Annotated in this window: 52 protein-coding genes and 3 other annotated features (1 of these 55 running past the window's edge); of the genes, 37 read left to right on the plus strand and 15 right to left on the minus strand. The window is 37.0% G+C overall.

The genetic code is table 11. The features are described 5' to 3' along the window. The 4 genes from BUB96_RS03885 to BUB96_RS03900 all read left to right on the plus strand — a co-directional run. A partial coding sequence (locus BUB96_RS03885) for a transposase (RefSeq protein WP_143274273.1) occupies positions 1–400 on the plus strand: 400 nt, incomplete at its 5' end. Positions 401–697: 297 nt separating this feature from the next. Then, positions 698–1,834: an ROK family transcriptional regulator gene (locus tag BUB96_RS03890; protein ID WP_073296910.1), complete on the plus strand. Its 1,137-nt coding sequence runs from the start codon at positions 698–700 to the stop codon at positions 1,832–1,834. A gap of 114 nt (positions 1,835–1,948) precedes the next feature. Then, positions 1,949–3,364: a PTS sugar transporter subunit IIC gene (locus BUB96_RS03895; protein ID WP_073296728.1), complete on the plus strand. Its 1,416-nt coding sequence runs from the start codon at positions 1,949–1,951 to the stop codon at positions 3,362–3,364. 62 nt (positions 3,365–3,426) lie between these two features. After that, positions 3,427–3,846 carry a DUF3284 domain-containing protein gene (locus tag BUB96_RS03900; RefSeq protein ID WP_073296730.1) on the plus strand — a complete coding sequence of 140 codons (420 nt, stop codon included), beginning with the start codon at positions 3,427–3,429 and terminating at the stop codon, positions 3,844–3,846. A 62-nt stretch (positions 3,847–3,908) separates the two neighbouring features. On the opposite strand, the gene BUB96_RS03905 is transcribed toward BUB96_RS03900, so the two are convergent. Beyond that, positions 3,909–5,297, minus strand: coding sequence for a M24 family metallopeptidase (locus BUB96_RS03905; protein ID WP_073296732.1), 1,389 nt, complete (start codon positions 5,295–5,297; stop codon positions 3,909–3,911). A gap of 219 nt (positions 5,298–5,516) precedes the next feature. On the opposite strand from BUB96_RS03905, the gene pta reads away from it, so the two are divergent. Continuing rightward, complete coding sequence (gene pta, locus BUB96_RS03910) at positions 5,517–6,491, plus strand: phosphate acetyltransferase (protein WP_073296734.1); 975 nt, start codon at positions 5,517–5,519, stop codon at positions 6,489–6,491. A gap of 339 nt (positions 6,492–6,830) precedes the next feature. Here the strand turns inward: pta and BUB96_RS03915 are convergent, their stop codons facing one another. The 4 genes from BUB96_RS03915 to BUB96_RS03930 form a co-directional block, all read right to left on the minus strand. Next, positions 6,831–7,490, minus strand: coding sequence for an amino acid ABC transporter ATP-binding protein (locus tag BUB96_RS03915; RefSeq protein WP_073296736.1), 660 nt, complete (start codon positions 7,488–7,490; stop codon positions 6,831–6,833). A gap of 12 nt (positions 7,491–7,502) precedes the next feature. Then, positions 7,503–8,963, minus strand: a complete 1,461-nt coding sequence (locus BUB96_RS10665; protein ID WP_073296738.1) for an ABC transporter permease subunit — start codon at positions 8,961–8,963, stop codon at positions 7,503–7,505. Between the two features lie 64 nt (positions 8,964–9,027). Next, positions 9,028–9,255 (minus strand) — a binding site (T-box leader). A 127-nt stretch (positions 9,256–9,382) separates the two neighbouring features. After that, positions 9,383–9,624: a binding site (T-box leader), on the minus strand. A 171-nt stretch (positions 9,625–9,795) separates the two neighbouring features. Further along, on the minus strand, positions 9,796–10,263 hold the full coding sequence (locus BUB96_RS03925) for a threonine/serine exporter family protein (RefSeq protein WP_073296740.1): 468 nt from the start codon (positions 10,261–10,263) through the stop codon (positions 9,796–9,798). 18 nt (positions 10,264–10,281) lie between these two features. After that, positions 10,282–11,037, minus strand: a complete 756-nt coding sequence (locus BUB96_RS03930; RefSeq protein WP_073296743.1) for a threonine/serine exporter family protein — start codon at positions 11,035–11,037, stop codon at positions 10,282–10,284. A gap of 196 nt (positions 11,038–11,233) precedes the next feature. Here BUB96_RS03930 and BUB96_RS03935 point away from each other — a divergent pair, with 196 nt between their 5' ends. The 5 genes from BUB96_RS03935 (at position 11,234) to BUB96_RS03955 (ending at position 16,763) form a co-directional block, all read left to right on the plus strand. Next, positions 11,234–12,586, plus strand: coding sequence for a D-serine ammonia-lyase (locus BUB96_RS03935; RefSeq protein WP_073296745.1), 1,353 nt, complete (start codon positions 11,234–11,236; stop codon positions 12,584–12,586). A gap of 19 nt (positions 12,587–12,605) precedes the next feature. After that, the gene (locus tag BUB96_RS03940; RefSeq protein ID WP_073296747.1) at positions 12,606–13,157 is read left to right on the plus strand and encodes an AAA family ATPase; all 552 of its coding nucleotides are present in this window, start codon (positions 12,606–12,608) and stop codon (positions 13,155–13,157) included. 177 nt (positions 13,158–13,334) lie between these two features. After that, positions 13,335–13,922 (plus strand): RNA polymerase sigma factor, encoded by a 588-nt coding sequence (locus tag BUB96_RS03945; RefSeq protein ID WP_073296749.1) that lies wholly within the window; start codon positions 13,335–13,337, stop codon positions 13,920–13,922. A 353-nt stretch (positions 13,923–14,275) separates the two neighbouring features. After that, on the plus strand, positions 14,276–15,643 hold the full coding sequence (locus tag BUB96_RS03950; protein ID WP_073296751.1) for a PTS sugar transporter subunit IIC: 1,368 nt from the start codon (positions 14,276–14,278) through the stop codon (positions 15,641–15,643). A gap of 160 nt (positions 15,644–15,803) precedes the next feature. Continuing rightward, on the plus strand, positions 15,804–16,763 hold the full coding sequence (locus BUB96_RS03955) for a DUF1002 domain-containing protein (protein WP_073296753.1): 960 nt from the start codon (positions 15,804–15,806) through the stop codon (positions 16,761–16,763). 65 nt (positions 16,764–16,828) lie between these two features. Here BUB96_RS03955 and BUB96_RS03960 read toward each other — a convergent pair whose 3' ends face one another. Then, the gene (locus BUB96_RS03960; protein ID WP_073296756.1) at positions 16,829–17,419 is read right to left on the minus strand and encodes a TetR/AcrR family transcriptional regulator; all 591 of its coding nucleotides are present in this window, start codon (positions 17,417–17,419) and stop codon (positions 16,829–16,831) included. 117 nt (positions 17,420–17,536) lie between these two features. Here BUB96_RS03960 and BUB96_RS03965 point away from each other — a divergent pair, with 117 nt between their 5' ends. The 4 genes from BUB96_RS03965 (at position 17,537) to BUB96_RS03980 (ending at position 23,891) form a co-directional block, all read left to right on the plus strand. Beyond that, positions 17,537–18,238, plus strand: a complete 702-nt coding sequence (locus BUB96_RS03965) for an ABC transporter ATP-binding protein (protein ID WP_073296758.1) — start codon at positions 17,537–17,539, stop codon at positions 18,236–18,238. Between the two features lie 10 nt (positions 18,239–18,248). Next, the gene (locus tag BUB96_RS03970; RefSeq protein WP_073296760.1) at positions 18,249–22,199 is read left to right on the plus strand and encodes an FtsX-like permease family protein; all 3,951 of its coding nucleotides are present in this window, start codon (positions 18,249–18,251) and stop codon (positions 22,197–22,199) included. A 138-nt stretch (positions 22,200–22,337) separates the two neighbouring features. After that, complete coding sequence (locus tag BUB96_RS03975) at positions 22,338–23,162, plus strand: SMP-30/gluconolactonase/LRE family protein (RefSeq protein ID WP_073296762.1); 825 nt, start codon at positions 22,338–22,340, stop codon at positions 23,160–23,162. 156 nt (positions 23,163–23,318) lie between these two features. Further along, the gene (locus tag BUB96_RS03980) at positions 23,319–23,891 is read left to right on the plus strand and encodes a DapH/DapD/GlmU-related protein (protein WP_073296764.1); all 573 of its coding nucleotides are present in this window, start codon (positions 23,319–23,321) and stop codon (positions 23,889–23,891) included. A gap of 136 nt (positions 23,892–24,027) precedes the next feature. Here BUB96_RS03980 and BUB96_RS03985 read toward each other — a convergent pair whose 3' ends face one another. The 3 genes from BUB96_RS03985 to tyrS all read right to left on the minus strand — a co-directional run bounded on the left by BUB96_RS03985 (position 24,028) and on the right by tyrS (position 27,030). Then, positions 24,028–24,909, minus strand: coding sequence for a LysR family transcriptional regulator (locus tag BUB96_RS03985; protein WP_073296766.1), 882 nt, complete (start codon positions 24,907–24,909; stop codon positions 24,028–24,030). A gap of 36 nt (positions 24,910–24,945) precedes the next feature. After that, the gene (locus BUB96_RS03990) at positions 24,946–25,695 is read right to left on the minus strand and encodes an AAC(3) family N-acetyltransferase (protein ID WP_084136819.1); all 750 of its coding nucleotides are present in this window, start codon (positions 25,693–25,695) and stop codon (positions 24,946–24,948) included. A gap of 66 nt (positions 25,696–25,761) precedes the next feature. Then, on the minus strand, positions 25,762–27,030 hold the full coding sequence (tyrS, locus tag BUB96_RS03995; RefSeq protein WP_073296770.1) for a tyrosine--tRNA ligase: 1,269 nt from the start codon (positions 27,028–27,030) through the stop codon (positions 25,762–25,764). Positions 27,031–27,133: 103 nt separating this feature from the next. After that, positions 27,134–27,338 (minus strand) — a binding site (T-box leader). A gap of 158 nt (positions 27,339–27,496) precedes the next feature. Here tyrS and BUB96_RS04000 point away from each other — a divergent pair. The 7 genes from BUB96_RS04000 (at position 27,497) to BUB96_RS04030 (ending at position 33,821) form a co-directional block, all read left to right on the plus strand. Then, complete coding sequence (locus BUB96_RS04000; RefSeq protein ID WP_073296772.1) at positions 27,497–28,324, plus strand: Cof-type HAD-IIB family hydrolase; 828 nt, start codon at positions 27,497–27,499, stop codon at positions 28,322–28,324. A 187-nt stretch (positions 28,325–28,511) separates the two neighbouring features. Continuing rightward, positions 28,512–30,542, plus strand: a complete 2,031-nt coding sequence (metG, locus tag BUB96_RS04005) for a methionine--tRNA ligase (RefSeq protein WP_073296775.1) — start codon at positions 28,512–28,514, stop codon at positions 30,540–30,542. Between the two features lie 214 nt (positions 30,543–30,756). Then, positions 30,757–31,530, plus strand: coding sequence for a TatD family hydrolase (locus tag BUB96_RS04010; RefSeq protein ID WP_073296778.1), 774 nt, complete (start codon positions 30,757–30,759; stop codon positions 31,528–31,530). Positions 31,531–31,533: 3 nt separating this feature from the next. Then, positions 31,534–32,100, plus strand: a complete 567-nt coding sequence (rnmV, locus tag BUB96_RS04015; protein WP_073296781.1) for a ribonuclease M5 — start codon at positions 31,534–31,536, stop codon at positions 32,098–32,100. Further along, a complete protein-coding gene (gene rsmA, locus BUB96_RS04020; RefSeq protein WP_073296784.1) occupies positions 32,093–32,989 on the plus strand; it encodes a 16S rRNA (adenine(1518)-N(6)/adenine(1519)-N(6))-dimethyltransferase RsmA in 897 nt (298 codons plus the stop codon). Before rnmV ends, rsmA begins: the two co-directional genes overlap by 8 nt. Positions 32,990–33,123: 134 nt before the next feature. Beyond that, positions 33,124–33,402, plus strand: a complete 279-nt coding sequence (locus tag BUB96_RS04025; protein ID WP_073296786.1) for a Veg family protein — start codon at positions 33,124–33,126, stop codon at positions 33,400–33,402. 218 nt (positions 33,403–33,620) lie between these two features. After that, complete coding sequence (locus BUB96_RS04030) at positions 33,621–33,821, plus strand: cold-shock protein (RefSeq protein ID WP_073296789.1); 201 nt, start codon at positions 33,621–33,623, stop codon at positions 33,819–33,821. Positions 33,822–34,194: 373 nt separating this feature from the next. Here BUB96_RS04030 and BUB96_RS04035 read toward each other — a convergent pair whose 3' ends face one another. After that, positions 34,195–35,103 (minus strand): nuclease-related domain-containing protein, encoded by a 909-nt coding sequence (locus tag BUB96_RS04035; protein WP_084136822.1) that lies wholly within the window; start codon positions 35,101–35,103, stop codon positions 34,195–34,197. A 324-nt stretch (positions 35,104–35,427) separates the two neighbouring features. Between BUB96_RS04035 and BUB96_RS04040 the strand changes: the two genes are divergently transcribed. The 11 genes from BUB96_RS04040 to BUB96_RS04090 all read left to right on the plus strand — a co-directional run bounded on the left by BUB96_RS04040 (position 35,428) and on the right by BUB96_RS04090 (position 46,854). Continuing rightward, entirely contained in the window at positions 35,428–36,390 is a 963-nt protein-coding gene (locus tag BUB96_RS04040) for a metal ABC transporter solute-binding protein, Zn/Mn family (RefSeq protein WP_073296795.1), read from the plus strand. A 99-nt stretch (positions 36,391–36,489) separates the two neighbouring features. Continuing rightward, positions 36,490–37,146 carry a metal ABC transporter ATP-binding protein gene (locus tag BUB96_RS04045; RefSeq protein ID WP_234945793.1) on the plus strand — a complete coding sequence of 219 codons (657 nt, stop codon included), beginning with the start codon at positions 36,490–36,492 and terminating at the stop codon, positions 37,144–37,146. Continuing rightward, entirely contained in the window at positions 37,119–37,922 is an 804-nt protein-coding gene (locus BUB96_RS04050; RefSeq protein ID WP_073296800.1) for a metal ABC transporter permease, read from the plus strand. Before BUB96_RS04045 ends, BUB96_RS04050 begins: the two co-directional genes overlap by 28 nt. A gap of 176 nt (positions 37,923–38,098) precedes the next feature. Further along, the gene (purR, locus tag BUB96_RS04055) at positions 38,099–38,914 is read left to right on the plus strand and encodes a pur operon repressor (RefSeq protein ID WP_073296803.1); all 816 of its coding nucleotides are present in this window, start codon (positions 38,099–38,101) and stop codon (positions 38,912–38,914) included. Between the two features lie 108 nt (positions 38,915–39,022). After that, positions 39,023–40,402 (plus strand): bifunctional UDP-N-acetylglucosamine diphosphorylase/glucosamine-1-phosphate N-acetyltransferase GlmU, encoded by a 1,380-nt coding sequence (glmU, locus tag BUB96_RS04060; protein WP_073296805.1) that lies wholly within the window; start codon positions 39,023–39,025, stop codon positions 40,400–40,402. Positions 40,403–40,426: 24 nt separating this feature from the next. Beyond that, complete coding sequence (locus BUB96_RS04065) at positions 40,427–41,428, plus strand: ribose-phosphate diphosphokinase (RefSeq protein ID WP_407639286.1); 1,002 nt, start codon at positions 40,427–40,429, stop codon at positions 41,426–41,428. A 97-nt stretch (positions 41,429–41,525) separates the two neighbouring features. Beyond that, positions 41,526–43,496, plus strand: coding sequence for a S9 family peptidase (locus BUB96_RS04070; protein ID WP_073296811.1), 1,971 nt, complete (start codon positions 41,526–41,528; stop codon positions 43,494–43,496). A gap of 392 nt (positions 43,497–43,888) precedes the next feature. Then, positions 43,889–44,620 (plus strand): amino acid ABC transporter ATP-binding protein, encoded by a 732-nt coding sequence (locus BUB96_RS04075; RefSeq protein ID WP_073296914.1) that lies wholly within the window; start codon positions 43,889–43,891, stop codon positions 44,618–44,620. 12 nt (positions 44,621–44,632) lie between these two features. Next, the gene (locus BUB96_RS04080; RefSeq protein ID WP_073296814.1) at positions 44,633–45,526 is read left to right on the plus strand and encodes a transporter substrate-binding domain-containing protein; all 894 of its coding nucleotides are present in this window, start codon (positions 44,633–44,635) and stop codon (positions 45,524–45,526) included. Next, complete coding sequence (locus tag BUB96_RS04085; protein ID WP_073296817.1) at positions 45,523–46,173, plus strand: amino acid ABC transporter permease; 651 nt, start codon at positions 45,523–45,525, stop codon at positions 46,171–46,173. Before BUB96_RS04080 ends, BUB96_RS04085 begins: the two co-directional genes overlap by 4 nt. A gap of 12 nt (positions 46,174–46,185) precedes the next feature. Beyond that, positions 46,186–46,854, plus strand: coding sequence for an amino acid ABC transporter permease (locus BUB96_RS04090; RefSeq protein ID WP_073296820.1), 669 nt, complete (start codon positions 46,186–46,188; stop codon positions 46,852–46,854). A 75-nt stretch (positions 46,855–46,929) separates the two neighbouring features. Here the strand turns inward: BUB96_RS04090 and BUB96_RS04095 are convergent, their stop codons facing one another. From BUB96_RS04095 to BUB96_RS04115, 5 genes are all read right to left on the minus strand, one after another. Then, complete coding sequence (locus BUB96_RS04095) at positions 46,930–48,060, minus strand: sodium ion-translocating decarboxylase subunit beta (RefSeq protein WP_073296823.1); 1,131 nt, start codon at positions 48,058–48,060, stop codon at positions 46,930–46,932. Positions 48,061–48,075: 15 nt separating this feature from the next. Beyond that, the gene (locus tag BUB96_RS04100) at positions 48,076–48,447 is read right to left on the minus strand and encodes a biotin/lipoyl-containing protein (RefSeq protein ID WP_073296826.1); all 372 of its coding nucleotides are present in this window, start codon (positions 48,445–48,447) and stop codon (positions 48,076–48,078) included. Positions 48,448–48,463: 16 nt separating this feature from the next. Further along, positions 48,464–48,763 carry an OadG family protein gene (locus BUB96_RS04105; RefSeq protein WP_073296829.1) on the minus strand — a complete coding sequence of 100 codons (300 nt, stop codon included), beginning with the start codon at positions 48,761–48,763 and terminating at the stop codon, positions 48,464–48,466. Between the two features lie 35 nt (positions 48,764–48,798). Continuing rightward, positions 48,799–50,196, minus strand: coding sequence for an oxaloacetate decarboxylase subunit alpha (locus BUB96_RS04110; protein WP_073296832.1), 1,398 nt, complete (start codon positions 50,194–50,196; stop codon positions 48,799–48,801). Between the two features lie 206 nt (positions 50,197–50,402). Next, positions 50,403–51,800 (minus strand): 6-phospho-beta-glucosidase, encoded by a 1,398-nt coding sequence (locus BUB96_RS04115; RefSeq protein ID WP_073296835.1) that lies wholly within the window; start codon positions 51,798–51,800, stop codon positions 50,403–50,405. Between the two features lie 221 nt (positions 51,801–52,021). Here BUB96_RS04115 and BUB96_RS04120 point away from each other — a divergent pair, with 221 nt between their 5' ends. The 5 genes from BUB96_RS04120 to mfd all read left to right on the plus strand — a co-directional run. Further along, positions 52,022–52,906 carry a fructose bisphosphate aldolase gene (locus BUB96_RS04120; protein WP_073296839.1) on the plus strand — a complete coding sequence of 295 codons (885 nt, stop codon included), beginning with the start codon at positions 52,022–52,024 and terminating at the stop codon, positions 52,904–52,906. Positions 52,907–53,574: 668 nt separating this feature from the next. After that, a complete protein-coding gene (locus BUB96_RS04125) occupies positions 53,575–54,177 on the plus strand; it encodes an NUDIX hydrolase (RefSeq protein ID WP_073296842.1) in 603 nt (200 codons plus the stop codon). 159 nt (positions 54,178–54,336) lie between these two features. Then, positions 54,337–54,867, plus strand: a complete 531-nt coding sequence (locus tag BUB96_RS04130) for a hypothetical protein (protein WP_073296846.1) — start codon at positions 54,337–54,339, stop codon at positions 54,865–54,867. Between the two features lie 370 nt (positions 54,868–55,237). Next, on the plus strand, positions 55,238–55,801 hold the full coding sequence (gene pth, locus BUB96_RS04135; protein ID WP_073296850.1) for an aminoacyl-tRNA hydrolase: 564 nt from the start codon (positions 55,238–55,240) through the stop codon (positions 55,799–55,801). Positions 55,802–55,857: 56 nt separating this feature from the next. Continuing rightward, positions 55,858–57,671: the 5' portion of a transcription-repair coupling factor gene (gene mfd / locus BUB96_RS04140; protein ID WP_073296853.1), read on the plus strand. Its footprint extends 1,759 nt past the window's final position; only the first 1,814 of its 3,573 coding nucleotides appear in the window; it begins with the start codon at positions 55,858–55,860; the stop codon falls past the right edge of the window.

Below are 57,671 nucleotides of genomic sequence, written 5' to 3' on the forward strand. Positions count from 1 at the left end.
TAATCATACATTTATTATTACGAGTTTCTCAGAAAATATCGTACCGAAAAGAGTATTTGAAACTTATAATAAGCGAGGAACTATGGAAAATTACATCAAAGAAGCCAAAAACGGCTTCTATTTTGACAAGACAGATAGTCCACGGTTCATCGAAAATCACGCGCGTATGATGATTAGTGTGATCGCTTATAATATTATCAATTTCATGCGCACAATCTGTTTTGAAAAGAACTGGAAGAACCTTCAAATAAATACCATTCGTCTTCGTTTATTCAAAGTAGCCGGAAAGTTAGTCAATACAGCAAGACGGTTATATTTAAAACTTTCTAGTTCACATGTCTACCAAGCAGAATTTTACGCCGTCTTTAGGCGAATCCAACGGATTCGATGTTATACTTAACAGATCATTTTTCAAAAAAATATCCAGTGCCTAGGGATTCGTGCGCCCAAAAATAAGTGTTTAGCTCCTAAAAATTGAATCTCAATAAAAATTTTCTGTAAAATCCAAAAAAATATATAAATTTTAGAACCAAATCAATATTACAACAAAAAATGTATTTTTAATCGAAAAATTTAGAAGTATGAATTATTCAGGTTAAATTAATTAACTAAGTTTCGAGAGAATTTTCATATAGAGGTTTATGATTGATATTTGTTTTTGGAGAGGTGATGACAGGTGCGCGGATCATTTCAGTTAATGAAATCAGTAAATAAAAAAGCTGTTTTAAATAAAATTCGATTACACGGTCCTATTTCAAGAGCGAATATCGCAAAAGAAACAGGCTTAACGCCACCTACTGTAACCAATATAGTGAAGGAATTGATCGAAGAATTTTTTGTGAAAGAAAGCCATTTAGGAGAATCGAGTGGTGGGCGAAAGCCGACTTTGCTTCATCTAAATGAGGACGGCTATTATGTGATTGGAGTAGATGCTGGATCAAACACGATCGAAGCGGCCGTTTGTAATATTTATGGACACGCTCTTCTTCGTTCTGAAAACAAAATTCCAAAAACTATTGATAGTGAACCTTTTTTAAACATAATGATACAAACTATTAGAACCTTATTAGAAGATGAAACCGTTCAGCCTGATAAAATCATAGGAATCGGAGTAGCTATGCATGGAGTCATGAATATAGAAGAAGGTATTTCTTACTACTCCTCTAATTCTGGCTTAAAGAACGTTCCAGTGAAATCCGAACTTGAAAAAGAATTTGGTTATGAAGTGAAGTTGGAGAATAATTCAAGAGCCTTAGCATTAGGCGAGTTTTGGTTTGGTGGTTTTGAACATGTGAACCGTTTTTGTGCGATTAATGTGGGACGTGGTGTAGGTTCAGGTTTAGTTGTGAATGGAAAACTTATTCACGGCCCGCAATACGTAGCAGGAGAAATTGGACATACTGTGATTTCTGTAGGTGGTGATTTGTGTACTTGCGGGAATAGAGGTTGTCTTGAAACCTTTGTGTCTGGCGGAAGTATAGTAAAAAGAGCTAAAGAACAAATCAACCATGCACCCAATTCTCTTACAGCCGAAGATGTTTACCATTACGCTGTAGAAGGAAATGAAGACTATATACGGGTATTAGAAGAGACAGGTTACTATCTTTCAATCGGTTTGCTTAATCTCATTAATACAGAAAATCCTGATACCATCGTTTTAGGCGGTGGCGTGATGAGAAGCGCAGAATTTTTAATGCCAATCCTTTTAAAAAATATTCGGGAAAAAGCGTTGACTCATAAGTTGAGAGATGAAGTAAATATTTTAGTTGGAAAATTAGATGATGATGCTACTCTGCTTGGCGCAGCTGCATTATTGTTTAACGAATATTTTTAAAAATCTTGTAACTACTAAATATTATTGAAAGAGGTGAGGTAAGAAGGATATAAATAGTAGTTATAGAAGTATGTACTAATATTAAATTTAATTTTATTTTAGGAGGATATGACCATGGAAAAATTAACTTCGTGGCTAGAGAAATATATATTGCCTATCGCAAGTAAGATGGGTGCACAAAAACATTTAGTTGCCTTACGAGATGCATTTATTGGGACACTTCCTGCAACAATGGCAGGTTCTGTTGCTGTTATGTTAAATGCGATTTTACGAGACCTTCCACCTGATTTTATTGAAGGATATGATGGAACAACAATTCCTGTCATCAGCCAGATTATTACAATTAACGGATATGTGTGGAATGGGACACTAGCAATCGCAGGATTAATCTTCGTGTTTTCTTGGGGATATAATTTAGCTCGGGCGTATAAGGTAAACGAGCTCGCAGGGGGAATTGTTTCAACAGCCGCTTCAATTGCTGGAATTCAATTCTCATTTTCAGGTGCAGTCGAAGGTTTAAGTTTAGATCAAGCGTCAATGGATGTTTTAAATGAAGCCGGTTGGGAAGCGACTACAGATAGTCTGACCGCAAATGGATGGGGTTGGCTTCCTCTCAGTAATTTAGATGGAAATTTCTTTTTCACAGCAATGATTATTGGTTTTGTATCGACCATGATTTATATTAAATTAATGGAAGCAGATATTACAATCAAGTTACCTGATTCCGTCCCACCAGCAGTATCTAAGGCCTTTGCCGCGATTATTCCCGCAACAGTTGCTTTATATGCGATCGCCATCTTTTATTGGGTCTTCTCTTTAATCGTTCCAGATTTAACGTTCTTAGACTGGTTACAAGAGACTGTTGCATTGCCTTTATTAGGCTTATCGCAAGGATTTGGAGCAGTAGCAATCACTACTTTATTTGTTCAGTTGTTCTGGTTCTTTGGTATTCATGGACCAAACGTTTTAGCTCCAATTTTAGAAGGTGTATTTGGAATCGCACAACTTGAAAACGTAAACTTATTCCAAAATGGTGGAATGAAAGCCGTTATTGATGAAGGTTATCTCTGGGTTCGTGGTTCTTTTGATGCGTATTCATGGTTTGGTGGTTCAGGAGGAACACTCGTCTTAGTTTTAGCTATCTTACTCTTCTCAAAACGAGAAGATTATCTAACGGTTGCTAAACTATCTGTTGGACCAGGTATTTTCAACATTAATGAACCTATGCTATTTGGTATGCCTGTTGTCCTAAACGCGATGCTGTTTGTCCCATTCTTAATAGCTCCAGTTATTTCAGTAGCTATTGGATACTTTGCAACATACTTCGGCTTAGTAAATCCAGTTTCCGTGCAAGTGGCCTGGGTCACACCGCCATTCTTGATGTCGTTCTTAGCAACAGGGGCAGATTGGCGAGCACCAATTGTTACGCTAGTCGCAATGATCGTTTCCTTTGCTATTTGGACACCGTTTGTTATAGCAGCGAATAAGATGGAAGCTACTTCTCTCGAAGAAGCCTCTGAGGATTTATAATAAAAAGTCGTTTTTAAATAAGAAATTGTAAATAGACCAATGAAATTAAGGTGAAGTAACTTATGGAAGTAGTAAAAAAATTAAATGTCCCGATAAATTATCTGTTTGATGTTTTTGAACAATCGATTCAGTCAGATATTTTAGCTCAGACAGGAAAGAAATTAACGGAAGATGAGTTTACAAATTTTGAATACGTTAAAGAATTTTCAAAAAATAATAAGGCTACCATTCATATCGAAAAATATGTAAGAGGTCAAGTGTACGCTTATAGTACTCATACTGATAAAAACACGATTTCTGTAAAATATGAAGTCCGCTCAGTAGATGAGCAGACTTCTGAACTTCGCTATTCAGAAAATATTGTTTCAAACGGTTATTTACAAAAAATAAATGATGCATTCGTTGGATTTATATGGGGCCTTTTGAAGAAAAAAAGATTTAAAGAAATGCTGAATCAAATCGAACAAGAATACACAGGATAAAATAAAAACTAGCACTCTTCGATAAAAGAAGGGTGCTAGTTTTTATAATAAGAGATTTAAATTTATTTCAAAGCGAGTGCTTTATCTGGATTTAAGAAGAAGGGACGATAATAAGCAAGTGTGCTACATAGCGGCAATAGTTCTTCTTTCAATTCGATATTCAACTCATCTCGCATATACTGACGTCGATTTTGAATTCTTTCCCATAATTCTGGATACTCATCTTCAATTTCTTTTCTTAAAGCTTCATCCGCAATCGCTACGGTACTTTCAGCAGATACGCCATGGTGTCCTTCTTGGTTGGGAATGAAATCCACTTGGAAGATCATCCCACTTTGGACTGTTTTATCGGAACCACTAAAAAAGGGTGAAGCTAGCCATTCTTCATCCGCGGTTAAATGACCTGGATTCAGTTCCCATCCAAACTGCTCTTGAGAGTAAAAAGCATTGAATTCATCATAGAATTCGCCACCATGTTTTCCAATTTCTATATGGTCAAACCAGAAATTATAAGCAGCAAAATAAGGTTTTACAACGTCTTCTAAATAGTTTTCATCGACTTTATCTAAGTCTTCTTCATTTCGTACCGCATATCCGGAACGACTTGAAAGACCCCCTTTATGGGAGTTGGTAATGGCGACTTTGTTGCCATATTCAAGCTTTGTGTTTAAAGGATAAATATTCGCATTTTTAAACCGATCGCCAAAGGCTGCAATCGTCACAACATTCGGTAATTGACCATCGGCCTGTAATAAGTTTCCGATTTCTTGTTCAGAAATACCTTCTTTAAGGGTGTTCATCGCAGTTAAAATCGAATCTGAAGCAAGGGAAGCTCCATATTCATAGCGGGCGATTTCATTGGCGTTATTTGTCACACGAGCTCCTTTTTCGGGATCGATATAAAGTTGAGTAGCATTAACTAGTTTATTTTCAGGAACCATTTTCTTCAGACCTTCAATAATAAATGCTGGCATGGCACTCTTTGAATGAAAATCTTCAAAATCATTAGATAATAGTTTCCAATCGACTAAGCCTACTTTCTCTGTTTGGTCAATCTCTGCTTGTCCTAAATAAAATTCAACCGGACGGAAATTCCCCATCGGTTGGTTGGGTAGTGAAAAGAGTGGACACAGAATCCCGTTGCTTTCCACTAAAGCATGCTTGGTTTTATTATAGTTTTCATTTCCTAATATTAAAGTACTTGTTCCATCTACATTCAAAATTTGTAAAGCCTCTTCAAATCGCGGAATAAAACCCGTTAAATATTCAAAGCTTCCTCCGTGTTCCTTATCGGCATAAATAATGAGTGAACTAAAGCCATTTTCTTTCATTAAAGATAAAATTTTTTCTTTTCTTTCCATTGCCGTTTCTTTTGTAATCAGAACGGTCTGATTTGAGCCATCTGTTTTAGGTGGGGTTACATTTTTAACCACCACTTCAAATCTACTCATTGTACTCCTCCTAAATTTCGCACTGCTTTTAGTATATCAAAATATAGATGAAAGAAAAGCAAAGCAGCCATTGAGTCGTATTTCCGAAGGGGAAAAGAATAAATTGAACTGAGAACACGAGGATTATACAAATATTTAAATAATAGAGGCCAGAAGGAGTTTAAAAGTGGGCGTTTTCTTGGTAATATAGAGGTATAAAGAGTTTATTGGAGGTTAATTATGTTTGATGCATTAAAAAGTAAAATTGCTGGGAAAGATATTCGTATTGTTTTCCCAGAAGCTATGGATCCAAGAGTTTTGGGAGCGGTTGTTCGTCTGAAACGTGAGAATTTATTGGAGCCTGTTTTATTAGGGAATCCTGATGAAATCAATGAATCAGCAAAAGCACAAGGGTTTGATTTAACGGATATTGAAATTCATGATCCCAAAAACTACGACAAATATGACGAAATGGTGGCTTCTTTTGTTGAACGTCGTAAAGGGAAAGCAACGGAAGAGCAAGCACGTGAAATGTTACAAGATGTGAACTACTTTGGAACCATGCTTGTTTATATGGATGTTGTCGATGGGCTTATTTCTGGGGCCATTCACTCAACAAGTGATACTGTCCGTCCAGCGCTACAAATTGTTAAAACACGACCTGGTGTGAACTTGACATCCGGAGCTTTTATTATGTTACGTAAAAATGATCGTTTCTTATTCTCTGACTGTGCGATTAATCCAGATCCAAATGCTGAGCAATTAGCAGAAATTGCGGTTGAGAGTGCACGTACTGCAGAAATTTTTGATATTGACCCTAAAGTCGCTTTATTGAGCTTTTCTACTAAAGGTTCTGGTAAAGGCCCAATGGTGGATAAAGTACGTGAAGCAACAGAAATTGCGAAAGAAAATGCTCCTGAGTTAGCTTTAGATGGGGAATTACAATTTGATAGTGCCTTTGATACAACTGTTGCGCAACAAAAAGCGCCTGAATCAGATGTTGCGGGGGTAGCGAATGTCTTTGTGTTCCCAGAGTTACAATCCGGGAATATTGGCTACAAAATTGCTCAACGTTTAGGTGGATTTGAAGCCATTGGTCCAATCCTACAAGGATTAAATAAACCAATCGCTGACTTATCACGCGGATGTATCGAAGAAGATGTCTACAAACTTTCAATCATCACTGCGAACCAAGCTTTGTTAAATGACAAATAAATCAATGAAACAAAAAGCATTCCTTTTTAGATGGGAATGCTTTTTTATTTTAAGAAAAAAGAGCTCGCGTGCGGACAAAGCTCCCCGCGTACCAGCTCAGCCCGCTCACGTGCAGAGAGAGTCGTCGGCACGCGAGCGGCACGAAAAATATTGAGCTCACGTTTGGAAGGCGTTCCCCGCACGCGAGCTCGACTCGCTCACGTGCGGGGGGAGTCGCCGGCACGCGAGCGCCGATAAAATGGCTGATTTTAATCGTGAAAGCGAAACGTCACTTTTAGGCGGTGAGGATTTTAAAAAGTAAAATCATTCAGCGGTTAAAAACTACAATCTGACTCGTATTTATAGAAAATCTTCGGATGCTATAATACGTGTACTATATTTTTTAGCAAAGGTGTTGTCATGCGTTACAATTAATATTCCAGTCCCTTGTTGGGCGATTGTTTGTATTAATTTTCCGATATTTTTAGCTGACTCTTCGTCTAAAGCGGAAGTGGGTTCGTCAAAGCATAAAATGTCTGGACTTAACATCATGGCTCGAGCAATGGCCACACGCTGCGCTTGTCCGCCTGATAAAGTGCTGGGCATTGCATCAATTTTATCCACAATTTCCATAGAATTCAGTAATTCCATAGCTCTGTCTTTTAGCTCTTCTTTTGAGCCCAGTTTCTGGGCAAGAGGAGCTTCCAGTAAATTCTCTAACACACTTAAGTTTGGGAAAAGCTCATAATTTTGAAAGACCATACCCATTCGATTTTGATAATTTCGTTGGCCGACTTTCCCAACATAAGCTCCATCCTTTACTAGAGAATCGTCATTCATTTGAATAGTTCCTTGGTCTGCCAGTTCTAAATTGTTAATTAAGCGCAAAAAAGTTGTTTTACCTGTGCCAGAACGCCCAACTAATGCTACAATTTCATTTTCATCAATCGTTAAATGATAATTTTTGATCACCGGTTGATTATTAAAACTTTTTGATAAATTTTCTACGATTAAACTCATTTAAAAGCCTCCTTAATAAGCAATTTTCTTTTCTACTTGGCGTAAAAATATTGTTACGATACCAACGACTACCATATAAATGACGCCGACAATGAGATAGGGCATCAATGAAGCGTAAGTATTTGCACTAATTGAAGCAACACGCAAGATTTCACCTAATCCGATGACATAAACCAGCGAAGTATCCTTCACTAAAGCAATAATCTCATTTCCTATAGCAGGTAAAACATTATTTAAAACTTGCGGTATAATGATTCGGAAAAATCCACGAACTTTTCCAATCCCTAAAACTTTCAAGGATTCATATTGCCCAGGCGAAATAGCCGCAAACCCTCCGCGAAAAATTTCAATAAAATAAGCGGTATAATTAAGAATAAAAGCAAAAATAGCTGCTGGGAATCGGTTAAAACTAATTCCTAAATAGGGCAGACCGAAAAATACAACCATTAACTGCAACAGTAGTGGAGTAGAGCGCATCACAAAGACATAGACTTCAATCAATGCTTTAATCCAACTAGGTCCGAATGCACGAGGAATGGCGAAAAGTAAACCTAAAGGAATACTGACTAAATAGACAATCGCAAATAATCCTAGGGTCAGCTTTAATCCCTCTTTTAAACTAGGCAGCATATTTTCAAGGATGCTCTCTTCTTTTACTGAAGCACCACCTGTTCCAAACCACTTGGTGTAAATCTCTTCGTATGTTCCATCTTTTTTCATTTGTTCGAACGCTTGATTGATTGCTTCCACTAGCTCAGAGTCGGATTTTCGAAGACCTACAGCCATGGGTTCGACGGCGCTTGTATCTAAAAAGACATTGTAATTTTCTTCGCCACGAAGATTGACGACGTAATTTCCATAAACTCCCCCAACGACAACGGCATCCACTCGGCCGGCATCTAAATCAAGGAAAGAATTATTATAATTTGGATACAAAATAAGATCGTCTAAGCCGTCCAACACTTCTTTCGGCCATTCGGCTTCCATAATTTGTAAAGCTGTTGAGGAAGACTGCGTAGTTACGGTCATTCCTTTTAAATCCTCTAAGTTTTCAATTGGATCATCCTCTGCTCGGGTGACAATAATTTGGGTATCTTCAATATAAGGGTCGGTCATTTGCACTAATTCCTCGCGCTCGGGGGTGATGCCATAACCGTTCCAAATCATGTCAATATTGCCTGAATTCAGTTCCTGCTCCTTGACGCTCCAATCAATTGACTGATAAACAAAATGAACATCCAGTCGTTTGGCAACTTCTGCTGATAAATCAATATCAAAACCGACCAATTCTCCTTGTTCATTTCGAAAACCCATCGGCGCAAAGGTATCATCTAAACCAATCACCAATGTTTCGCTCCCATCTGGGTTTGCTTCATCCTTTGAACGCTCCGCTGCCTGTGTCGTTTCTGTTTTTAATAAAATGACTCCAAGAGTCAAAAATAAAGGGATAAGTCGTTGAATCCATTTTTTCATTTTTAATTCCTCCTAATAAGTATCTGCAAATAAAAAAAGTCCTTCCATTTCTAATGAATAGAAATGAAAGGACGATAACTAAACGTGGTTCCACCTTTTTTTACAATTTACTCACGCAAATTGCCTCAGAGCGTCAAAGACGCCAAGCGATTAACGCTCGCTAACGGAAACATCTACTGAGAAGTTCAATGTTTCATTCCAAGATGTGGAGCATTTGTTAAATCATCACTCGCACCACCCGTGATGTCTCTGAAAGTTAAATCAAATGCTGTCTTCTTGTCATTAAGTTCATTTTATAAAATTGTAAAATAATATGTTTATGATAATGGTCGTCCATTATGCATCAACCCTTTCGGTCAATCGAAAATGTGTAATTTTAAGGGGAAAACAAAAAAGTCCCTTACCTCATAAAATATGGGGTAAAGGACGATTAAATGGATCGTGGTTCCACCTTAAATTTGCAAAACGCTCACGCAGTTTGCCTCAAAACGTTACTAGAAACGTATGCGATTAACGCTCGCGCACGAGAACATCTACTTTTATTATTTATTTCGATGCCTAGCTCCAAGATGTGGTTCGTTTTTACTTATCGTTACTTGCACCCACCGTAACGTCTCTCTTACTATAAGTCAAAAACTACTCTTCTTTTCTTCGCCATTTATGAATTGTTTTTAATCATACACTCATTGAAATAAAATAGCAAATGTTTTAAAGAGAAAATCAATGTTTAGTTATTTTATGAAATAGATGGCAATAAAAAAACTTGTCCCCACCTCAGTATAAGTAATAGGAGACAAGTAAACATTCTATATTATTTAATTTTAAAGGTTGCTTATGGCACATACTTCGTTCCGCGTTTGAAGAGATCTCTTGAAGAAAACAACTGGAAAACCGCACCGTTAATAGATAAGCCAAGCGCTAGGGCACCTGCTGTCAAAAAAGTAACTGTCCCATATTCGACACCAAGAACGGTTTGTCCTTCGACAAAGGCACGCATCATATTATAAGCGGCTTCTCCGGGAACAAGCGGAATAAGTCCGGGTAAAGTAAAAATAATAACAGGTGTTTTAAATTCTCGAGCCAATATTTGGCTGACAAACGCAATAGTGAAAGAAGCAGTAATTGTAGCCAAAAAATCTGCCGTCGATAAGTAAGCCGTTAAAAAGAAATAGACCGTCCAACCAATTGCTCCAGTAATTCCAGCAGGGATAATTTTTTTTCGTGGAATATTATATAAAATTGAAAAGCCGAATGCTGTAATAAAACTTGAGCCAAACTGTATGATAAAATCAAGAAACATTTATTTTCCCTCCTCGAATCAAATGAAAGATAAGACCGTTGAAATTCCAATCCCAATTGCAGCAGCCGTTAATAGAGCATCTGCAAGTACGCTCACTCCTGAAATAAAATGACTCGCCATCAAATCACGAATCCCATTTGTAATAGCTTTACCAGGAACCAACGTCATAATACTAGCTACAATAATAACATTAACATCATGACCTATTGATAAGTTCGTTAAAATTAAAGCCGCCCACCCAATCGTCAACGCACCCAGTAACTCACTAAAAAAACGAATATTCGTTAATTTTTTAGAATATAAAAATACCATATATCCAATACTTCCCGTGATGGCTGCTGCGACTAAGTCATGTAAATTTCCTTGAAATAAAATCGCAAAAAATCCGCAAATAAAAGCAATGGCTAAAAACTCCTCAAAAGGACTATAAGAAGACTCCATACGATTCAAACGGTCAAGCTCCAATAAAGCTTCATTTGGTGTTAAATCCGTTTTTGCAATTCGACGAGAAAGCTCATTTGCTTCGGCGACAACACCTAAATTACTTTTCTGTTCAGTTATTCGGTGTAGCCTCGTGTACTCTTCACCCGTCGGACCCTGAACAGTAATAATAAGGGCAGTAGGAACCGAAAAGACACTCACACCCTGCATCCCGTAATTAACGGCCACGCGATATACCGTGTCTTCTACACGATAGGTTTCTGCACCATTCTCTAGCATTAATCGTCCAATCCCTGTACAGACATCGAGTACTTTTGATGTTAACAGTTCCATTTAATCCCTCCATATATAATATAAGTTGTGAAGCTAGTATAACGATTATTAACCTGAATTTCATCATTTTTCAAAGAACTCTTTCAGAAAAATGAAAAAACCACAAACCTTCCAGTAATTTATTTATTCCTCGATATATTCTATGGTACAATGGCTAAAACATCGCTTTTAAGATAAGTTATAAGGAGAAGAATTTGTGGAAAAACATGTAGTTACCTCGAAAATTTTAGAACAAGTAAAAAATGAAGAAGAAACTTTTTGGGTCAATCCTCGGTTGTCAAAAACAGAAGAAGCACTCAACCAAGCCCCGTATACCTTCACGGACATCCAAGAAGTGGAAGACCGTTTCCATCGGTTCGCCCCATTTATTCAACTCGCCTTCCCAGAGACAAAAGAACGAGAAGGCCTCTTAGAGTCTGAAATCACGGCTATTCCAACCATGAAAAAATGGCTATCCCATACCTATCAAACAGATCTTCCCGGAGATTTTTACATTAAACGAGACGATTTACTGCCCGTATCCGGCACCATTAAATCGCGTGGAGCCATCTATGAAGTATTAAAGTATGCTGAAACTTTAGCACTTGAAGCCGATTTACTAAAAAGCACAGAAGAAAATTATGAAATCTTTATGAGTGAAAAATTTCAAGTTTTCTTTTCGAAATACAATCTAACCGTTGGAACCACCGGGAACTTAGGCATCAGCGTCGGTGCGATGGGTCGAGCGCTCGGCTTCCAAGTCACTGTACACATGTCAGAAGAAGCAAAAGCTTGGAAGAAAAATTATCTTCGAGAACGCGAAGTAGAAGTGGTTGAACACACCACAAACTTTTCTAAAGCTGTAGAAGAAGGAAGAGCTGCTTCAAAAGCAGACCCTAAAAGTTATTTTATTGATGACGAACACTCTGAAGAACTCTTCCTAGGTTATACAGTGGGTGGTTACCGTATGAAAGAACAATTAGCACAAGAAGGCATTCAAGTAGATGCAGACCATCCTTTATTTGTTTATCTTCCTTGTGGAATCGGCGGTTCTCCCAGTGGTATCACGTTCGGTTTAAAGCATGCGTTTGGTGACCATGTACATTGTTTCTTTGCAGAACCTACAAAAATGCCCAGCATGCTTTTAGGATTAGAAACACAGAAATTTGATCAAGTTAATGTAAACGATTTTGGCTTAGGAAGTTTAACAATAGCGGATGGCTTAGCCGTTCCTCGAACTTCTGCTTTAGTAGCTAAACTGATGAATCATAATTTCAGCGGAGGCTATACACTAACAGATGAATCATTCAATGCTCTCCTTACAAACTTATACCAACAAGAAAATATTTTCTTAGAACCCGCAGCAGTAGCTGGCTTAGCCGGTCCGTTTAAACTGTTAGATACAGAAACGGGCAAAGCTTATTTAAAAAACTATGAACTTAAAGACAAACTACCTAATGCCACACATATCGCTTGGGGCACCGGAGGGTCAATGGTTCCTGATAAAGATAAGCATGACTTTATTGCGCAAGGACAAGACAGCAAACTAAAAACAAAGACGACGTTTTAAGAAAGGCGGACTGTACTGGATGGCAGGAAAAACAATTATTGTATTAGTAGGCCCAAGTGGTAGCGGAAAAACGTCCATTGGAGAAGTTCTTTCAAAACATGGCATTCATCGCTTAACAACCACCACCACAAGAAAACCTCGTCCCGGTGAAATAGAAGGAATCGATTATTATTTTAGAGATTTTGATGAAATGAAAATCGAGTATTTCATCGAGCAAACGGTTTATAACAACAATCGTTATGGCTTAACCAAAGCGGAAGTGAAAAATAAATTAGAAAAATATGACTATGTACATGTTTCTTTGGATCGAAATGGTGCAAAAGCCATAAAGAAAGCTTTCCCAAAAGAGGTGTTTATTGTGTTCGTTCAAATTAGCGAAGAAGAAATGGTTCGCCGAATGAAACTAAGAGGGGACTCGCAGGAAGAAATCGATGAACGGATTACTTTCAGTCAACGAACCAATGAATTGGTGCCGCCTCCCTATACAGATTTAATTGTAGAAAATATTGAAATCAATACCGTCGCTCAAGACATTATCGAACATGTGACTAAAAATACATTCTCTCATTAGAATTCTATAACGGAAGCACCAGCGTCTTACCTTGCTGGTGCTTAATCGTATTTTAAAAATGTGAATTTTTATACAAATAATTGTAATAACGCTTTCAATTTTAAGTAATTTGTGCGATCATAATACATATAAGGATTTTGTTGTTATGAATTATGAGTTAACGAAAGGACTATCCAAATGAGGGGTGTTGGTCATTTAAACATACCAGAACTTCTAGTCATGATTATACAAAGCATAAAAGAAGATCCATTTGAGCGTTTAGTGAAAGTAAGTGAGCCGATAACGTATAGTGTGGTTAATCGGTATTTTTTTCCAGAATACGAAAAAGAAGACCTCTTACAAGAAGCAAGAGGCGTATTATTACGAGCCGCAGAAGCGTATGATATTAATGAAGAAATGCCTTTTCTTCGATATTATCATATGTGCTTAACGAATTGTTTTAATCGACTGTTAAGGAAAAATCATGCAAATAAAAGAAAAGTACACCTGGAAACGACCTCTTTAGATGAACTAATTGAAGAAGCAGGCCCTCATGTCCAAGGAACTTCATCCAATTCTACCTCTCCAGAAGAAGTAGCTATAGCACGAGAAACTTACAGCAACTATTTAATTGAATTGTCTCCTTTTGAAAAGGAAGTTTTTTTCCTTTTTATTGAGGGACACACTCGAAGTGAGATCGCGGAAGAATTAGATATCACATTAAGGAAAGTACAAAACGCACTGCATCGCTGTCAAATAAAGTTACGAACGGCTATCAATAAATAAAACGAACAAATAATTCGTAACAACCTTACTAAAAACCCCTGACTTCAAATCGAGATCAGGGGTTTTTAGTTTATCTATAAATAACCAGAAGACTTGTTACAAGATTATCTCTCGTAATGTTATTCTAAATAACTCGTCGTAAGGTGACTATAAATTAAAAAATCAATGAAAACCTACTGCATTCAACTTTTACACATAAAATAATTGACAACGCTTTCTTTTAGTGGTAACTTTATTTTGATAATAGATATATTATTATGAAATATAATTTTAATGTGTTCGCTATAAAAAAAGGAGGGAAGAAAGTACAAATTATCAGAATGCATTAAAAAATAAAATTTAGAGGTGGAATTATGTTTGATAAGCTTACAGCTTTTATTGAAGATCATTTACAAGAACCGATGACGAAACTCTCCAATCAAAGGCATTTAAGAGCGATTCGTGATGGTATTATTGCAACATTACCTATTATTATTGTAAGTTCGATGTTTCTAGTGATTGCTTTTCTTCCGAACCAACTTCCCGAACACTGGGCGTTGACGCAATGGCTTTCGGAAAATGCGGCAACGATATTGCTTCCATATCGAATGTCTATGTTTATTATGACCCCCTACGCCGTGTTTGGTATTGGTTATTCTTTAACACGATCCTATAATTTAGATGGATTATCTGGAGCTATTATTGCTGAATTGGCTTATTTATTAACCATCGTTCCGATGACAGGACCAGAAGCTGGAGATGAAATTTTAGCTCTTGCAGAAAATTCGCCTCAATTGGCTGAGTTTTTAGAAACGGTTCCTGAAGGATTTTTATTACCAATGGAAAACCTGGGTGCAGGTGGAATGTTTGTGGGAATGATTTCTGCGATTATTGCGGTAGAAATTTATCGTTGGAGTATGGTGAAAGGTATTCGAATTACGATGCCTGAACAAGTTCCGCCATCTGTTGCTCGCTCATTTGAAGCTTTAGTTCCAACAGCAATTGTCTTGCTACTTTTTGCAACCGTTACTATGTGGTTTGGTGTAGATGTTCACGGTTTAGTTGGACAAGTGGTAGCACCATTAGTTACCGCGACGGATACTTTGCCGTCTGTCTTAGGGATTACTTTTATCGGTATGCTCTTTTGGACATTCGGGATTCATGGATGGAATATTGTGGGCACGATCGCTCGACCGTTATGGTTAGTATTATTAGATGAAAATACGGCTGCCTATGCTGCAGGGGAAGAAATTCCAAATATTGCTGCAGAGCCTCTTTATCAATGGTTTATTAATATTGGTGGTTCAGGAGCAACGATTGGTTTAGCGATATTATTTGCCTTCTTCTCAAAGTCGGCCTATCTAAAAGCACTTGGAAGAACGTCATTTTTACCAGCCGTCTTTAATATTAATGAGCCTTTAGTTTTTGGTACACCTATCGTTTTAAACCCTATAATGATGATTCCATTCATTATTACTCCTTTAATTTTAGGGACGATTTCATGGTTTGCAACGACTGTAGGATTGATTAATCCTGTGGTAACACTAGCTCCATGGACCCTGCCAGGGCCAATAGGAGCCTACTTTGCGACAGGTGGAGATTGGCGAGCCGCTTTACTGAACGTCATCTTAATCATACTCTCCTTTGCAATTTACTACCCATTCTTCAGAATTTACGACAACAACTTATTGTTAGAAGAAGAAGGAAAAGATCCAGAAGAAGAGTTAGCAACGAATAGATAAATTAGACAAAATGAATTAAATCCCTTGAGGTCATTTTTAACTAAATGGTCTTAGGGGATTTTAAATTTTCTCGGTCTTTAGTCTGTTTCATCTTGAAAATGGAATGTGGTATAATCAACCTATAATAAAGTAAAAAAAGACGTATAAGGAGACTTTTACAATGAAAACTTTTATTAAAAAACTAAGTAAAGCGATCGCGGGAGCTAGTGCGGGATTAATTCTTGCAACTGCTGGGGCGAGTTCTGTTCAAGCCATTGATACCTCTGTGGTAGATGAAGCTTGGGGAAAGCCAACCTTTGTTTATGGTGGCGGCTTAACGGAAGCAGAAATTCAACAAACGGCTGATTTATTAAAAATTGAAGATATGAATAATGTTGCAAGTACACCAGCGACAGGTGAAGATTTACAAAAATATTTAGGCTATGGTTCAGGAAATTCAGCCAGTATGGTCTCATCCGTGCTTGTTCAAAGAGACAATAATAGTGGTGTGAATGTAGATATTATCACGCCAGAAAATATTAGCGTCATCACCGAACAACAATATATTAATGCCGCAATTACAGCTGGAGTAGAAGATGTCAATATTGAAGTAGCCAGTATTCGACCAGTTACTGGAGAAAGTGCGTTGACAGGAGTCTATAAAGCCTTAGAAGTTAACGGGGAAGAGCTAGATCAAGAACGAATGGAAGTGGCTCAAGATGAATTGGAAGCCACCAGTGATATCGCTGAAGGCGAAGACCTTGATGAAGAAGAATCCAATCGTTTAGACGGTGCGATCGTTGAAATCAAACAACAACTCGCCGACATTAAAGAACGTACCGATAATTTGGCAACACGCGAAGAAATCGAACAAATCATCAATGATGCTTTAGAGAAATACGATCTTCAAAACACGATTTCGATTGACAATATAAATATATTGATTAATTATTTCGAGAAGTATCAAAATACAAGCGCTATTGATTCTGAAGAAGTGAAAAAACAACTGAGTGAATTTGCAAATGATTTAGGGGACCGTTTAGGGGATGCATGGCAACAAGCGGAAGAAAGTGGCTTACTCGATCGAATCGCAAATTTCTTTAAAGATATCGTACGATCTATCACCAATTTATTTAACTAAAATTAATCGTTTATAAAATAAAGCGATCAAACCTCTGATTACACAGGGGTTGATCGCTTTTTTGTTTAGATTAATAAATCAAAAGGAGAGATTTGTTTAGCTTGAGTAATAATGCGTGCAATTTGTTCGGGTGATTCATAAGTTCCTTTTTCTATCCACAATTCAATAATCGTGACCACACTTGATAGAAAGATTTTTTCAGCATAGTCTGCGGGGAGATGTTCTTTCGAGCGTAGTTGGTTGTCTGTTTCTTGTAGTTTCGATTGGATCATCTCGCTTATTACATTTTCAACTTTTTGAATAAAGTTTGGGTCTCCACCGTCTCCAGCCAAAGCTTCTATAAAATGATAATCCTTTTTTATATAGTTTAAGGCTTCTAAAATCTTTTCGTAAGGAATCAATTCGGCAGGTTCGTCTGTCTCTTCATGTTCAAGATTTGTTAAAAGGATTTCTTTTAAATCTTCAATGATGTCCATTTCTAATTTATCGAGTAAATCATATTTATCTAAATAGTGCAGATAAAAGGTTCCGCGGTTAATATTTGCTTCTCGAGCTAAGTCACTCACGGTTAAAGAATCGAATCCTTTGTCCTTAATCAATTGGATAAAGGCTTTTTTTATATTTTCTTTAGTATTTGTTTTTCGTTTTTGTTCCATGAAAATTTACTCCTTATTTCAACATTTAAAAAATATTGTTTATTGAATTTATTCTTCTTTGATTCTATACTATATCTCGCTTTAAATCAACACGTTGTTTCATTAGGAGGAAGATAGATGAGTTATATAGAAGTAAAGAATAGTTATAAACGCTATCAAATGGGTGATACAGAGATTGTTGCGAACAACAACGTCTCTTTTGAAGTCGATGAAGGAGAATTGGCAATTATTTTAGGGGCTTCAGGTGCCGGAAAATCAACGATGTTAAATGTCTTAGGTGGTATGGATGTCAATGACGAAGGGCAAGTGATTATTGATGGAAAAGATATTTCGGGTTATTCTGAAAAACAATTAACCAAATATCGTCGAAAAGATGTGGGTTTTGTTTTTCAATTTTATAACCTCGTACCTAATTTAACAACCAAAGAAAATGTGGAGTTAGCTTCTGAGATTGTTGAAGATGCTTCAGATTCTATTGATGTTTTAAATAATGTAGGACTAAAAGACCGAATCAACAACTTCCCTGCTCAATTATCCGGAGGCGAGCAACAGCGAGTAGCCATTGCTCGAGCGGTGGCAAAGAATCCAAAAATTTTATTATGCGATGAACCAACAGGTGCTTTGGACTACGAAACAGGAAAACAAATTCTACAAATCTTACAAGATATGAGTCGGAAACATGGTGCGACTGTTATTATTGTGACGCATAATGGCGCTATAGCTCCGATTGCAGATCGCGTGATTCATATGCATGATGCCCAAGTGAAAAGTGTGGAGATTAATCCATCACCTGAAAAAATTGCGGATATTGAATGGTAGGTGACCAAAATTGAAAAAAACGCTATGGAAAGATATTTTTAAATCAATTAATAAATCAAAAGGTCGTTTTGTATCCATAATGGGTCTTATGTTACTAGGGTCTTTTGCTTTAGTTGGATTAAAAGTAACGGGACCAGATATGCGAGCAACAGGAGAAACTTATTTTAATGATTTAAATGTTTCGGATTTAACGATCATTAGTGATTTAGGTCTTGATGAAAATGATGAAGATACGATTCGAAAGGCAGAGGGAGCCGATCAAATTGAATTTGGCTACTTGAAAGATGTGGTTTTGAAAGACACGAACACAAGCTTGCGAATTTTTTCAGACTCTAAGAATCTTTCGGACTATCAACGGATAGAAGGAAAGCTCCCCGAAAAAGCCAATGAAATTGCTCTCGATGAACAATATACTTCTGAATATAACATTGGCGACACTATCGAATTTACTGAAAAAGAAGATGTAAATGGAGAAAAATCTTTAAGCCAAGAGTCATTTGAAGTCGTTGGTTTTATTTACTCCGGCGAAATTATCTCAAATGTAAATTTAGGTCAATCAACAGCAGGAACCGGTTCTTTAAAAGGTTATGCAGTTGTTTCAAAAGAAGCGTTTGATTCGGATTATTATATGTTAGCACGTATGACTTTTGAAGACACCCAAAATATGGATCCTTATTCTGACGAATATACGGATAAAATCCAAGCACATAAAAAGGATCTAAGTGAACTTTTAAAAGATCAACCCGATATTCGTTTAGCCACCATCAAAAAAGATTACCAAAAAGAAATTGATGATGGGCAAGCGGAGATAGACGATGCGAAAGAAGAAATTAATGATACACAAAATCAATTAAATGAGGCTAAACAACAGCTTAAAGATGGACAAGAAGAAATTGAAACCAACGAAAAGAAACTAAATGATCAAGTAGCTGAAGCACAAGCTCAAATTGATGATGGTCAAAATCAAATGTCTGATGCAACAGTTTCGATATCAGAGGCAGAGAAAAAATTATCAAAAGCACAAAACCAACTGAATCAAGGGCGCACCAAGTTAGACGACAAATGGGAGCAATTAGTCTCAGCGAAACAAGAATTAGCGAATGCGAAAAAGTCATTAGCGGATGCCAATATGCAACTACAAAATGGCTCTTCTGCTATTTACGAAGGTCGTCAACAAATTGTCGCTGGTTATCAACAAATGGAAACTAGCCAGGATCAGTTAGCGCAGGCTGAAAAACAAATCAATACAGCCGATCAAACACTCACTCAAAAACAAAATGAATTTGAGCAAAAGAGTCAACGATACCAAGAAAACAAACAAGTTTTTGATCAAAAGAAGGAAGAATATGAATCTAACCTTGCCCAAGTTCAAAAAGCACAGGATGAACTAGATACGAAAGAATATGAACTAGAACAGGCAAAAGAACAAATAAATACTGGAATCCAAGAGTTACAAAAAGAGGTTGATCGTTTAGAAGATAAATCAAAGGATTCACAGTTATCTCCAGAAGAAAAAGAAGAAATACAAAAGCAGTTAGAAAAAACACAACAAGCTTTAGAAAATACTCAAAAGGAAAAGGCAACTTTCTTGAAAGAAACGTATGCTCCGAAAAAAGCTGAGCTTGCCGCAACACAAACAGCTTTAGAGGCTAAAAAGAAAGAACTAGCGAAAGCTGAATCTTCACTAAAAGAAGGAGAAGAAGAGTTAAAGGCAGCCAAATCTCAATTAGATGCAGCCAAAAAACAACTCACAAAAGCCAATCAAGAGTTGGCTACGAAGAAAGAAATGCTTCAAACAGGACAACAACAATTAGCTGCTGGTAAAAAGACGTTAAGTGAAAAAGAAAATTTGCTGAAAGAAAAAGAAGCAGAATATCAAACAGGTTTGAAGGAGTATAATGCGGGGATTGTAGATTATAACCAAAGCATGAACCAATATTATGCTGGATTAGAAGAGTGGCAACAAGGTGCCGCAACGCTTGATAAAAAATCTGTTGAATTTCAAAAGAATGCAAGCAAACTTGCCCAAGCACAAAACGAGTTAGCGGATAAACAAAAAGAACTAACCGCCGCTAAAGATGAGTTGGCGACTAAAAAAGTGGATGGGGAAACACAACTAGCAGACGCCAAACAAACCCTCACAGACAAAGAAAAAGAATATGAAGAAAAAGCACAAGAATTTCAAGATAAATTACCTGAAATCGAAGAAGAGATTCAAGAAAATCAAGATTCGCTAGACGAAGCTCAAGAAACATTGGATCATCTTTCAGCACCTGCATACTCATTAAATAGTCGTCGTGAAATACCGGGAGGAGAAGGGTATAAAATCTATAGTACGATTACTTGGATTGTTGATGCAATAGGCAATGTCTTTCCGATCTTTCTATATTTTGTAGCAGCTTTAGTCACTTTTACAACCATGACTCGCTTTGTAGATGAAGAAAGAATAAATTCTGGTACGTTAAAAGCTTTAGGTTATGACAATCAAGATATCATGAAGAAGTTTATTTTTTATGGATTAGTTTCAGGATTGAGTGGAGCGATTATAGGGATTATTTTAGGGCACACTTTAATGCCTCTCATTGTTTATAATGCTTATCGTTCAGGTTTCACAGTGCCTAAAATTGAGTACCATTTTCATTTAGGAGTGACCTTAGTTGCATTACTTCTAGCGATTGCAAGCTCCGTGCTTCCAGCTTGGTTGGTGGCCCAAAGAGAGCATAAACAAATGCCCGCTAATTTATTGGTTCCTAAAGCACCATCCGCTGGTTCAAAGATTTTACTTGAACGTATCACTCCACTTTGGAATCGGATGGACTTTACCCATAAAGTAACGGCTAGAAATCTTTTCCGCTACAAAAAACGAATGTTTATGACGATCTTTGGTGTAGCAGGTTCCGTTTCTTTATTATTTGCTGGCTTCAGTGTGCAACATTCCATCAGTGGAATCAATGAACGTCAATTTGGAGATTTGATTCAATACGATGCCATTGTAGCGAAAAATGATTATGTGCCAGCCAACCAACAAGATGAAATAGATGAACTTTTACAGTCCACTGAAGTGGCTCAATATGAAACCATCCACTTTGAAGAAATGACCAAAGTTGCTGGAGAAAATAAAGATACGCAAGAAATCAAATTAATTGTTCCAAATAATCCAGATCAATTTTCTAACTACGTGCATCTAGTCAATCGAAAAACAGAAGAAAAAATTACGATCCCAGAAGATGGAGTAGTTATTTCAGAACGTTTAGCCGAATTGTTGGACGTGGATGTGAATGATACAATCACTCTAAAGGACAGTAAAGATCAGGAACAAGAAATGAAAGTTTCCGCGATTACTGAAATGTATATGGGTCACTTCGCCTTTACGAGCACAGAAGGCTACCAAACTATTTTTGGTCAAGTACCAACAGATAATGCTTATATGGTTAACTTGAAAAATCCTACACTTGAAAATACCGAAGATCAAGCCGCAAAATTCATGGATTTATCCGGAGTAAAAGGTGTTGTTCAAAACACAACCCTAACCAACGAAATTTCTACCATTGTTGACTCCCTAGATCAAATTATGACCGTGCTCATTATTATTGCTGTACTCTTAGGGGTTGTTATTCTTTATAACCTCACGAATATCAACGTTTCCGAACGTATCCGTGAACTCTCTACGATTAAAGTTTTAGGGTTTTACGACCGAGAAGTCACCCTTTATATTTATCGAGAAACCATCCTATTGACTTTACTCGGTATTTTAACAGGTTTCGGAATCGGCGAATGGTTGCATCAGTTTATCATTACGGTTGTTCCACCAGAAGATGTCATGTTCAACCCCGCTTTATCCGTCAGCAGCTTCCTGATTCCGACCGTGGTCATTTCAATCGTGACAATTATTCTAGGCTTTGTCATCAACCACCGATTGAAGAATGTAGACATGCTCGAAGCTTTAAAATCTGTGGATTAATCGCTGCCTCTTTGTCAAAATACGATGTTGAAAGGCTTCGAGTTTAAGGAAAAGTGCTGACTAGAAAGGCTAAGCGTTTATTTTACGAGAGAGATTAGCTATAGTATAAGTAGAATGAACGTTGAAAGGACGGGTAATATGCCAACAAACTTAACACCTGAACTGGTTTTTTATACAGGAAATACTCTACTTGAAGGACCTTTCTGGGAAGAAAAAAACAATCTTTTATTTTTTGTTTCCATTGATGACGAAATGATTTATCGTTTCAATGAAGAAACCACTGAGATCACTTCTTACCCAACGAATGGCCCTGTAGGAGCGGTCGTCTTAGATCAAGAAGGGAATTTAATTTCTGCTGAAAAGAGTGGGATTTATTTAATTAAGCAAGAAACGGGTGAACGCACATTTTTGATGCAACCCAATGAAGATGAGCGTTTACGCTACAATGACGGAAAGTTAGACCCCAAAGGACGCTTTCTGATTGGAACGATGGGTTATGAAGGCACTTTTGAAGGAGCGTCTAGTCTATACGCCATTGAAGATGGCAAATATAAAGAGGTGTTGTCCGACTTAACTCTGTCCAATGGCTTAGGTTGGTCAGAAGATGGAGAAACCTTTTATCATATTGATACACCTACACATAAAGTGAAACAGTATGATTATGATTTGAATTCTGCAGAAATATCTAATGGACGTATCGCTGTAGAAATTTCAGGTGGCGGGGCACCGGATGGGCTGTGCGTTGATATCGATGGACATCTTTGGGTCGCAGAATACGGTGGAAAACGAGTATGTAAATGGAATCCAAATACAGGCGAAAAACTGGATGAAATCTCAATGCCTGTTACAAATATCACCTCTTGCTGTATTGGAGGCACCGACCAGAATTATTTATACATCACCACCGCTCAAAAAGAAGGCGAATCCTTATCTGGTGGCTTATTCCGAGTGAAAATTAGATAGAATTAAAGACTTCCAACTAATCAATCAAAATTAGCTTGGAAGTCTTTGTTTTATCGATTCCATTTATCTATCGCAGACCATGAAAACTAACCATTTCTATTAAATGGTATTTTAGTCTAAGATAATGAGTGAAAATCTTTTAGGAGGCGATTAAAAATGTTAAAGGATTTATTGAATCATTTAAACGAGGGAAAAACATTCCTTGGTGGTTCTGAGCTAGAAAGTGTCATGCAAGAAGTGGCGATTGAAACACAAAAGCAATTAGCTCAAATCAATCATACGTATAAGACAGACCTTGAAATGAAAGAGGGAGTCGCTCATATTTTAGACAAGGAAGTTCCAGACTCTGTGCGTATTCGCCAACCTTTTTATATGGATTTTGGAAAAAACATTGAATTTGGGGAAAATGTCTTTATCAATGCAAGTGTTCATATGCAAGATCAGGGTGGGATTCGAATTGGAAATAATGCCTTGATTGGTCATCAAGTTGTTTTTGCAACACTGGATCATGATCTTATGCCAAACAAAAGAGGCAATTTACATCCGGCACCTATTGTTTTAGAAGATGATGTTTGGATAGGTTCCAATGCTATGATTTTAAAAGGAGTGACGATTGGCGAAGGTTCTGTGATTGCCGCTGGAAGCGTTGTGACTAAAGATGTGCCTGCAAATGTTATTGTTGGAGGAAATCCAGCACGACTACTAAAAAGATTGAGTGACAGAGAATAAAATAAAAACAAAGAGATTTAAAATGAGTTAGCAGATGAACTGAAACAGGTATTCATCCTTTTGAATAGACTTAATGTTTTATGTGATGTATAGGAAAATAATGAAAAAGCCCTAATTTTATAGGGCTTTTTCATCTTCAATAATTTAAATATTCACGGACAGCTTCTAAAAAGATAGTAGCAGCAGATGACAAAACATGATGTTGATGCCAAATGAAGTATAAAGGAGCTTCCATTTGAGGATTTAAAGGTCGAAACACAAGTTTGTCCGTTTTACTTGAGTTGACTAGCTTGTCGAGTGAAATCAAATAACCCAGTCCTTCTTCTGCTAACATTACCGCATTATTGATTAAATTATAAGAAGCAAAAATATTTGCTTCTTCCATCGAAAGCCCTAACCATCCTGTAAGTTCATTGGTTTTTAAAGCTTGTTTAGAAAGAATAAGAGGTTGATCTTTTAATTGTTCAGGACTGATTGCATCAAAGGCGGCTAAGAGATCCTCTTTTTTAAATAAAACTCCCCAGCGGTCTTTTGTTGGTAATTTTAGTGCATGATACTTTTCTAAATTAGGTGTTCCCACGAGCAACCCAAAATCAATTAAGCCTTGATCTAATTGTTCTGTCACACTAAACGCGTCTCCGCTATGGATATCAAAAGTAATCATTGGATGCTCTTCATGAATCTGCTTCATTATTTTAACGAGATTACGAAATGCATCACTTTCTGCCACACTTAATTTTATGTTGCCATGAATGACTTCTTCGCTCTTTTGAAGATCGTTAAACGTTTTTACTGTCAAACCTAAAATCGTTTTAGCTCGATCGCGTAAAATATAGCCTTCTTCGGTTAAAACCATTCGACGACTTTCTCGTTGAAATAATTTTACCCCTAATAAATCTTCTAATTTATTTAGCTGTTTGGAAAGTGTCGGTTGTGTCACGTGTAAAATTTCAGCAGCGTGTGTCATATTTTCTTCCTGAGCAATGGTCAGAAAATATTCCAATAATCGTGTATCCATGTACCCTCCCTAAAAAGGCAACCTGTTCAGAATTTCTTAAGTTAAAGCACGAAATTCTTCGATAAATTCCTCTGTTAAAGGCTCATTGTCAGAAAATAAATCCGGATCCATTTCAAGCATCATTGAAATGTACTTGGTTAATTTGACCGTATCACAAACAAGAACTTTGGCATCGCCAAATTGTGCATACTCAATCGCTCCTTTTTCAGCGAGCAACTTTTCTACTTTCCAGTAATACAAAGAATAATGAGAGACATGCCGTCTAGAAGGCACTTGAATTTCTGTGCCATCTGGTAAAACGGTCACGAGTGCTTCATGATGATCGGTTAAACGATTGGGAATATCTACCCATTCTTCAATACCATGTATAAATGTATTTCGTGTTAAATCCACACCGACTAATAAAATTTTAGCTTCTCGATCTAAAAGCTTTCCCCATGAGGACCCACGAGCGATGGGAGTATTAAATTGCTCATCTCCAGCAACAAATTCCTCGGCTCCATCTCCAAGAGCAGCGACTGAATGTGTGGGATGAAGGGAACGGACTACATCAGGTCGCTTTCTGAAAAGCTCTGTTAAAATACCAATATTGGTCGGTGTTTCTTCAACATAAAATTTAGGCTGTTCTTCGTTGATATGTGCCCAAGTATGAGTTGGAAAGACTAGTAGTCCATCTTTCATAAATTCAGAAAATGCATCTAAGACCGTGTCGGCTTGACCTTCAACTTCCCCAATGCTTTTCATGGAAGAGTGAATGATGATTGTTCCTTTAGAATCGATATTCATCGTTTCTAATTGTTTAATTAAATCTTCTTTTGTGTAAATTGTAAAGTCCTCCGTTTTGATTCATATTTAGTTTTCTAAATGCACCATAAAATAACGTTTTTTACCACGACGAACCAAGATGAATCGTCCTTCGTAACTATCTTTTTCGCTAACCACATAATCCGTGTCTTGAATTCGTTCGCCTTTTAAATAAATCGCACCGTTTTGAATATCTTCTCGAGCTTGACGACGAGAAGGAGAGATTTTAGTTTCATCTACTAAGAAGCTTACCAAGTCTGTCTTTTTGGCAGGAGCTTCCATTGAAGGAACATCTTTAAAAGACATTTCAATTTGGTCGGCTGAAAGGTTTTGAACATTTCCAGAAAATAAGGCTTCAGAGATTTGAATCGCTTCATCTAAAGCGTCTTGCCCATGCACAAAACGTGTCATTTCTTCGGCAAGTACTCGTTGAGCTTCACGTTTATGGGGCTCTTTTTCAGTTTTTTCTGCTAACTGTGCAATGTCGTATTGAGATAAGAAAGTAAAGTATTTTAGGTATTTGTCAATATCACGATCATCTTGATTGTACCAAAATTGGTAAAATTCGTAAGGGGTTGTTTTCTCTGGATCGAGCCAAACAGCACCATCCGCTGTCTTCCCAAACTTAGTTCCATCGGCTTTTAATAATAATGGAATCGTTAAACCGTATGCTTCGGCCTCTGGTCCTTCCTTTTTACGAATTAAGTCGAGACCTGAGGTAATATTTCCCCATTGATCCGAACCGCCAACTTGAAGTTGCACGTCCGCTTCTTGGTATAAATGTAAAAAGTCAATCGATTGAATAATTTGGTAACTAAATTCAGTGAATGAAATGCCTGTATCTAAACGGCTAGACACAATATCTTTCGCCAACATTGTATTAATATTAAATTCTTTTCCGTATTCTCTTAAAAAGTCTAAGAAGCCTAATTTACCAAGCCATTGGTAGTTATTCATTAAACGAATTCCTGATTTGTCTGAACCAGCATCAAATAAATGACGCATTTGTGCGCTTAATTTTTCTGCGTTGTCATTAATTTGTTCCATTGTTTGCAGTTGACGTTCAGATGTACGTCCACTTGGATCCCCAATGGAGCCTGTTCCGCCACCGATTAAAACAACGGGTTGATGTCCTGCCATCTGAAATCTTTTCAAAATCATAAATGGAATTAAATGACCAATATGCATACTGTCACCTGTTGGATCAATCCCGCAGTATAAAGCGATACTTTTTTCATCGAGTAATTTTTTTAACCCTTCTTCATCGGTTTGTTGATTAATGGCGCCTCGCCATTCGAGTTCATCGATAATATTCATTGTTTTTCCCTCCAAAATAAATTTCTTGTCCTTTTTGTTTAAATAGTTGAAAGAATGCATGCTTACTTAAGAAAACAAAAAAACCGACAAAAACAACAGTTTTTGCCGGGACGAATTTTCCGTGTTACCACCCTAATTGAATAACGAGATGCATTATTCCACTTTTCCTTTTAACGCAAGGCTAAAACGCTACAATATGTAGTTGCTCCAAGCTGTAATTCGCAAAGAATGTGTGTACTGACTTCCACCAACGCCAGCTCTCTATCACAGGGACAATCTCTACTACTTCGGCTCTTCATCACAAGATTTTTCAGCTGTCATCATTATAGTTAAGCCGAATTGAAAAGTCAATTCATGAAAAGAAACTTCATTGCTAAAAAAGGATTCATAGATTCAAAATGGTCCGTGAAAAGCTAAAGAATATGGTATGATAATGAAGAACACTGTAAAGAGATGAGGGTGTATAATGAAGAAACTAGTCTTTTTCGATATAGATGGAACACTAGTAACACGAAATGATTCAATCCCAAAATCAACGATTGAAGCCATTCAGCAATTAAAACAAAATGGCAACATTCCCGTCATTGCTACGGGAAGAGCACCGGTCTTAATGAAAGAAGTTTCTAAAAAACTTAATATTGATAGCTATATTTCAATGAATGGTCAGTATATTGTTCATGAAGGTGAAGTGATTTATTCCAATCCCATTGAAATGCCGCTCGTCGAACAAGTGGTTGAAGTTGCGAATGAACGACAAGATGGGATATTGCTCTCGACAGCCGATGAGATTATTGCGAATTCTTTAATTTCTCTGGTCAATCGCGGGACACTTTTCACGTTCTTAAAAGGACTTGTCGGGATTATTCCAGAACGCGTTCAAGTAAAAATGTGGAACCGTATGATGAAGAAAGCTCCTGAAAAATCCGATTATGAAAACAAAGAAATTTATATGTTAAATATTAATGCGAACCAAGAAGAAGAAGCCGCCTATGAAAGAATCTTTGGCGAACAATTAAATCTCACCCGAGCCAATGAAATGTCGATGGATATTATAAGTAAAAATGTTTCAAAGGCAACGGGTGCAGAGCGGATGATCTCTGCTTTGGGCGTTTCACATCAAAACACTTTTGCCTTTGGTGATGGGTTAAATGATATGGAAATGTTAAACTTTGTAGGTACAGGTGTGGCGATGGAAAATGGCTTTGAAGAATTGAAAGCAAGAGCTGATTTTGTGACGGATTCTGTATTTAATCACGGCATCGCCAAGGGCTTGAAAAAGCTCGAGCTTATTTAGCCTCTTTAGATGTGACGAATGAAATCGACCGACAAGGGTTCTTGAGGACATTTTGGAACAAAGAGGGGCTTAAAAGAAATAGGAAAGGAACCGCACAAAGACATTCTACGCTACTAAAGAGGGTGTTTTTGTGCTATAATTTTACAGATTATGATTATAGATGGACATTTAGAAAAGGATGGATACCGTGTCAGAAAATAAAGGCTATTACATTACAACGCCGATTTATTATCCAAGTGGGAAATTGCATATTGGTAGTGCATATACTACAATCGCTTGCGATATTCTTGCGCGTTATGAGAGATTACAAGGAGAAGACGTGTTTTATTTGACGGGAACGGATGAACACGGACTAAAAATTCAAGAAAAAGCTGAAGAAGAAGGGTTGACGGAAAAAGAATTTGTCGATCGTCAGGCCGCAGATATTCAGGAACTTTGGAAAGAATTAAAAATTTCAAACGACAAATTTATTCGAACCACCGACTCAGAACACGAGGAAGTGGTAGCGAAAATATTTGAGAAGCTATTGGAACAAGGGGATATTTATTTGGATGAATATTCCGGTTGGTATTCGGTATCGGATGAAGAATTCTTTACGGAATCTCAGTTAGAAGAAGTATATCGTGATGGCGAGGGTGCTGTCATTGGCGGAAAAGCACCAAGTGGCCATGAAGTGGAATGGGTCAGCGAGGAGTCTTATTTCTTCCGTATGAGTAAGTATGCGGATCGTTTGTTGGAATATTACGAGGAGCATCCTGACTTTATTCAGCCAGAATCACGAAAAAATGAAATGATCAATAATTTTATTCGTCCGGGCTTAGAGGACTTAGCTGTTTCCCGTACGACCTTTGATTGGGGCGTGAAGGTGCCATCGAATCCTAAACACGTGGTTTATGTGTGGATTGATGCATTGACGAATTATATTACGGCCTTAGGTTATGATCCAGAATTGGGTGCTTTTGAAAATCAACCCGAACTCTTCCAGAAATTCTGGCCGGCGGATGTGCATATGGTAGGGAAAGAAATTGTTCGCTTCCACACGATTTATTGGCCAATATTATTGATGGCTTTAGATTTGCCTTTACCAAAACAAATTTTTGGGCATGGCTGGCTTTTGATGAAAGATGGAAAAATGTCAAAATCTAAAGGAAATGTTGTGTATCCTGATTTCTTAGTGGGTCGATATGGGTTAGATAGTTTGCGTTATTACTTAATGCGTGAAATTCCATTTGGTTCAGATGGGATCTTTACTCCTGAAGATTATGTAGTTCGTACAAATTCAGACTTAGCGAATGATTTAGGAAACTTATTAAACCGTACAGTCGCAATGATTAATCAATATTTAGAGGGACAAATTCCAGCCTTAGGTTCAGATAAAAATGAATGGGATGCGGATCTTGAAGAAGCAGCGGCTAATGCAATTACTGGTTACACTGACTCTTTAGATCATCTTCAATTTAATGTGGCACTACAAAATATTTGGAAATTGATTTCACGAACCAATAAATATATTGATGAAACAACTCCTTGGATTCTTGCGCGAGAAGAGAAAACAGCCGAACTTTCTAATGTGTTAGCTCATTTGGTTGAAAGTTTACGAGTTGCGGGAACGCTCTTGCGTCCTTTCCTAGTCGAAACGCCTGAGAAAATGGCCGAACAATTAGGCTTGGAATTAGAAACGGATATGTCTTGGGACAAGCTGGCCTATGGAAACTTCCCTGAAGGACGAAAAGTAGTTAAAAAAGGACAACCTATTTTCCCTCGCTTAGATGTCGAAGAAGAAACCGCGGTGATTCAAGAATCGATGGCCCCTCCTGTTGAAGGAGCGGATGAAGAAACAACATGGAACCCTGAAATGACCGAATTAAGTTCCGTTAAAAAAGAAGAAATTTCTTTCGAACATTTTGATGCGGTTGAACTGAAAGTAGCTGAAGTAATGGATTGTTCACGTGTCGAAAATGCTGATAAATTACTGAAATTCCGTTTAGATGCCGGAGACGAAGGCGGAGACCGCCAAATTCTTTCAGGTGTCGCTGAATTTTATTCAAACCCGGAAGAATTAGTTGGGAAAAAAGTAGTCATCGTAGCGAACTTAAAACCTCGAAAAATGCGTGGAGAAATTAGCCAAGGGATGATCTTATCCGCAGAAGATGAAGCAGGGAATCTAGTCTTATTAGATGCGCCTCTTCAAATGCCAAATGGCGCAATTGTGGGCTAATCGCTAAATGAATGAAATAAAGGAAGGGCAAGCTAGTCTTGTCCTTTTCTATTTAAATATATAGGGAATGAGAAAGTAACGTAAAAGCTTTTCACATCCTAAAATTTGAATGCTTGTTATGTGAGATAGCTCTCCACTTATCTGATCCGTATAATAACGCTGACTAGTTAATAAATCATCGATTCGTAAGAAAAGTAAAGGAGTGAATGTATGTATGTTATTTGATACGCACGCACATTTAAACGTAGAACAATTTGCCAAAGATGAAGCGAAAGTAATCCAACGTGCCAAAGACCATGGCGTTTCTCGAATGGCTGTCGTAGGTTTTGATCATGAAACGATTGCCAAAGCGCTTGAATTGAGTAAAACGTACGAAGGCATTTACCCAATCATTGGTTGGCATCCAACCGAAGCAGGAAGTTATTCAGATGAAGTCGAAGAAAAACTAATTCACCTCATTCAGACAGAAAATATCGTTGCGATGGGTGAAATGGGCCTAGATTACCATTGGATGGAAGATCCAAAACCTATACAAATCGAAGCTTTTAGAAGACAAATCCAAGTAGCCAAAGAACTCAATATTCCGATCACGGTTCACAACCGCGAGAGTACAGAAGATATTTATAAAGTGTTAAAAGAGGAACACGTTGAAGATATTGGTGGAATTATGCATAGCTTTAATTTAACCCCAGAATGGCAAGAACGCTTTTTAGATTTAGGGATGCACATTTCATACAGTGGGGTATTGACCTTCAAAAATGCACCAGCTGTAAAAGAAAGTGCGAAAGTGGTTCCTTTAGACAAAGTCCTAATCGAAACGGATTCTCCTTATCTAAGTCCAATGCCTTATCGTGGCAAACGGAATGAACCGAGTTATGTCCGCTTTGTTGCAGAAGAATTAGCTGAATTGCGAGGAATGTCTTTAGAAGAAATCGCAGAAATCACGACTCGAAATGCCAACAAAATATTTAATTTAACGGAAGATTAGAAAATGAAACCAAAAATAAAAGAAATAATTGTAGTCGAAGGAAAAAAAGATACAGAGCGCATCCAGCTAGCAGTAGATGCCGACACCATTGAGACACAAGGATTGGCATTAGAAGATGACACACTCGCCTTGATCGAACACGCTCAAAAAACACGAGGCGTGATTGTGTTTACCGATCCCGATTATCCGGGAGAAACAATTCGCAAAAAAATTTCACGAGAAATTCCCGGAGTAAAACATGCATTCATCATTCCCGCTGAAGGGGTCCCGCGCCACAGAGGAACACTAGGTATCGAGCACGCTTCCGTCGAAACCATCCGCCATGCCTTAAAAGGGCTCTATAACATTTCAGATGAAACAGAACCCACAGTCTCCAAAACCTTCCTTCGGGAAATGGGCCTGACGGCGGGACGTCAGGCCAAAGCGCTTCGTATCCAATTAGGCGAAGCCTTACGAATTGGGTATACCAATGGGAAACAGCTTCAAAAACGCCTAACCATGTTTGGAATTACAGAAGAAGAAGTGGCAATTACCATGAAAAAAATAAAAGAGGAGGGCATCAATGACTAACCAACAAGACATTGCGACACCAAGTCACACAAATGAAATATTAAATAAATATAATTTAAGTGCGAAGAAAAGCCTAGGACAAAATTTCATTATTGATACAAATATTTTAAGAAACATTGTAAAAACTGCTGCCGTAGACGAAAAGACCACCGTCATCGAAGTAGGACCTGGAATAGGGGCTCTAACAGAACAAATCGCTAAAGAAGCCAAAGAAGTCTTTGCCTTTGAAATTGATGACCGCCTTCTTTCCGTTTTAGATGATACACTGTCTCCTTATGATAACGTGACGATTTTGCATCAAGATATTTTAAAAGTGGACTTTGAATCCTTTAAAGAACAATACTTAGAAGACACCACGCGACTTGTCGTTATTGCAAATTTACCTTATTACATCACTACCCCTATCATCATGCATTTGATTGAAAGCTCACTCGAAGTGGATGAAATGGTGCTCATGATGCAAAAAGAGGTCGCCAGTCGCTTAGAGGCAAAGCCAAGCACAAAAGCATACGGCTCACTATCTATCGCCATTCAATATTATATGGACGTCGAAGTCGCCTTTACTGTGCCTCGGACAGTTTTCATGCCTCAGCCGAATGTGGATTCAGCCATTATTCGATTAAAAACGCTGAAAGAACCTCCCGTCCAAGTGAAAAATGAGCCTTTATTCTTTAAAATCGTCCGTGCTTCCTTTGTTCAACGTCGAAAAACGATTTGGAATAACTTAAAAAAAGCATTAGACGATAAACAAAAAGAACAAGAATTAAAAGAAGCTTTTCAAAAAACAAATGTGGATTCTTCCCGCCGTGGGGAAAGTTTAACCATAGAAGAATTTGGTCAATTAGCGGATGCATTGGTTACCTGCAATTTAACCGATTATTTTCTTTAAACACAAACACTCAAAAAAGAGCAAAACGTGTGAAAAAACTGTGAAACATGCACTATAAAGCCATTATTAAGGGTTTTTAATTTAATTTTAATGTTTTGTGTGTTATAATGGTTGTATTGTAAGGGGTGTCGCTAATGACAGCAACCATCGAGAACATTAAAGATAAATTTACTGAATTAGTTGGCGAAAAAATTATAATCACAGTTGAAGCAGGAAGACGTAAGACAACGACCCACAAAGGAACACTTGCCGAAACTTATCCGGCTGTATTTATAGTAGAACTCGATAACTATGAAGATTCATATGAACGTGTTTCTTATAGTTATGCAGATGTATTAACCAATGCGATCGAAGTTAATTTTCCGGATCGAACACCAGTTAGTGCAGCAGAAGATGAAGATATTGAGGGATAAGTATTTGCCGTATAGCATGAGAGAAACGAGATATTAAAATAAATAAAGTGTAAAAAGAAAAACTATTTCCGAAAAACACTTGCTTTTTAAAAAGAACATGGTATACTATTATTTGCATGTTGTTAGAGACCAAGAAAGAATATGTAATGTATTTCCGAATCGGCGCTTTAAGCAATAAATGTAAATAAATGTGCTGTAAGCACGAGGAGGATTTTAACATGGAACAAGGAACAGTAAAATGGTTTAACGCAGAAAAAGGTTTTGGCTTCATCGAACGTGAAGGCGGAGACGATGTATTCGTACACTTCTCAGCTATCGAAGAAGAAGGATTCAAAACTTTAGACGAAGGCCAAGCAGTTACTTTTGACATTGAAGAAGGCAATCGCGGACTTCAAGCAGCAAACGTACGCAAAGCTTAATTTAAATTAACCTTAAAATAAAAGCAAGGACAAGAAGAAATTCTAGTCCTTGCTTTTTTCATATCTAAAAAGGTTAAAAATCGAATTTTCATAAAATAGATTTTGCTACCCTAACAAGTGAGCGTAAAATTGATCCTTACTTGTAAGGGTAACGGGTCTATCCTCACAAGTGAGTGCAAAAATAGATCCTACTTGTAAGGGTAACAGGTCTATCCTCACAAGTGAGTGCAAAAATAGATCCTACTTGTAAGGGTAACAGCTCTATCCTCATAAGTGAGTGCAAAATTAAGCCCGACTTGTAAGGGTAACGGCTCTATCCTCACAAGTGACCGTGAAAATGAGCCCGACTTGTAAGGATAACCTTTTAAAAAAGTCAGTTTTTGTAATAAGTCATTGGTCCATTAGAATACTTGGTCATTTTTTGACTTAGTACTCTTCTAATTCTAGGTTTCGTATATTTGCCTCGGCACCATTCGAAAATCTTCTGCACACTTATTGGAACCTCTGGAAAAAGTACTTGAAATTCCAATACACTTCGATAAATGGCATCAGCGATTTTTTCTATATGTCCGCATGTAGTACAAATACGTTTTTCCCTTGTATCGGTGTGTGCAAAAGAAAAACATTCTGGACATAAAATCCCCTTTTTTAAAGAATCAAAACCATAAGAAGGTAAATTATCGGGGCGATAATTTCCATTATGCTGATTAGCCAGTGCTTGTGCTAGCTTTTTATCTTGAGCATTCACAGACTGATTTGCGTTCGTTAAGGTCTTAAAATGACGCTCGAGCTGACCTACAAAAAGAATGGATTTTGTTAGTGGAAGATTGTAAATATAAAAATCTGAATTTATAAATACAACGTAAGCCTTCGTTTTATGAAGATATCCATTATTTAAAAGCCAATTGTTTAAATAAGCTTTTTTCCGATTGACTTGATCGACTGGGTTTTGCAGACTATAGCCATTCTTCGAAAAAAGAGAGCCATTTTTATAACAGTACTCTCCGGTATAATTTTTGACTTCATAAATAATCAGCTGCTTATTCAAAATGAGGATAGAATCCATTTGGTAGTGCGTTTCCTTACTACTTAAAAATAAGTCATTTACGACATAGCCGTTTTGCTGCGAATGGTTGATTAACTGATCGAAAAGCTGTTCGCCTTGAAATCCTTTCATTTGATTCTGGTATCGCCTGTTATCCTCAACAGATAATCCCATTCGATAGTTTACAGACTCTAAGACAAAATGATTGATGGATTTGACACGTGGTTTTATTAACATGATTTCACTCCTTAGATAATTCTCCTATTATTAATATTTGCAAAAAAACGCCATTTTCTTTTATTTTTTTGAAAATAATTAAAAAAAGTTTTAAAAATTACATAATTACACAATCTCATCCTTTTATTAGAAGGAATCATCAGTCTTTATTTTTTCGCATCTCAAGTCCTTTCCGCTCTTTCAAAACCATGAATGAAGTTTCATATATAAAAGCATTGACACCTTTTTTGTTTATCGTTAGAATGTAAATCGTAATCATTACGATTTAAGAACTTAACGATATTTTTTATTTTCAGATAAAATTTTAATAAAGGGGTTTGTTGAATGAAGAGATTTTGGAAATTATTTCTGTCAGTGAGTGTCATTCTTTTGTTTGTAACAGCTTGTTCTGAAGAAGCAACACCTAGCACTCATTCAGATTCTGATCAACTGCATGTCGTCACTTCAATTTTTCCGATGTATGAAATTGTCAAAGAAGTAGCAGGAGACCGAGCAGATGTTTCACTGATGGTCGGAGCGAATGAAGATGCCCATCATTATGAACCCAGCGCGCAAGCTGTAGCAAGTGTAAACGAAGCGGATATTTTTGTTTACGGCAGTGAAAACATGGAGTTTTGGGTAAGCTCTCTTTTGGATGTTGTAGAAAATGACGTCCTAGAGATTGTAGAATTTTCAAAGGGGTTAGACTTAGAGCTAGAAGAATCGGATCATTCCGAAGCATTGGAAGATTTAGAAGATCTAGAAGAACATGGTCATAAACACGACGATGTAGACCCGCATTTTTGGTTGAATCCGCTGAATATAAAGGATCAGCTTCCTTTAATTGTAAATGCATTGACTGCAGCAGATCCTGAAGGTGAAAAAGATTATACGGAAAATGCTGAAAAATTTAGCCAATCTTTAACGGACTTAGATCAGGCTTATACAGAGACCTTTCTAGATGCCAAGCAACGTACCTTTGTTGTCCAACATCAAGCTTTTGGGCATTTAGCAGATCACTACGATTTGGATCAAGTGGCAGTTGGCGGTCTATCAACAGAAATCGAAATAAGTCCACGAGCCCTAAGTAAAATTATAGATTTTGTAAATGAACAAAGTATTCCTGTAATTTATTACCAAAGTGGGGATCAATCAGCGACGGCGGAAGCCATTGCGAAAGAAACGGGAACGGAAATTACTGTTCTTTATGATTTGGAAAGCAAACCAGCTGATTTAGAGAGTGAAGAGAATTTATATTTAGAAGCGATGATTAAAAATTTAGAAGAACTCAAAAAAGCTATTCGATAATTCAATAGAAGTTAAATAACGTACATTGTAGAAATGAGGATTGAAAATTTGCCAGACGTAAAAAATATCAAATCTAAACATTATATAGAAGTTAAAGATATGTCTTTTAGTTATGAAGATGAACCAGTGTTGTCGGATATTCATTTTACAGTGGATCCGGGAGAATTTGTGATGCTAACTGGAGAAAATGGTGCGGCAAAAACGACCTTGCTAAGAAACATCTTAGGTTTACTTCATCCAACAACTGGAGAAAGTCGTATTGCTAAAGAAAATGCGAATGGAGAAGAGTTAAAAGTGGGCTATGTTCCTCAACAGGTTGCCTCTTTTAATATTGGCTTTCCCAGTACCGTATTAGAGTTAGTTGAATCAGGGCGGTATCCACAGAATCGATGGTTTAAGCGTTTAGATAAAAGGGACAAAGAGCATGTCTATCGAGCTCTTGAATCTGTAGGTATGTGGGAAATGCGACATAAAAAGATTGGTGAGCTTAGTGGGGGGCAAAAACAACGTATTTCATTAGCGCGCACATTTGCGATGGATCCTGATTTATTTGTATTAGATGAGCCGACTACTGGAATGGATTCGAGCTCTCGCGAAAAATTTTATCAATTATTAAAACACAATACAACGGTTCATAATAAAGCCATTTTAATGGTAACGCATGACCATTTAGAGTTGCGGCCTTATGTTGATAAGCATATTGAATTGTTGAGAAAGGAGAATTCCCCTTGGAGATGTTTTTCTATGGATTCATGAGACAAGCGTTTCAAGCGTCTTTTTTAATTTCATTAATTGCACCTATATTAGGCTTGTTTCTCATATTAAGAAGCCAAACCCTCTTAGCGGATACTCTTTCACACATTTCATTAGTGGGAGTGGCTTTGGGACTGTTGTTGGGAATTTCACCAACATGGATGAACCTTTTAGTTGTTGTAGTGGCTTCTGTTTTACTGGAGTATCTTCGAAGCGTGTATAAATCTTACTCGGAAATTTCGATTGCCATGATGATGTCAGGAGGGATGGCTCTTGCCTTGGTGTTAATGAGTTTTAACGATAGCAGTGCAATGAGTTTAAATAATTTTTTGTTCGGTTCAATCGTTACCATCACAAATGAGCAAATTTGGTTTTTATTAGGGATTACCATTGTGATTATTTTATTGTACATCTTCTTCAAACGGCCCATGTTTGTGTTAACTTTTGATGAAGAGACAGCTTTTACAGCAGGGCTTCCGATTAAAGCCATGTCTTTAGCCTTTAATATTATTACAGGAATGACCATCGCGATTATGATGCCTATTGTGGGAGCCTTACTTGTGGCCGCTATTCTAATTTTACCCGCCGCTATTTCGATGCGTTTGAGTAAAAGTTTTAATGGGGTGATTTTAATTGGGATTTTAGTGGCAATGTTTGGCATGTTTGGAGGATTAATTACTTCTTATTATGTAGATACCCCGCCAGGAGCGACCATTACGCTTATTTATTTGGCAGTCTTTTTTATCATGATGCTCGGAGAAAAAGCTTTTAAAAAATAAATTAAAATAAGAAAACTTCTAGGATAATCTTAAACAAATATTTTAGAAGTTTTCTTATTTTTTAAAATTAGCAGTTTAAATGTAAGCGATTTAAATACGAACAAAAGATATAAAACAATGTACAAATATTTATTTGTTCGGTATGATAAGGGTAAGAATAGAAATGGAGGTCTAATATGAAAGTTAGAAGAAGTGAACGTTTGGTAGAAATGGCAATTTATTTTCAACAAAATCCAAATATAACGACCCCGTTAAACTATTTTTCGGAAAAATTTCAATCAGCTAAATCAAGTATCAGTGAAGATTTGACTATTATAAAAAATTCTTTTGAAGAAAATAGTATGGGAAGTTTAGTGACGTATGCGGGAGCACGTGGAGGCGTTCAATATAAACCGTATTATGAAACACAACAACTTGAAAAAGAAATCCTAGCTTTACAAAATGAAATCAATGGCTCAGAAAGGTTATTACCTGGAGGCTATATTTATACGTCAGATTTATTAAGTGATCCAAAATGGTTAAAAAGAATCGGAAAAGTGATTGCGTCCAAATATATTACAGAAGAAATTGATACCATTATGACGATTGCAACAAAGGGAGTTCCTATCGCACAAGCTGTTGCATATAACTTAAATGTTCCCTTTGTTATTGTTCGTAAATCCTCAAAAGTAACGGAAGGACCGACTGTTAGTATTAACTACTTGCCTCGTTCTTCTTCGGAACAAGTAGAAAAGATGGAACTATCTAAAAGAAGTCTAAAAGAAGGTTCGAAAATTTTAATTATTGATGACTTTTTACGAGGTGGTGGTACAGTCACTGGTTTAGAGAGAATGGCTGAAGAGTTTAACTGTGAAGTCGTCGATTCAGTGGTCTTTTTAGAACACAATAGTAAAGTATCCGTGGAACACTATCATTCTCTACTTCGAGTGAAGTCAGTGAATGAAGAAGAAAACACAATCGAAGTTGAGACGGGGAATTTTCTTTCCCTTTGAAAGGTTATTGAAAAAAGCTCTTAAATCCCTTAAGATATAGTTACAAATTTAGCTTTTTTAAATTTATCTAAAAAATATATTATTGTATGGGAGTTAGGAGAAAAAATCATGAAAAAACGCTATGTCGTTGTCTTGGCTGCTGGTCAAGGTACACGCATGAAATCCAAGCTGTATAAAGTCATGCATCCGATTCTAGGTCGTCCGATGGTTGGCCATGTAGTGGAAGCTGCTTTGGGTGCAAAAGTCGATCGAGTGATTACTATAACAGGCTTTGGTGCGGGTGTCATTAAAGATTATCTTGGAGAAAAAAGCGAGTTCGTTTATCAAGAAGAACAACTAGGTACCGCGCATGCCGTTGAGCAAGCCAGAGACCTTCTAGAAGGCAAAGAAGGAACAACCGTTGTTCTTTCAGGAGATACTCCTTTATTAACTGCAGAAACGATTGCGGATTTAATGGATTTCCACGAAAAAGAAGAAGCAAAAGCGACTGTATTAACAGCAATGGCTGATGATCCTTTTGGTTATGGACGAGTTATTCGTGCTAAAGATGGTTCTGTTGGTAAAATTGTTGAAGAAAAAGATGCTTCAGAAGAGGAACGATTGGTACGAGAAATTAATACGGGAACGTATTGCTTTGACAACGAAGCGTTATATGAAATTTTAAATCAAGTAGATAACAATAATTCTCAAGGCGAGTATTATTTACCAGATGTAGTTGAAATTTTAAAAGAAAATAACGAGATAGTAAGTGCGCATACATTAGAAAATATGGATGAATCTTTAGGAGTTAATACGCGTGTCGCCCTATCACAAGCAACCAAGGTTATGCGTGAACGAGTCAATACTCAACATATGGTCAATGGAGTAACCTTGGTGGATCCAGAAAACACCTACATTGAAATGGATGTTGAGATCGGAAGCGACACGGTCATCGAACCGAATACTTATCTCAAAGGGAAGACGATTATCGGCGAAGATGTCTTTATTGGAATGAATACGATGATTCAAGATTCAACCGTAGAAGACCATGTCGAAGTTACACAATCCGTTATTGAAGATTCCATTATTCGCTCGAAAGCAGATGTGGGTCCTCATAGTCACCTTCGGCCAAAAAGTGATATCGGCGAAGAAGCCCATGTTGGAAACTATGTTGAAATTAAAAAAGCAACGATTGGGAAAAAGACAAAAGTTGGACATCACACCTATGTAGGAGATGCCGAAGTTGGAGAAAATGTAAATATTGGTTGTGGAGTTGTGTTTGCGAACTTTGATGGTAAAGATAAATCAAAGACAATAATTGGAGATGACTCCTTTATTGGAAGTAATTCAAACTTAGTTGCACCAGTTAGTCTTGGTGAAAAGAGTTTTGTTGCGGCTGGTTCTACAATAACAGAAGAAATCCCAGAAAAAGCGTTAGGAATTGCTCGAGCCCGTCAAGTGAATAAAGAAGGTTTTTACACAGATTATTTTAAAGATGAAGATAAATAGTAAAAAAGAGTTCATAATTGGAGGATATCTATGGATAAAAAAGAAACACGCTTGAAGTTGTATTCATTAAGTTCGAATGTTCCTCTAGCTGAAAAAATTGCTAGTTATTTGGGAACTGAATTAGGAGAACTTGACGTAAATACATTCAGTGATGGTGAAATAGCGATCAGTATCGAAGAAAGTATTCGTGGGGATCATGTATTTATCGTTCAGTCTACTTCCTACCCAACGAATGATAATTTGATGGAGTTATTAATTATGATTGATGCACTCCGTCGCGCAAGCGCAAAAACAATCACGGCGGTTATTCCTTATTATGGTTACGCTAGACAAGATCGTAAAGCACAACCCCGTGAACCGATTACTGCCAAATTAGTCGCAAACTTACTCACAACTGCAGGTGCCGACCGTGTAGTAGCTTTAGATTTACATGCAGCACAAATCCAAGGGTTCTTTGATATTCCAGTGGATCACTTACTAGGTGCTCCGCTACTTGCTAGCTGGTTTTTAGATCGAGAACTTTCAGGTAGCGATGTCGTTGTCGTCTCTCCAGATCATGGTGGAGCAACACGTGCTCGAAGATTAGCAGAGTTTTTAGACTCTCCGATTGCGATTGTGGATAAGAGACGTCCAAAACCAAATGTCTCTGAAGTTATGAATATTATTGGGGATGTAAAAGGGAAAAAAGCTATTATTATTGATGATTTAATCGATACAGCAGGTACAATCACCAATGCAGCACAAGCGATTAAAGATGCTGGAGCAAAAGAAGTTTATGTCTGCGGAACACATGGTGTATTCTCAAATCCGGCTATTGAGCGTATTGAAAAATCCGTCATCAAAACAATGGTTATTACAGACTCCATTTACCTACCAGAAGAAAAACGCTTAGATAAAATCGAATTAATTAGCGTGAGCGAATTAATTGGACAAGCTATTGAACGAATTTATGAAGAACGTTCAGTTTCTCCATTATTTTATAGAAAATTCAAGAATAAACAAGAATATAAATTTGATAATGATTAAATTAATGATAAAATGATTAGAAATAAAGTCTTGCGATTGAGTTAAATTCAATCGCAAGGTTTTTTTTAACATTTTTTAGGAGAGGAAGTAGAAATCTATGAACAAACTAACAAATCAAAGCCTTTTCGAGTTAAAAAGCACGACACAACCTGTTGTTGCAGGGAATGCAGCTTTTTATGTAGAAACAGAAATAAGAGAAGAGGACAATCAATATTTCTCATCCATTTATCGCGTAGATTTAAAAACAAAAGCACGCACTTTATTTGGGGATAGCGGTAGCATGAATACCCAAATCAAAGTTTCAGGAGATAAAAAATCACTCACCTATCTTTCTAATCATACAAAAGATGACAAAATGCAACTCTTTGCCATTCCATTAGATGGAGGAGCCGCCAAACAATTAACATTTGAAGAAAATGGAGTCAGCAATTACCATTGGTTAGAAAATTCTCAAACCGTTTACTACCAAACAAATATTAAAAAAGAAGAAGAAGAAAAAGAAGAAGACAAAAAAGACTATCCAACCAAGAGAGCCTTCACAAAATTAAATTATAAAGCGGATGGAAGCGGACCTCTACCAGAAGATCGCTTGTACCAAATCAAAAAAATAACCACTGAAGAACCAGAAACGGAACCTGAATTAATCGTCGAAGAAAATCGTTCTTTGACTCTTTTATACGTAGCCAAAGATGAATCCTATTTGTTATATTTTGACCGCTTCGACCCTGAAGACGAATGGGTTTATGGAGGCAGCATCTTCAAATACGACGTCGAATCAAAACAAGCAGCCCTCATCACCGAGCAAATCCCCGGTGGAATTTTTGGTGAAGTTCTCCCTTCGGAAAATGAAAAATATTTCCTATTTACCGGGAATGACTTTGGTTATAAATTTGTAACCAATAATCATGTATATGGCTATGACGCCCAAAGAAAAGCATTAACAAATTTGACGCCAGATTTAGATTATGGTGTAGGTGATTCTTTAAGTGGGGACTTCCAACAAAATGTAGGTGGACCTAATATGTGGTGGCTAGAAGACGGAGAAAGGTTCTTATTTAAGGCAACAGAACACGGGAAAATTACTCTATATCGGGGTTCTGTAGAAGGTGGTTGTAAAAAAATATTCGACCAAAATATACATATTACAGGCCTCGATTTATTAGAGAATAAATCTCAAGCAGTTATTACGTATTCCACATTAACGATTCCAAGTAGAGTCGCTTTATTAGACTTAGAAACAGAAGAAATTACCGATTTATATGATCCAAATGAGAAGTTCTTTCAAGAACACCAAGTTTCAAAACCTGAGCGTTTCTGGTTTAAGAGTGTTCATGATTGGGATATCCAAGGCTGGTATGTCCCACCAGTCGAAGCCATAGAGAAACATCCTGTTGTTTTATATATTCATGGCGGTCCACAAGTCTCTTATGGTGAAACCTTCTTCCATGAGATGCAAGCTCTTGCTGGGGCAGGTTATGGCATTATTTTATTAAACCCTCGGGGTGGAAGTGGCTATGGACAAGAATTTGTGGCGTCTATTTTAAATAATTATGGGGATGAAGATTACCAAGATTTATTAAATGGAATTGATTATGTTTTAGAAAAATATCCTTCCATTGACCCTGATCGTGTCTACGTAGCCGGGGGAAGTTATGGCGGCTTCATGACCAATTGGATCATTACTCATACGAATCGCTTTAAAGCAGCAGTCACTCAACGCTCAATTTCTAATTGGGTAAGTTTTTATGGAACCAGTGATGTGGGGCCTTCCTTTGTAGAATTTCAATTAGGGCGTGATCTGACTGATGTTGAAGGCTTATGGAAAATGTCTCCTCTCGCACACGCTGAAAATGCACAAACACCTTTGTTGGTGCTTCATGGAGAAGAAGATTACCGATGCCCACAAGAACAAGGGGAACAAATGTATAGAGCAATGAAAAAACAAAGAGTAGAAACACGACTAGTAACCTTCCCTCAATCCAGTCACGGCTTATCCCGAGAAGGATTGCCTAATCTGCGAATGGAAAGATTGGAAGAAATCGTTGATTGGTTTGAAACCCACAAGTAAATAAATTTTGACTAAAAACACTGAGAATTTCCTCAGTGTTTTTAGTTAATGAAAAGAAGAGAAGGTAAGAAATAATAAAAAATTCATTTTTTCTTCTAAATAAAAAGGTATAATAGAGAGAACAGTCAATAAAAAGTTAGAAAAAGATCTCCTAATGTAGTCATTTTATTTTGAAAGATCCTATATAATGCTATTCCGCTCTTATCAGTAAGCTGTAAAAATAAATTAGAAATAAGTGTGAACATTATGATATACTTCTAACGGACTATTTTTTAGATGGTCTTTTTATTTGTGTATAAGAGCACAAATAAAAAAGTTTTTAAGATGTCTATAAACTATATTTTTAAAAGTTTGAGGGTATCATTTTATAAAAGGAAGTGAGTATTTTGAGTATTATAGAATTTAAAAATGTGAATAAATATTATGGAAAGATGCATGCTCTAAAAAATATTAATTTAACATTTGAAGAAGGAGAGGTCACTACTCTGATTGGTCCATCCGGATCAGGAAAATCGACATTACTCCGCTGTATTAATGGCCTTGAAAAAATAACAGATGGACATTTACACGTTTTTGAAAGGGATATTGCGGATTCAAATACGGACATTCGTCTGGTTCGCCAAAAGATTGGAATGGTTTTCCAACATTTTGAATTATATCCACATATGACAGTTATCCAAAATGTTACTTTAGCTCCTATGAGAGTTTTAGGTTTATCTGAAAAAGAAGCTATTGAAAGTGCCGAAAGATATTTAACTCGCGTTAATATGTGGGATAAAAAAGATGCTTATCCAGATAATTTATCTGGAGGACAAAAGCAACGAGTAGCTATCGCAAGAGGTTTAGCAATGACGCCTGATGCCATGCTCTTTGATGAGCCCACTTCAGCTTTAGATCCAGAGACCATTGTTGATGTATTAGATGTTATGAAAGATATTGCCCAAAAAGATGGCATGACAATGATTGTCGTTACTCATGAAATGAACTTTGCGCGAGAAGTTGCTAATCGAACCATCTTTATGAAGGATGGAGAAATTATAGAAGATCGACCAAGTGAAGAATTCTTTGAAAATCCAAAAGATGAGCGGGCAAGAAACTTTATCAATCAAGTTTTCGCTTATTAAGGAGGGATTTAGATGAAGTCTATAAAGCGTATTGCCTTAGGGATAGGTTTGTTGTTTTTCACCTTTATTATGACAGGGTGTGGAGAAGCGGCAGCGGATGTTGATATTGCTGAACGCATAGATGAACAAGAAACACCGATTCTAAATTGGGGAGTAAAAGCAGATACCAATCTTTTTGGTTACTATAATATTGAGTCCGGTGAGGTTGAAGGTTTTGATATCGATATTGCTAAAGCCCTCACCGAAGAGATGACAAATGGAACAGGTGAGGCGAAATTTGTTGAAGTAACCTCAAAAACACGGATTCCTTTATTGAAAAATGGAAAAATTGATGGAATTATCGCAACAATGACCATTTCAGAAGAAAGAAAAAAAGAAGTCGACTTTAGTGATGTTTACTTTAACGGAGGACAATCTCTATTAGTTCCCGAAGATTCTGAAATCAATGATATAGAAGATTTGACAGAAGACCACACGATTTTAGCAATTAAAGGGTCAAGCTCGACTCAAAATATGCGCGAATTAGCTCCGCAGGTCAATGTTTTAGATTTAGAAAACTATGGTGAAGGTTTTGTTGCCCTACAATCCGGTCAGGGAGATGCTCTAACAACGGATAGTGCTATTTTATTAGGGATGATTGATACAAATCCTGATTATCGACTCGCTGGGAGTAATTTTACAGATGAACCTTATGGTATAGCGATTAATAAAGGACAAGAAAATTTTCTTGACCGATTAGAAAAAGCACTAGAAACGATTCAAGGCAATGGAGTATATGATGAAATCTATGATAAGTGGTTTGGAGAGATCTTACCAGCTGATTCTCCTAATACTGCAAGTACTTCAACGACAGGTGCAGCCAACAACGCTCCTGAAAATGAAGGAGAAAGTGGGGATAATCAATGATTGGATTATTGGAACAATACTGGCCCTTATTATTAGAGGGATTTATAAATACATTGATTGTGAGTATTATCGCGTTATTGAGTAGCCTAATCATCGGAACTATTATGGGGATGCTACAACTATCTGCCAATAAAATAGTAAGAACTATCGTAAATATTTATGTTGAGTTTTTTAGAAATATTCCATTATTAATTACTGTAATGTTTTTTTACGTGGTTGTTCCTATGTATTGGATGAATATTTCTGGTTTTGCCGCTGGAATCATTGGCTTAACAATTTATACCTCTTCCTTTATTGCTGATAATATTCGGGCAGGTATCTTAACCGTGCCTGCTGGACAAATGGAAGCAGCCCTTTCACAAGGTATGAAGCAGATTCAAGTCATGCGTTACGTGATTTTACCACAGGCTATTCGCATTGTCTTACCTCCACTAGGAAACCAATTTATTAACTTAGTCAAGAATTCATCTGTTTTAGCAATGGTGACGGGACTAGATCTGATGTATTATGGTGACTTTGTCGCTATGGAAACATTCAATACATTCGATACGTATATTTTAGTGGGACTGATCTATTTGGTAATTACTTTACCCTTAACTTTTGCGACAAGAAAATTGGAAGCGAAGTTAGGCGTAAATGATAATTAAGGAGGAGATGAAATGAGTTTTTCTGAAGCTTATTCATGGATAAACATTCAATTTTTATTAGAAGGACTCCTTATTACAGTAGAGGTTGCCTTTTATTCAATTATTTTTAGTGTCATTTTAGGGTTTATTTTAGGAATCATTCGTTACTTTGATATTCCCGTTATTTCAAAAATTACAGGCTGGGTAGTAGATATTATTCGAAATCTACCTTTGCTACTTATTATTTTCTTTACTTACTTTGCCTTGCCAGAACTGGGGCTTAGTTTAGATGTTTTTTGGTCTGCGGTTGCTGCGATGACTATTTTTGAAGCCTCAATGATTTCGGAGATTTTACGAGGGGGATTAAAGGCAGTTCCTAAAGGACAAACAGAAGCGGGACTTGCTTCAGGTTTAACTCGAATAGAGGTCATGCGGTATGTATTGTTACCTCAAGCCGCTAGAGACACTTTGCCTTCGGTAGTGAGTCAATTGATCGCATTAATCAAAGATACTTCTTTAGCGACCATTATTACCTTACCTGAATTAACTCACAATGCCCAAATTATTTATGGACAAGATACAGCTTATGTGATTCCAATGTTTGCTGCTTTGGCCTTTTTCTATTTTATTATTTGTTTTGCTTTATCTTTATTTTCAAAATACCTCGCAAGAACAATTGCGTTTAGAGCGAGTGAACTGTAACTTAATTTCTGGAATAAAAAAAGTCTGGTGATAACCAGACCTTTTTTAATACCTAAAATGAATAGTTTAAGCAAATTAACCAAAGAAACTAATCAAAATTCCAGCTGCAATCGCAGAACCAATTACTCCTGCAACATTTGGACCCATAGCATGCATTAATAAATAATTATTTGGATTGGCTTTAATTCCTTCCACTTGGGATACGCGTGCGGCCATTGGAACGGCAGAAACTCCTGCTGACCCAATGAGTGGATTGACCTTTCCACCGGTTAGTTTGTACATTAGTTTCCCCATTAATACCCCACTTGCTGTCCCTATAACAAAGGCGAAGAGCCCTAATGCGATAATGATGAGAGTATTTAGAGATAAGAGCGTTTCTGCATTAGCGGTAGCGCCCACTGAAATACCCAATAAAATGGTAATAATATACATCATCGAATTTTCTAAAGTATTTGTTAGTAAAGGAACAACGCCACTTTCACGAATTAAGTTTCCTAACATTAACATACCAACTAGCGAAGCAGCTGATGGAATTAATAAACCTACAAAAAGTGTCACAACAATAGGAAAAATAATTTTTTCTTTTTTAGAAACAGGACGTGATTGAGTCATCACGGTTTTACGTTCTTTTTCTGTTGTTAAAGCTCTCATAATGGGTGGTTGAATAATAGGAACCAGGGCCATATAAGAATAAGCGGCAATCGCAATGGTCGGTAAAAGATGTTCTGCTAATTGGGTTGAAGTATAAATAGCAGTAGGACCATCCGCTCCTCCTATAATACCAATGGCTGCCGCTTCATTGGGCGTCATCCCCAATGCTAGAGCACCAAAAAAGGCAGCGAATATTCCAAATTGTGCGGCCCCTCCTAAAAGCAAAGTCTTTGGATTGGCAATGAGTGGTCCAAAATCAGTAGAAGCTCCTAAACATAAGAAAATCAGAGGTGGAAAAATACCCAGTCCGACGCCTTGATATAAATAATAAAGAAGTCCTCCATTTTCTGTAGCCGTTCCCGGATCCATTAAACCTGCTAAGGGTAAATTCGCTAATAGCATTCCAAATCCAATAGGGATCAATAAGTATGGTTCATATTCTTTAGCAATCGCTAAGTAAATTAAAATAAGGGCAAGGGCGATTACAATTCCTTCTTGAATGGTCAAATTGAATAACCCAGAAGTTGTAATCAGCTCATTAATCACATTAATCATTGAATTAGCAACCTCCTATAAGGTAAGAAGTACTTGGTCAGATTCTACCCGGTCATTTGATTGAACATAAATCTCGCTAACAACGCCATCAGTAGGAGCGACAATTTCATTTTCCATTTTCATCGCTTCTAAAACGATTAGTGTATCTCCTTGAACAACCTCTTGTCCTGCTGAAACTTGAACACTTAAGATCGTCCCTGCCATAGGAGCTGTCACTTCAGTTCCGTCTCCTATTGGTGCTGGTGGGGGAGTAGACTCTGTAGGTGTCGATTTTTCAGTTTCAGCTTCTGGATCTGTTTGCTGATTTGACATATCGGCCTCTGCTGAAAGTTCTTTTACAGAAACTCGGTAGACTTCATTATTGATTTCAATTTCATATTTTTTCATAAATATTTCCTCCCGTTTACTTTATTCGTTTGGATTCAACAATTTCAAATTTTTTATTTGGTGCATCTTCTGAAGCTAACACCAAAGCCATTAATTCGGCAACTTGTTGATGCGTTTTGTTTGGTGCCAATGGACTTACAGTTTGTGGTTGGGATGCTGACGGTTGGGTTCCCACAGATTCCTCTACAGGTTCTTGCTGGTTGATTAAAGACGAAAAAATTTCAACCAATCCCCAAATGGCTGCTAACACAACAAAGACAACTAGCATTGACACAATCGTTAATATTAACCCATCCATAATATTAATGGACTCCATTTTATCCCTCCTTCAAGTTTTATCGATTCCATTGATTAAACGGATCTAGTATAACGCGCTTGAATTTTAATAGGTTCTTCTTTAGTGGAAGCTGGTTTATATTTCTTTTCTAAATATTGACGACCTACTTGAGGAAATAATGCAAAAGTAATAACATCTTCATCATTTTTGGCTAAATCTCCTAATTCCTTTTTCAACCGTTCAAACTCAGGTTCTAAACGATCAGCTGGACGAAAATCAATGATCTCATCATTTCCAATAATGGATTGACGAAACTCCTCATCAATAGGTGCCGGAGATTTACCGTAGTTTCCTTTAAGGTAATCTTTAATTTCAGTTGGAACCATTTTATAGCGTTCACCCGTTAAAATATTAAATACAGCTTGTGTACCTACCATTTGGCTCATAGGAGTAACCAATGGAGGAAACCCTAAATCTTCACGAACATTAGGTACTTCATTTAAAACGTCATCATATTTATCACTTGCTCCTGCTTCGCGAAGCTGTGAATTTAAATTAGATAACATTCCACCAGGGACTTGGTAAATTAAGGCTTTGGGATCAGAAAACAGCATTTTGGGATCCAATATTCCATTCTCTAAATATTTATTACGGATACCTTTGAAGTAATCGGCGATTTCTTCTAATATATCAATATTTAAATGCGTATCGATACCTAATTCCTTAAAGGCTAAGGCAGTTGACTCGGTAGAGGGCTGACTAGTTCCTTCCGCAAAAGAAGAAATAGCTGTATCGATGATATCTACTCCTGCTTCTACAGCGACGAGATAAGTCATTTGTGAGACGCCGCTTGTGGCATGTGTGTGTAAATTTAAGGGCACATCCGTAACAGCCTTAATCGCTGGGATTAAATCTTTTGCGACTGCAGGAGTTAAAATACCCGCCATATCTTTCAGACAAATAGAGTCTGCACCCATATCGTTTAACTGTTTGGCTAAATCGGTATAATATTCAATCGTATGGACATCACTTGTTGTATAAGCGATGGTTAGCTGAGCATGAGCGCCATATTTTTTAACGGCTTTTAATGAAGCTTCTAAATTTCGTGGATCGTTTAAGGCATCGAATATTCTGAAAATATCAATCCCATTTTTTGCTGCGTTTTCTACAAACTTATCGACTAAATCATCAGCATAATGTCGATAGCCAATTAAATTTTGTCCACGCAATAACATCATGAGCTTCGTATTTGGCGTACGTTTTTTTATTTCACGTAATCTTTCCCAAGGGTCTTCATCCAAAAAACGAATGGCTGAATCATAAGTGGCTCCGCCCCAACATTCAAGGGCATAATAACCGGCTTCATCCATTTTTTCGACAATAGAGAGCATATCTTCAGTAGACATCCGTGTAGCCATCAGACTTTGATGAGCATCGCGTAGGACCGTTTCGTTCACTAAAACTTCTGACATTGTGCTATCCAACCTTTCTAATTAATAATAATTTGATACCTTCACAATATAACAAAAAGAGTATAATTGCAAGCGTTTTCAATACGTCTCAAAAGGACTCTTAGCAACCTAAAAGCTGAAGAAAAATAAGAGGAATAACTAAAAACCCCATAACTAAATCTTAGTCATGGGGTTTGTTATTTACGTAAGTTATTTCAATAGATTAATTAGTTAGATTTCATTAACTCATCAACATATTGAACATCTTCTGGTTGGTTTTCTTCAATTTCTTTGATCTTGTCAGCAAATTGAGGTAGGTAATCTTTATGTGCATATAACATTTGATCAAGTAATGTTTTCGCAGTTTGTCCTGCTGGAACTAATGGGTTAACAGTGAATGCTTGTAAAGCTGCACCATAGTCTCCAGTAATAGCTGCACGAATCACTGTTTCTTCCATACCTTTCATCACTTGTAACATGCCACGAGCAGCTGGGTTTTCAAAAGCTCCCCAGTTATAAGGTACGAAACCTTTACCTGTAACAACTCCCGAAACTTCAACGGCTGCATCGTATGGTAAATCAGTAATGGTTCCATTATTTTTCGTTGAAACAACCATTTCTGTATGTTTATCATTTTGAATCGATGCGATAATCTCGCAGGCTGCGTCGGAGTAGTGTGTTCCTCCACGTTGTGTTAATTCTTCTGGTTTGTGGTCTAATTCAGGGTCTTTGTATAATTCGAATAGACGACGCTCAGTTTCTTTCACCACTTGTGCTCGTGTTTTACCTTCTTTAAATTCTTCGATTGAGTGGTCGAGCATAACGTCTTCGATGTAATAGTAACGATGGTAACCACATGGCAGCATTTCTAGATCTTTGACTTGTTCATAAAGGAATTTTGCTGCATGGATATTTTCCATGTCGCCTCGAGCTTCACTTTCAGGATTGTAAAGAACGTCAATAATTTCTTGTGTTCGTTCGTTTCCTTCTTTATCCCAAACTCTATGCCAGTGGAAGTGGTTGATTCCTGCATAGTGGAAGAATAGATCTTCTTCAGGCATATTAAGAGCTTCAGCTCCACCTTTTGTATGACCGATTGGTACGTTACATAAACCTAATGTACGTTCCCATCCACCATGTTTAATGGCAGCTTCTGTAACCATACCAGCAGGGTTTGTGAAGTTTACTAACCAAGCATCAGGACATTGTTCTCTCATGTCGTCAATAATGTCTAGGATAACTGGAATTGTACGGAAAGCTTTGAACATTCCACCTGCACCATTTGTTTCTTGTCCTAAAACGCCATGAGATAATGGAATACGTTCGTCTTTTACTCGTGCATCAAGTAAACCAACACGGAATTGCGTGGTCACGTAGTCAGCATCTTTTAAAGCTTCAAAACGGTCTAAAGTTAAAGTTACTTTCCAATCAAGGCCTGCTGCTTTAATTTGACGTTTTGCCATTTCACCTACTGTTTCAAGTTTTTCTTTACCTTCTTCGATATCTACTAATACAATTTCACGAATAGGGAGTTGGTCTTTACGTAAAATATATCCTTCAATTAGTTCAGGTGTATAACTTGAACCTCCACCAATTGTAACAATTTTCAATGATTCTTTACCCACGTTTTTTCCTCCTTGTTTTGTAAAACGCTTCTAAAAACATCTTTCATAATTCACTTTACTGTATGTAAAGGATTACATACAAGGAAAAAGGAAAAATAAATGATTTTTCCTTTATTCAATTGGTTTTATTGGTATCTAAGCTCTCTTTTTAGTAAACTAATCTTGTAAAAGAATAAAAGGTATAGTTATTGAGTAATATAAATTTATGGAGGGATATGCAAATGAATCAAGAACAGTTTGATATTATGAAGAACAAGGGTGGATTTATTGCTGCACTGGACCAAAGTGGCGGAAGTACACCTCGAGCTTTAGAATTATATGGCGTTAATGAAGATGAATATTCAAATGATGAAGAGATGTTTAATCTTGTTCATGAAATGCGTACAAGAATAATCACTTCACCTTCATTTACAGGAGACAAAATAATTGGTGCTATTTTATTCGAACATACGATGAATAATAAAATCGAAGATAAATATACAGGCGACTATTTAAAAGATAAAGGAATCGTTCCTTTTATCAAAATCGATAAAGGTTTAGCAGATATCAAAAATGGCGTTCAATTAATGAAGCCAATGCCAGAATTAGATACTTTATTAAAACAATCTGTTGATAAAGGCATGTTTGGGACAAAAATGCGTTCAAATATTATGGAGTATAATGAAGAAGGTATTGACGCAGTAGTTAAACAACAATTTGAAGTAGGTTACCAAATTATTGAAGCTGGCCTAGTTCCAATTATTGAACCTGAAGTAAATATTGCTGCTGAAGACAAAGAAAAAATTGAATCTTATCTAAAACAATCTATTCAAAAAGAATTGGATAAATTAAATGAAGATCAATTTGTAATGCTAAAATTAACGATTCCAACTGAACCAGACTTGTACAAAGAGTTAATTGATCATCCGCAAGTAGTAAGAGTGGTTGCTTTGTCTGGAGGTTACTCGACAGACGATGCGAATGATATGCTAAAATTAAACCATGGTTTAATTGCAAGCTTCTCGCGTGCATTAACACAAAACTTAAATGTTAACCAAAGCGACGAAGAGTTTGACCAAACGCTAAAAGAAGCGGTAGACTCTATTTACGAAGCATCTATCAGCTAGAAAATTAGTCATTACAATAAAATAAAAGAATATTTTCAACCGATTTGTAGAATATTAAGGAATTGATCCTTTATCTACGAATCGGTTTTAAATTTTTGTGGAAAACTAGGGACAAACAAGTGGTTTTCTAATTATTTTTAAAAAATGGCGAAGTATTTTTGAGAGGGATGAGTCAAACACGCACAGATTTCGGAAAAGTGCGTGCAAACAAGCTCCATCACGCATAAATCATGGAAAAGTGCGTGCAATCGAGGTCCATCACACACAAATCACAGAAAATTGCGTGCAAATAAGCTCCATCACGCACAAATCACGGAAAAGTGCGTGTAAGTAAGGTCCATCACGCACAAATTTCGGAAAAGTGCGTGTAAGTAAGGTCCATCACGCACAAATCACGGATAATTGCGTGCTAGTAGGTCTATCGCACACAAATCACGGATAATTGCGTGCTAGTAGGTCTATCGCACACAAATCACGAATAATTGCGTGCAATCAAAGTCCATCGCATTTTCTACTACCTATTCAAGGAAAGAATAAAAATATGACTTAATTAAGGTTAAGAAAATATTACGAAGAAAAAATGGAATACAGATTGAGCAGGTTAATCGATTTCATTATGATAAGAAATAAAGTATAATGAATTAGAGATAAAAGATAGGACGAAAAATATGTTATCAAAAATTCGATCGGCCATTCAAAGCTATGATCCGAAAATTTATGGAGATGTTAGAAAGTCTGCAGTGCTTTTACCTTTAATCAAACGAAAAGGTGAATGGCATATTCTTTATGAAGTCAGAAGCCAAGCCGTTTCACAAGCGGGAGATTCTTCTTTCCCAGGTGGCGGGGTAGAAGCGGGGGAAACGTTTGAAGAAGCGGCAATTCGCGAAACGATGGAAGAGTTGAGTTTACGAGAAAAAAACATAAAAATCATTGGAGAAATTGATTACATTGTGAACCAGCGGATGGTTATTTACTGTTTTGTGGGAGAACTCGTAAATGTTGAGTTTGAGGATATTGAGCCCAACTTAGAAGTTGAAAAAATTTATACAGTTCCTATTCAATATTTACTCAATAAGGGGCCTTCCTATTTTGAAGTGGAATTTGACCCAGTGATTAGTGAACAATTTCTAAACGAACAAAAAGAGGCGAATCATTCCTTCCAGTTGCGCGGTTTAAAGGAACGGATTCCTTATTATGAAATACAAAATCATCGACTTTGGGGCTATACAGCAAATCTTACAGATCGGTTTATTCAAATTATTAAAAATTAATACCGCTCTAAAAAATCAAAATATTAATCAATTGTTAATTTAATATTTGTATTTGATGAGCCTTTTGTGCTAATATATTTTTGAGCGAAATTATTTAATGTGAAAATAACATTAATCGAGCAATTACACAGATTAATACAAAATAGGAGGAAATACTAAATGAGCTATAAAAAATTACTTAGCTTATTAGCGGTTTCTACATTGGCTCTTGGAGCATGTGGTACAGATGATGCTGAAGAACCTGAAACAGATGATACAGAGCAAACGGAAGAAACAGATTCAAATGAAACAGCAGGTTCAAGTAGCCAAGACTTAATTAACCAAGCAAAAGATGACTCTGGTGAAGCCTTCCCAGAATACGGTTTAGAGGTTGAAGGAACTTGGACAACAGAAGGTTACGAAGTAGGTCATGCTCCTGGTGAAGCAGCTACGATTCCAGTAGATATTATATCAGAAGCTGAAGAATACAATACGTACTTACTAGAAGACGGTATCATTCATGAAGTGATTTCAGACACTCCTGAAGTTGAATTTACCGTAGACAACCCTTCTGCAGATGCAGAATATATTGTAGGTGTATCTCCTGAAGATTTAGGTGAAGCAGGAGACGAAGCAGATGCTGAAGACTTCGCACGTTCTGAAAAAGTTTTATTAGTAGAAGCAGAACCTGAAGAAGAAGCAGAAGAATAAAATTAATACCGTACAATTAATTATGGTGCTAGTGAATCAAATTAGATTCATTAGCACCATCTTTTTGTCTTCCACGAAGATCACACATACAGAAAAAATTCAAAATCTCCTCAAAAATCAAAAACCCTTGGTCGTAAACGCGAGGTAGAATCCGAGAAAAGAATGAATGTGTTTTTGTGTCAGAACACAAAACACAAGGTGCTTTATACATAATCACTGGTTAACCAACAAAGAAACCATAAAAATAAGGAGTTATTTTGAGCATTGACGCGTGAATATGTTATAATAGTTCATGTGAAATCGAACTGGGTAGGGAGACTTACCCAGCTTTTTTGATTGTTTAGAAAGAACTTGGGAGGCTTAGTAAGAAATGAAGTTAGTTTTTGGCCTGGGTAATCCAGGAAACAAATATAAAAATACAAAACATAATATCGGTTTTATCGTAATTGATGAAATTGCCCAAAATTTGGGGTTAACCTTTAGTCAAACAAAATTTAAGTCCTTATATGCAGAAGGCCATATCGGTAGCGAAAAAATTATTTTGATTAAACCACAGACCTTTATGAATTTATCCGGTGAATCCATCCAACCTTGGATGGATTATTATGATTTAACCGGTGAAGATATTGTTGTTATTTATGACGATATGGATTTGCCAGTTGGAAAAATCCGCTTGCGTGTGCAAGGAAGTGCCGGAGGACATAATGGTATGAAAAGTATAATTGAACAGTTAGGAACTAAAGAGTTTAATCGAATTCGAGTGGGCATTGGACGTCCCTTTCCGAAACAAACCGTTATTTCCCATGTCCTCAGCCAATTTCCAAAAGAAAGAATAGAAGACATGAAAGCCGCGGTTTTAAAGGTAGAGGATGCCGTGAAATATTGGCTCAGCTCTCATACTTTTCAAGAAACAATGAATGAATTTAATAAATGAAATGAGCGTAAAAAAAGTGAATAAAGAAAAACAAATAAGAAAGGAGAGATTTCTCAATGACTCAGATGCTTGATTTATTATTTGACCACCCTAATTTCCAAAGTGTTTTAAAAAACATGACAGCAGATTCTTCCCAACTCGTTACTGGGATTTCAGGTTCAGCACGTGCCAGTTTAATTGCAGGGGTTGCAGAAAAACAAGCAAAAACCGTGATATTTACGGCAAATTTGCATCAAGCCAACCAACTACGTGCGGATTTAAGAGTGTTTTATCCAGAAGAGAAATTATTCATTTATAATGTGAATGATATGATTGTTGCCCAACAATCGATTGCCTCTCCTGAAGAACAAGCAGAACGTATAGAAGCATTAGAATTTCTTCTTTCAAATAAAACGGGAATTATTATAATTCCAATAGCGGGCGCACGAAGACTATTACCCCCAAAAGAAATCTATCAACAAGCTCATCTAACGATTAACTTAGATGGAGAAGTTGAATTAGAACAACTAATGAATCAGCTGGTCAGTATGGGCTATAAACGCGAACAAATTGTAGCTAGCCCTGGAGAATTTAGCGTGCGTGGAGGGATTATTGATGTTTATCCACTCACCGAAAAATATCCGATCCGTATTGAATTGTTTGATATTGAAGTGGATTCGATTCGTTCGTTTGATGCTGAAACTCAACGATCCATTCAACAACTGGATGAAGTGAACATTTCTCCAGTCGTAGAAAATATTTTACCGATGGATCATTGGGAAGAAGCAACCCAACGTATCAAAGCAGCATATGAAAAAACAAACGAAGCACTAGAAGATGACGAAGCGAAGGAATTATTAGGTGCTCATTTATTACCAACTATTGAAGTTTTGGAAAATAAAAAATGGGAGGACAGTTTTTCATTTTACACCTATTATTTATATGAAAATCCAAGTTCCATTCTAGATTATCTTCCGAAAGAAGCGATTGTTTTATACGATGAATATCCACGTATCTTAGAAAGTAACCAGCATTTAGAAGAAGAAGAAAGTGCTTGGCTAGAAACCCAATTAAGTCAACATCGTCTGTTAGATCAACAAGAATTTAGTTTGGACTTTTTAGAACACCAAAGAAAAATTCGTCATCCGCGAATTTATTTTTCTCTTTTACAAAAAGGAATGGGAAGTACTAAGATTACTTCAATTCATCCCTTCCATTACCGCGAAATGCAAAAATTCTTTGGTCAAATGCCCATGATCAAAGCAGAAATAGAAGGTTGGCTCAATCGAGACTATCAACTAGTTGTGATGACTGAAAATGAGGAACGAGCCAAACAAGTCCAAGAAACGTTTAAAGACTTTAAACTAAAAGCAAAAATTTTAAATACCGAAGATACGATTCAAAAAGACCAACTTCAAATCTTACCGTATACATTACAACAAGGCTTTGAATTAATCGAAGAAAAAATTGCCGTACTAACGGAAGCCGAACTTTTTAATCGTATCGCTAAAAAGAAAAGACGACAGCTAAATATCTCAAATGCTGAAAGAATTAAAAATTATAATGAATTAAATCCTGGTGATTTTGTTGTTCATGCCAGCCACGGAATTGGGAAATACATTGGAATGGAAACCGTCGAAATTCGCGGCGTTCATCAAGATTACCTAACCATAGAATATCAAAAACACGACCGAGTATTAATTCCGGTAAGTCAACTCGATTTAATACAAAAATATGTATCGGCAGAAGGAAAAGAGCCCCGAATCCATAAATTAGGGGGCACAACTTGGGCGAAAACAAAGACACGTGTTCAAAAACAAGTGGAAGATATTGCTGATGAACTCATTGAGCTGTATGCAGAACGCGAAAGCAGAAAGGGTTTTGCTTTTTC

Origin of the sequence: Atopostipes suicloacalis DSM 15692, assembly GCF_900129085.1 — a bacterium.
Taxonomy (GTDB): Bacteria; Bacillota; Bacilli; order Lactobacillales; family Carnobacteriaceae_A; genus Atopostipes; species Atopostipes suicloacalis.

Excerpts from the sequence above, each read along its gene's own strand:
- BUB96_RS03890 (WP_073296910.1), top strand. The coding sequence starts at position 698 with ATGAAATCAGTAAATAAAAAAGCTGTTTTAAATAAAATTCGATTACAC.
- BUB96_RS03895 (WP_073296728.1), top strand. The coding sequence starts at position 1,949 with ATGGAAAAATTAACTTCGTGGCTAGAGAAATATATATTGCCTATCGCA.
- BUB96_RS03900 (WP_073296730.1), top strand. The coding sequence starts at position 3,427 with ATGGAAGTAGTAAAAAAATTAAATGTCCCGATAAATTATCTGTTTGAT.
- BUB96_RS03905 (WP_073296732.1), bottom strand. The coding sequence starts at position 5,297 with ATGAGTAGATTTGAAGTGGTGGTTAAAAATGTAACCCCACCTAAAACA.
- pta (WP_073296734.1), top strand. The coding sequence starts at position 5,517 with ATGTTTGATGCATTAAAAAGTAAAATTGCTGGGAAAGATATTCGTATT.
- BUB96_RS03915 (WP_073296736.1), bottom strand. The coding sequence starts at position 7,490 with ATGAGTTTAATCGTAGAAAATTTATCAAAAAGTTTTAATAATCAACCG.
- BUB96_RS10665 (WP_073296738.1), bottom strand. The coding sequence starts at position 8,963 with ATGAAAAAATGGATTCAACGACTTATCCCTTTATTTTTGACTCTTGGA.
- BUB96_RS03925 (WP_073296740.1), bottom strand. The coding sequence starts at position 10,263 with ATGTTTCTTGATTTTATCATACAGTTTGGCTCAAGTTTTATTACAGCA.
- BUB96_RS03930 (WP_073296743.1), bottom strand. The coding sequence starts at position 11,037 with ATGGAACTGTTAACATCAAAAGTACTCGATGTCTGTACAGGGATTGGA.
- BUB96_RS03940 (WP_073296747.1), top strand. The coding sequence starts at position 12,606 with ATGGCAGGAAAAACAATTATTGTATTAGTAGGCCCAAGTGGTAGCGGA.
- BUB96_RS03945 (WP_073296749.1), top strand. The coding sequence starts at position 13,335 with ATGAGGGGTGTTGGTCATTTAAACATACCAGAACTTCTAGTCATGATT.
- BUB96_RS03950 (WP_073296751.1), top strand. The coding sequence starts at position 14,276 with ATGTTTGATAAGCTTACAGCTTTTATTGAAGATCATTTACAAGAACCG.
- BUB96_RS03955 (WP_073296753.1), top strand. The coding sequence starts at position 15,804 with ATGAAAACTTTTATTAAAAAACTAAGTAAAGCGATCGCGGGAGCTAGT.
- BUB96_RS03960 (WP_073296756.1), bottom strand. The coding sequence starts at position 17,419 with ATGGAACAAAAACGAAAAACAAATACTAAAGAAAATATAAAAAAAGCC.
- BUB96_RS03965 (WP_073296758.1), top strand. The coding sequence starts at position 17,537 with ATGAGTTATATAGAAGTAAAGAATAGTTATAAACGCTATCAAATGGGT.
- BUB96_RS03975 (WP_073296762.1), top strand. The coding sequence starts at position 22,338 with ATGCCAACAAACTTAACACCTGAACTGGTTTTTTATACAGGAAATACT.
- BUB96_RS03980 (WP_073296764.1), top strand. The coding sequence starts at position 23,319 with ATGTTAAAGGATTTATTGAATCATTTAAACGAGGGAAAAACATTCCTT.
- BUB96_RS03985 (WP_073296766.1), bottom strand. The coding sequence starts at position 24,909 with ATGGATACACGATTATTGGAATATTTTCTGACCATTGCTCAGGAAGAA.
- BUB96_RS03990 (WP_084136819.1), bottom strand. The coding sequence starts at position 25,695 with ATGAATATCGATTCTAAAGGAACAATCATCATTCACTCTTCCATGAAA.
- tyrS (WP_073296770.1), bottom strand. The coding sequence starts at position 27,030 with ATGAATATTATCGATGAACTCGAATGGCGAGGCGCCATTAATCAACAA.
- BUB96_RS04000 (WP_073296772.1), top strand. The coding sequence starts at position 27,497 with ATGAAGAAACTAGTCTTTTTCGATATAGATGGAACACTAGTAACACGA.
- BUB96_RS04010 (WP_073296778.1), top strand. The coding sequence starts at position 30,757 with ATGTTATTTGATACGCACGCACATTTAAACGTAGAACAATTTGCCAAA.
- rnmV (WP_073296781.1), top strand. The coding sequence starts at position 31,534 with ATGAAACCAAAAATAAAAGAAATAATTGTAGTCGAAGGAAAAAAAGAT.
- rsmA (WP_073296784.1), top strand. The coding sequence starts at position 32,093 with ATGACTAACCAACAAGACATTGCGACACCAAGTCACACAAATGAAATA.
- BUB96_RS04025 (WP_073296786.1), top strand. The coding sequence starts at position 33,124 with ATGACAGCAACCATCGAGAACATTAAAGATAAATTTACTGAATTAGTT.
- BUB96_RS04030 (WP_073296789.1), top strand. The coding sequence starts at position 33,621 with ATGGAACAAGGAACAGTAAAATGGTTTAACGCAGAAAAAGGTTTTGGC.
- BUB96_RS04035 (WP_084136822.1), bottom strand. The coding sequence starts at position 35,103 with ATGTTAATAAAACCACGTGTCAAATCCATCAATCATTTTGTCTTAGAG.
- BUB96_RS04040 (WP_073296795.1), top strand. The coding sequence starts at position 35,428 with ATGAAGAGATTTTGGAAATTATTTCTGTCAGTGAGTGTCATTCTTTTG.
- BUB96_RS04045 (WP_234945793.1), top strand. The coding sequence starts at position 36,490 with ATGTCTTTTAGTTATGAAGATGAACCAGTGTTGTCGGATATTCATTTT.
- purR (WP_073296803.1), top strand. The coding sequence starts at position 38,099 with ATGAAAGTTAGAAGAAGTGAACGTTTGGTAGAAATGGCAATTTATTTT.
- glmU (WP_073296805.1), top strand. The coding sequence starts at position 39,023 with ATGAAAAAACGCTATGTCGTTGTCTTGGCTGCTGGTCAAGGTACACGC.
- BUB96_RS04070 (WP_073296811.1), top strand. The coding sequence starts at position 41,526 with ATGAACAAACTAACAAATCAAAGCCTTTTCGAGTTAAAAAGCACGACA.
- BUB96_RS04080 (WP_073296814.1), top strand. The coding sequence starts at position 44,633 with ATGAAGTCTATAAAGCGTATTGCCTTAGGGATAGGTTTGTTGTTTTTC.
- BUB96_RS04085 (WP_073296817.1), top strand. The coding sequence starts at position 45,523 with ATGATTGGATTATTGGAACAATACTGGCCCTTATTATTAGAGGGATTT.
- BUB96_RS04090 (WP_073296820.1), top strand. The coding sequence starts at position 46,186 with ATGAGTTTTTCTGAAGCTTATTCATGGATAAACATTCAATTTTTATTA.
- BUB96_RS04095 (WP_073296823.1), bottom strand. The coding sequence starts at position 48,060 with ATGATTAATGTGATTAATGAGCTGATTACAACTTCTGGGTTATTCAAT.
- BUB96_RS04100 (WP_073296826.1), bottom strand. The coding sequence starts at position 48,447 with ATGAAAAAATATGAAATTGAAATCAATAATGAAGTCTACCGAGTTTCT.
- BUB96_RS04105 (WP_073296829.1), bottom strand. The coding sequence starts at position 48,763 with ATGGAGTCCATTAATATTATGGATGGGTTAATATTAACGATTGTGTCA.
- BUB96_RS04110 (WP_073296832.1), bottom strand. The coding sequence starts at position 50,196 with ATGTCAGAAGTTTTAGTGAACGAAACGGTCCTACGCGATGCTCATCAA.
- BUB96_RS04120 (WP_073296839.1), top strand. The coding sequence starts at position 52,022 with ATGAATCAAGAACAGTTTGATATTATGAAGAACAAGGGTGGATTTATT.
- BUB96_RS04125 (WP_073296842.1), top strand. The coding sequence starts at position 53,575 with ATGTTATCAAAAATTCGATCGGCCATTCAAAGCTATGATCCGAAAATT.
- BUB96_RS04130 (WP_073296846.1), top strand. The coding sequence starts at position 54,337 with ATGAGCTATAAAAAATTACTTAGCTTATTAGCGGTTTCTACATTGGCT.
- pth (WP_073296850.1), top strand. The coding sequence starts at position 55,238 with ATGAAGTTAGTTTTTGGCCTGGGTAATCCAGGAAACAAATATAAAAAT.